General features: G+C 71.0%; 35 protein-coding genes (2 of these 35 only partly in view). 15 read left to right on the forward strand and 20 right to left on the reverse strand.

Annotated features, from left to right (window positions below; translation table 11 throughout):
• Positions 1–644 carry the end of a sensor histidine kinase gene (locus tag ACFYUZ_RS17935; RefSeq protein ID WP_389310213.1) on the forward strand. It extends 670 nt beyond the left edge of the window, so only the last 644 of its 1,314 coding nucleotides appear in the window; its start codon lies beyond the left edge, outside the window; its stop codon occupies positions 642–644.
• 90 nt (positions 645–734) lie between these two features.
• On the forward strand, positions 735–2,528 hold the full coding sequence (locus ACFYUZ_RS17940; protein WP_389310215.1) for an alpha/beta fold hydrolase: 1,794 nt from the start codon (positions 735–737) through the stop codon (positions 2,526–2,528).
• Here the strand turns inward: ACFYUZ_RS17940 and ACFYUZ_RS17945 are convergent.
• From ACFYUZ_RS17945 to ACFYUZ_RS17955, 3 genes are all read right to left on the reverse strand, one after another.
• A complete protein-coding gene (locus ACFYUZ_RS17945) occupies positions 2,491–3,882 on the reverse strand; it encodes a wax ester/triacylglycerol synthase family O-acyltransferase (protein WP_389310217.1) in 1,392 nt (463 codons plus the stop codon). The genes ACFYUZ_RS17940 and ACFYUZ_RS17945 overlap by 38 nt on opposite strands.
• Positions 3,883–4,084: 202 nt before the next feature.
• On the reverse strand, positions 4,085–6,064 hold the full coding sequence (locus tag ACFYUZ_RS17950) for a SpoIIE family protein phosphatase (protein ID WP_389310306.1): 1,980 nt from the start codon (positions 6,062–6,064) through the stop codon (positions 4,085–4,087).
• A gap of 157 nt (positions 6,065–6,221) precedes the next feature.
• The gene (locus ACFYUZ_RS17955; RefSeq protein WP_389310219.1) at positions 6,222–7,346 is read right to left on the reverse strand and encodes a DUF6777 domain-containing protein; all 1,125 of its coding nucleotides are present in this window, start codon (positions 7,344–7,346) and stop codon (positions 6,222–6,224) included.
• A 205-nt stretch (positions 7,347–7,551) separates the two neighbouring features.
• Between ACFYUZ_RS17955 and ACFYUZ_RS17960 the strand changes: the two genes are divergently transcribed.
• The 3 genes from ACFYUZ_RS17960 to ACFYUZ_RS17970 are packed head-to-tail and all read left to right on the forward strand — an operon-like array spanning position 7,552 to position 10,428.
• Positions 7,552–8,430: a YndJ family protein gene (locus ACFYUZ_RS17960; RefSeq protein WP_389310308.1), complete on the forward strand. Its 879-nt coding sequence runs from the start codon at positions 7,552–7,554 to the stop codon at positions 8,428–8,430.
• Positions 8,427–8,978, forward strand: coding sequence for a DUF1990 family protein (locus ACFYUZ_RS17965; RefSeq protein ID WP_389310221.1), 552 nt, complete (start codon positions 8,427–8,429; stop codon positions 8,976–8,978). The genes ACFYUZ_RS17960 and ACFYUZ_RS17965 overlap by 4 nt, the downstream gene beginning before the upstream one ends.
• Positions 8,979–9,000: 22 nt before the next feature.
• Positions 9,001–10,428 carry a lipase maturation factor family protein gene (locus ACFYUZ_RS17970; RefSeq protein ID WP_389310223.1) on the forward strand — a complete coding sequence of 476 codons (1,428 nt, stop codon included), beginning with the start codon at positions 9,001–9,003 and terminating at the stop codon, positions 10,426–10,428.
• Positions 10,429–10,484: 56 nt separating this feature from the next.
• Here the strand turns inward: ACFYUZ_RS17970 and ACFYUZ_RS17975 are convergent, their stop codons facing one another.
• The 3 genes from ACFYUZ_RS17975 to ACFYUZ_RS17985 all read right to left on the reverse strand — a co-directional run bounded on the left by ACFYUZ_RS17975 (position 10,485) and on the right by ACFYUZ_RS17985 (position 13,247).
• Positions 10,485–10,655: a hypothetical protein gene (locus ACFYUZ_RS17975; RefSeq protein WP_185094709.1), complete on the reverse strand. Its 171-nt coding sequence runs from the start codon at positions 10,653–10,655 to the stop codon at positions 10,485–10,487.
• A gap of 324 nt (positions 10,656–10,979) precedes the next feature.
• On the reverse strand, positions 10,980–12,464 hold the full coding sequence (locus tag ACFYUZ_RS17980; RefSeq protein ID WP_389310225.1) for an SDR family NAD(P)-dependent oxidoreductase: 1,485 nt from the start codon (positions 12,462–12,464) through the stop codon (positions 10,980–10,982).
• Positions 12,465–12,524: 60 nt separating this feature from the next.
• On the reverse strand, positions 12,525–13,247 hold the full coding sequence (locus tag ACFYUZ_RS17985; RefSeq protein ID WP_389310227.1) for a (2Fe-2S)-binding protein: 723 nt from the start codon (positions 13,245–13,247) through the stop codon (positions 12,525–12,527).
• Positions 13,248–13,485: 238 nt separating this feature from the next.
• Between ACFYUZ_RS17985 and ACFYUZ_RS17990 the strand changes: the two genes are divergently transcribed.
• Positions 13,486–14,472 (forward strand): DMT family transporter, encoded by a 987-nt coding sequence (locus tag ACFYUZ_RS17990; protein WP_389310229.1) that lies wholly within the window; start codon positions 13,486–13,488, stop codon positions 14,470–14,472.
• On the opposite strand, the gene ACFYUZ_RS17995 is transcribed toward ACFYUZ_RS17990, so the two are convergent.
• From ACFYUZ_RS17995 to drmA, 6 genes are all read right to left on the reverse strand, one after another.
• On the reverse strand, positions 14,353–15,789 hold the full coding sequence (locus ACFYUZ_RS17995) for a peptidoglycan DD-metalloendopeptidase family protein (protein WP_389310231.1): 1,437 nt from the start codon (positions 15,787–15,789) through the stop codon (positions 14,353–14,355). The two genes, ACFYUZ_RS17990 and ACFYUZ_RS17995, sit on opposite strands and share 120 nt — an antisense overlap.
• A gap of 466 nt (positions 15,790–16,255) precedes the next feature.
• Positions 16,256–16,681, reverse strand: coding sequence for an aspartate 1-decarboxylase (gene panD, locus ACFYUZ_RS18000; RefSeq protein WP_389310233.1), 426 nt, complete (start codon positions 16,679–16,681; stop codon positions 16,256–16,258).
• Between the two features lie 492 nt (positions 16,682–17,173).
• Complete coding sequence (locus tag ACFYUZ_RS18005) at positions 17,174–19,492, reverse strand: hypothetical protein (RefSeq protein ID WP_389310235.1); 2,319 nt, start codon at positions 19,490–19,492, stop codon at positions 17,174–17,176.
• Positions 19,493–20,004: 512 nt separating this feature from the next.
• Positions 20,005–20,784 (reverse strand): DISARM system phospholipase D-like protein DrmC, encoded by a 780-nt coding sequence (gene drmC, locus ACFYUZ_RS18010; RefSeq protein ID WP_389310237.1) that lies wholly within the window; start codon positions 20,782–20,784, stop codon positions 20,005–20,007.
• Positions 20,781–22,676 (reverse strand): DrmB family protein, encoded by a 1,896-nt coding sequence (gene drmB / locus ACFYUZ_RS18015; protein ID WP_389310239.1) that lies wholly within the window; start codon positions 22,674–22,676, stop codon positions 20,781–20,783. The genes drmC and drmB overlap by 4 nt, the downstream gene beginning before the upstream one ends.
• Positions 22,673–26,497 carry a DISARM system helicase DrmA gene (gene drmA, locus ACFYUZ_RS18020; protein ID WP_389310241.1) on the reverse strand — a complete coding sequence of 1,275 codons (3,825 nt, stop codon included), beginning with the start codon at positions 26,495–26,497 and terminating at the stop codon, positions 22,673–22,675. Before drmA ends, drmB begins: the two co-directional genes overlap by 4 nt.
• Positions 26,498–26,673: 176 nt before the next feature.
• On the opposite strand from drmA, the gene ACFYUZ_RS18025 reads away from it, so the two are divergent.
• A complete protein-coding gene (locus ACFYUZ_RS18025; RefSeq protein WP_389310243.1) occupies positions 26,674–28,845 on the forward strand; it encodes a UvrD-helicase domain-containing protein in 2,172 nt (723 codons plus the stop codon).
• 80 nt (positions 28,846–28,925) lie between these two features.
• On the opposite strand, the gene ACFYUZ_RS18030 is transcribed toward ACFYUZ_RS18025, so the two are convergent.
• Positions 28,926–34,739, reverse strand: a complete 5,814-nt coding sequence (locus tag ACFYUZ_RS18030) for an AAA domain-containing protein (RefSeq protein WP_389310245.1) — start codon at positions 34,737–34,739, stop codon at positions 28,926–28,928.
• Between the two features lie 629 nt (positions 34,740–35,368).
• Here ACFYUZ_RS18030 and ACFYUZ_RS18035 point away from each other — a divergent pair.
• From ACFYUZ_RS18035 to ACFYUZ_RS18045, 3 genes are all read left to right on the forward strand, one after another.
• Complete coding sequence (locus ACFYUZ_RS18035) at positions 35,369–36,064, forward strand: hypothetical protein (protein WP_389310247.1); 696 nt, start codon at positions 35,369–35,371, stop codon at positions 36,062–36,064.
• A gap of 200 nt (positions 36,065–36,264) precedes the next feature.
• Positions 36,265–38,811, forward strand: coding sequence for a DUF262 domain-containing protein (locus ACFYUZ_RS18040; protein ID WP_389310249.1), 2,547 nt, complete (start codon positions 36,265–36,267; stop codon positions 38,809–38,811).
• A 35-nt stretch (positions 38,812–38,846) separates the two neighbouring features.
• On the forward strand, positions 38,847–39,455 hold the full coding sequence (locus ACFYUZ_RS18045; protein WP_389310251.1) for a hypothetical protein: 609 nt from the start codon (positions 38,847–38,849) through the stop codon (positions 39,453–39,455).
• A 39-nt stretch (positions 39,456–39,494) separates the two neighbouring features.
• On the opposite strand, the gene ACFYUZ_RS18050 is transcribed toward ACFYUZ_RS18045, so the two are convergent.
• Positions 39,495–39,833, reverse strand: coding sequence for a deoxyxylulose-5-phosphate synthase (locus ACFYUZ_RS18050; RefSeq protein WP_389310253.1), 339 nt, complete (start codon positions 39,831–39,833; stop codon positions 39,495–39,497).
• Between the two features lie 121 nt (positions 39,834–39,954).
• A complete protein-coding gene (locus tag ACFYUZ_RS18055) occupies positions 39,955–41,601 on the reverse strand; it encodes a hypothetical protein (RefSeq protein WP_389310255.1) in 1,647 nt (548 codons plus the stop codon).
• 184 nt (positions 41,602–41,785) lie between these two features.
• Between ACFYUZ_RS18055 and ACFYUZ_RS18060 the strand changes: the two genes are divergently transcribed.
• Entirely contained in the window at positions 41,786–42,154 is a 369-nt protein-coding gene (locus ACFYUZ_RS18060; RefSeq protein WP_389310257.1) for a hypothetical protein, read from the forward strand.
• Between the two features lie 63 nt (positions 42,155–42,217).
• On the opposite strand, the gene ACFYUZ_RS18065 is transcribed toward ACFYUZ_RS18060, so the two are convergent.
• On the reverse strand, positions 42,218–42,679 hold the full coding sequence (locus ACFYUZ_RS18065) for an ATP-binding protein (protein WP_389310259.1): 462 nt from the start codon (positions 42,677–42,679) through the stop codon (positions 42,218–42,220).
• Positions 42,680–42,862: 183 nt separating this feature from the next.
• Here ACFYUZ_RS18065 and ACFYUZ_RS18070 point away from each other — a divergent pair, with 183 nt between their 5' ends.
• Both ACFYUZ_RS18070 and ACFYUZ_RS18075 read left to right on the forward strand, forming a co-directional pair.
• Positions 42,863–43,720 carry a helix-turn-helix transcriptional regulator gene (locus ACFYUZ_RS18070; protein WP_389310310.1) on the forward strand — a complete coding sequence of 286 codons (858 nt, stop codon included), beginning with the start codon at positions 42,863–42,865 and terminating at the stop codon, positions 43,718–43,720.
• Complete coding sequence (locus ACFYUZ_RS18075) at positions 43,717–43,923, forward strand: DUF397 domain-containing protein (RefSeq protein WP_389310261.1); 207 nt, start codon at positions 43,717–43,719, stop codon at positions 43,921–43,923. The genes ACFYUZ_RS18070 and ACFYUZ_RS18075 overlap by 4 nt, the downstream gene beginning before the upstream one ends.
• 85 nt (positions 43,924–44,008) lie before the next feature.
• Here ACFYUZ_RS18075 and ACFYUZ_RS18080 read toward each other — a convergent pair whose 3' ends face one another.
• The 4 genes from ACFYUZ_RS18080 to ACFYUZ_RS18095 form a co-directional block, all read right to left on the reverse strand.
• Positions 44,009–48,346 (reverse strand): Eco57I restriction-modification methylase domain-containing protein, encoded by a 4,338-nt coding sequence (locus ACFYUZ_RS18080; RefSeq protein ID WP_389310263.1) that lies wholly within the window; start codon positions 48,344–48,346, stop codon positions 44,009–44,011.
• Positions 48,343–51,585: a DISARM system SNF2-like helicase DrmD gene (gene drmD / locus ACFYUZ_RS18085; RefSeq protein ID WP_389310264.1), complete on the reverse strand. Its 3,243-nt coding sequence runs from the start codon at positions 51,583–51,585 to the stop codon at positions 48,343–48,345. The genes ACFYUZ_RS18080 and drmD overlap by 4 nt, the downstream gene beginning before the upstream one ends.
• A gap of 158 nt (positions 51,586–51,743) precedes the next feature.
• Positions 51,744–53,006 carry a protein kinase gene (locus ACFYUZ_RS18090; RefSeq protein WP_389310266.1) on the reverse strand — a complete coding sequence of 421 codons (1,263 nt, stop codon included), beginning with the start codon at positions 53,004–53,006 and terminating at the stop codon, positions 51,744–51,746.
• 183 nt (positions 53,007–53,189) lie between these two features.
• Positions 53,190–54,131, reverse strand: a complete 942-nt coding sequence (locus ACFYUZ_RS18095) for a serine/threonine-protein kinase (protein ID WP_389310268.1) — start codon at positions 54,129–54,131, stop codon at positions 53,190–53,192.
• 145 nt (positions 54,132–54,276) lie between these two features.
• Between ACFYUZ_RS18095 and ACFYUZ_RS18100 the strand changes: the two genes are divergently transcribed.
• Positions 54,277–56,262, forward strand: coding sequence for an N-6 DNA methylase (locus ACFYUZ_RS18100; protein ID WP_389310270.1), 1,986 nt, complete (start codon positions 54,277–54,279; stop codon positions 56,260–56,262).
• A 1,215-nt stretch (positions 56,263–57,477) separates the two neighbouring features.
• Positions 57,478–57,671, forward strand: a protein-coding gene (locus ACFYUZ_RS18105) for an IS5 family transposase (RefSeq protein ID WP_389310272.1); its annotated part runs 588 nt beyond the window's last position. Within the gene, positions 57,478–57,671 belong to an annotated coding region that runs on past the window's edge; the region does not span the whole gene. This gene is flagged as partial in the annotation.

Raw genomic sequence — 57,671 nt, forward strand, 5'->3', positions numbered from 1 at the left:
TCGACCGGCAGGAGGCGTTCCTCGCGGACGCCGCGCACGATCTGCGGACCCCGGCCGCCTCGCTGCGCACGCTCGCCGAGACGGCGCTGCGCGGCGAGACGGACGGCTCGGACGTGCACCGGCGCACGCTGCGCCTGGCGGAGGGGATGGGCCGACTCGTCGACGGGCTCCTCACCCGGGCCCGCCTCATGTCCGGTACGGCCACGGTCGCGCGCCAGCCGCTGCGTCTCGACCAGCTCGTGGAGGCGGTCGCCGAGGAGGCCGCCGAGGGTCGCGCCGGGGGCCACCGCGTCCGGGTCGAGGCCGAGGACGCCGTCGTGGTCGCCGATCCCGACCTGGTCCGCCGGGCCGTCGGCAACCTGCTGGACAACGCGCTCGCGCACGGCCACGCCCCGGGCGTCCCGGCGGACGTGCTGATCACGGTGGGCCGGGACGGCACGCTGACGGTCGAGGACGCGGGCCCCGGGCTGCCTCCGGAGGTCGCGGGGGCCCTGTTCGAGCGGTTCCGCAGCGGATCCGGGTCCACCGGCCTGGGGCTGTCCATCGCCGCCTGGGTCGCCCACGCGCACGGCGGCACGCTCACGGCGGGACGGGGCGAACACGGCGGGGCCCGGTTCGTCCTGCGCCTGCCGGTCTCGGGCTGACCCGCGCTCGGGGCGGTCCGGGTCCCTTCAGCAAAACCTCAGCATCGGTGCGTGATCCTTCCCCGGACCGATCGTCCTGGGGAGTTCCTCGTGTTCCGCACCGCCGCCCGCCGCCGGGCCCTCGCCCTCGCCCTCGCCGTCCTCGGCACCACGTCCCTGGCCGCCTGCACGGCCGGGCCCGGCAGGGACGGGGGCCGGCCGGGGTCCTCGGCCGCCGCCGACCCGGCCGCCCGCCCCGACCTGCGGCGCTTCTACGGCCAGAAGCTCGACTGGCGGCCCTGCGGCGACTTCCGGTGCGCGACGCTCACCGTCCCGAGGGACTACGACCGTCCCGGCGACGGCAAGACCTTCGCCCTGCCGGTGGCGAAGGCGGCGACCGCGGTCCCCGGCAAGCGCCTCGGCTCGCTCGTCCTGAACCCCGGCGGCCCGGGCGAGCCCGGCGTACGGCTCCTGAAGGACGGCGTGGCCGACGACATCGGCAAGGGCGTGCGCGAGCGGTTCGACATCGTGTCCTTCGACCCGCGCGGCGTCGGCGGGAGCAGGCCCGCCCTGACCTGCCTCACCGGGGACCGGGCGGACGGGGAGTCCCCGGCCTCCGGGGCGGGCGGGGTGCCGCTCCACCCCCGCACGGACGCCGAGCGCGCCGACGCCCTCGCGGACGCGCGGGCGACGGCCGCCGCCTGCCGGAAGGCGAGCGGCCCGCTGCTGCCGCACGTCGGGACGGACGACGCGGCCCGGGACATGGACGTCCTGAGGGCCGCGCTGGGCGAGCGGAGGCTGACGTACGTCGGCTGGTCGTACGGGACGAGCCTGGGCACCTCGTACGCCGAGCAGTTCCCGCGCCGCGTACGGGCGATGGTGCTGGACGGGGCGGTCGACCCGTCCCTGGACTGGCGGCAGCGCGTGCTGGGCCAGTCGACCGGCTTCCGGGACGCGGTCGAGGAGTACGCCGACTCCTGCGCCGACGTGGTCGGCGAGGCCTGTCCCGGCGGGACGCCCGGGGAGATACGCGCGCTGGTGGAGCGGCTGCTCGACCGGACGCAGCACGAGCCGCTGCCGGTGGAGGGCTCCGAGGAGGGGCTCGACGCGACGGGCCTGGTCTCCGCGCTCAGCCTCTCCATGTACACACCGGAGGCGCAGTGGGAGGGCCTGTCCGAGGCGCTGCGCGCGGCGGACGGCGGGGACGGCACGAAGCTGGCGGCCCTGGCGGCGGGCGACGAGGAAGCCGAGGGCGGGGCCGACGGGGAGTCCGGGGCGGCCACCTCCGGCGAACCGGCGGAGGACGGATCGGCGGAGGACGGATCGGCAGAGCACGGATCCACGGACGGCGGATCCACGGGCGCCGAACCCTCGGACGGCGGACCGGCGGACGGCGGACCGGCGGACGGCGGACCGGCGGAGGACGGACCGGCGGAGGACGGACCGGCGGAGGACGGACCCTCGGACAGTGGAGCCTCGGGCGTGCCCGAGGACAACGGCGACGCGGCCCTGATCGCGGTCAACTGCCTGGACGTCCCCCACCCGCGCGACGCGCAGGCGTACTGGGACGCGCTGGCCCCCGCCGACGAGGCCGCGGGCGTCTACGGCACGTCCGGTGTGACGAGCGAACTGGTCTGCAAGGACTGGCCGGCCGGTACCCGGCGGCCGCACCGGGTGCACGCACCGGGCGTCCCGCCGGTCCTCGTCGTGGGCACGGCGGGCGACCCCGCGACGCCCTACGGCGAGGCGGTGAGCCTGGCGCGCCAGTTCCCCGGCGGCATGCTGCTGTCCTTCGAGGCGCCCGGCCACACGGGGTACGGCCGCAACGCCTGCGTCGACGAGAAGGTCGAGAAGTACCTGGTCTCCCTCACGAAGGTCCGGCCTGGCACGACGTGCGCGCCGTAGCGTCCGCCGGATCCAGCAGGTCGAGTTCGGCGGTGAGCGCGGCGGCCAGGGCGTCGAGGTCGGGGACGGCCGCGCCGTCGGCGACGAGGCCGATGTGGACCTGGCCGCCGTACGGGGACATGGCGACGGCGAGGGACTGGCCGCGGGCGAGCGGGGCCATCGGGAAGAGCGCGCGCAGCGGGGCGCCGCCGAGGGAGAGCGCGGAGCGGGGCAGCGGCACCTGGGTGACGAGGAGGTCGAAGAGGAGCCGGGCGGCGCCGGCGGCGAGGGGGGCTCCGAAGCGGTGGGCGAGCGGGTGCAGTTGGTCGGCGAGGAGGGCGACGGCCCCCGCTCCCCGGAAGGGTCCGGCGGCCTTGTTGCGGTCCATGGCGTGACGGACGGCGACGAGCCGGGCGGCCGGGTCGGGTTCGGTGACCGGCAGGTCGAGGAGGTATCCGGAGAGGCTGTTGCCGGGGCCGGCCGGGGCGCCGGGGCGGCGCCGGGAGACCGGGACGAGGGCCCTCGGGGCGGCGGCGGGGAGGGGCAGGCCTCGTCCGTCGAACCAGCGGCGCAGGGCTCCGGCGACGACGGCGAGGAGGACGTCGTTGGCGGTGCCGCCGGTGGTGCGGCGGATCCGGTGGACGCGGTCGAGGGGCAGGGTGGCGGTGGCGATCCGGCGGGTGCCGCTGGAGTCGGCGGCGAGCGGGGCGGCCGGCTGTCCGTCGAGGCGGCCGGCGCGGGCGACCGAGGAGCCGACGACGGAGGCGCCGACCTCGACGGCCCGGCCGAGGTCGCCGAGGCGGTCGCGGGCGATGCCGAGGAGGCGGCCCGGGCCGGGGAGCCAGGAGCGCGGGGGGACGGGGCGGGCGCGGCGGGCCGGGCGCCGGCCCGCCGCGATCTCGTCGAAGATCCCGGCGCCGATGGCGACGGCCCGCATGCCGTCGGCGAGGGCGTGGTGGAGTTTGACGAGGACGGCGAAGGAGCCGTCGGGGGCCCCGCTGAGCAGGTACATCTCCCAGGGCGGCAGGCCGCGGGCGACGGGTCTTTCCATGAGTTCGGCGGCGAGCCGGGTGGCCTCGGCGGTGAAGTCGGCGCCGGGGAGGGCGATCTCCCGGACGTGCCGGCGCACGTCGAAGTCGGGGTCGGCGCTCCAGGCGGCGCCGCCGACGGGGAACAGGACGTCGCGGACGCGCATTCGGAGCCGGGGGACGGCGGCGGCCCGCCGGGCGAGCAGTTCCAGGACGTCGGGGGGCTCCTGCCCGGCGACGGCGGGCGGGGGGCCGAAGTGGGCGAGGGCCCCGAGGTGCAGGGGGTGCTCGGTGGATTCCAGGTGCCAGAAGGCCAGGTCCAGGGGTGCCAGTAGCTCGCTGCTCAAGGTGTCCTCTTGTCCTGCGAAGTCCTGCGATGTCCTGTTGTCCTGCAAGGTCCTGCAAGGCGCCGGGAAGTCCCGCGCCGTCGAGGTCTGAGGGAGGCCGGCGACGTCCCGCGTCCGCGCGCGCGATGCGGCGGGTGGGCGAAGTCAATCGCACACCGTCAGTTACGGTCAAGTACGATCATTTCACGCTCAGTTAACAAGTTCAACGCTCCACGGTGAATTCGCACCACACGCACTTGCCACCGCCCCGCGGCTCCACGCCCCACGCGTCCGAGAGCCGGTCGACCAGGAGCAGTCCCCGGCCGGACACCCCCGCCTCCCCCGCCTCGCGGCGGCGGGGCAGCGCGCTGGAGCGGTCCTCCACCTCCACCCGCAGTCGCCGCGGGGGCCCGGTCAGGATCCGCAGCGTCACGATCGCCCCGCCGTCGGTGTGCATCAGGGCGTTGGTCATCAGCTCGTCGGCGACCAGTTCGATCTCGTCCGCGCGCTCCCCCGCGCCCCAGGCCCGGACGGCCGCCCGGATCATGTGCCGGGCCGAGCTCAGCGCCTCCGGGTCGTTCTGGGCCACGTGCTGCTGGAAGCGGCCCGTGCCCTGCGGGTGGTACGTGCCGTGGCGGCGCAGCAGCAGGATCGCGACGTCGTCCTCGCCGCCCCGGTCGGCGACGACGTCGCAGAGGTGGTCGGCGAGCCGCTGGAGGTCGGCGGGGCCGCGCCGGACGAGCGAGGAGAGCCACTGCAGGCCCTCGTCGAGGTCGGCCCCGGGCTTCTCCACGAGCCCGTCGGTGTAGAGCATCAGCGTCCGGCCGGGGTCCAGCTCCAGGGTGGTGACCGGATAGTCGAGCCGGCCGAACTCCGCGGAGAGCCCGAGCGGCAGCCCGCCGTCGACCGGGAGTCTGCGGCAGCCGCCGTCGATCTCCCGGATCAGCGGGTCGACGTGGCCGGCGCGCACCACCTGGACGACCCCGGTGGCGAGGTCGACCTCCGCGTAGGTGCAGGTGGCGAAGCGTTCGGTGTCGAGCTCGTGGAGGAAGACCGAGGCGCGGGCCATCACCGTGGCCGGGGGATGGCCCTCGGCGGCGTAGGCGCGCAGCACGATCCGCAGCTGGCCCATGACGGCCGCCGCGTGGGTGTCGTGGCCCTGCACGTCGCCGATGACGCAGCCGACCCGGCCGCCGGGCAGCGCGATGATGTCGTACCAGTCACCGCCGACGTCCCGCCCGAGGCGGGCGGAGCGGTAGCGGACCGCCGTCTGGGCGCCGGGCACCTCGGGGATCCGGCGCGGCAGCATCGCCTGCTGGAGCCCTTCGGCGAGGTCGTGCTCCTGCTCGTAGAGCATGGCCCGCTGGAGGCTCTGGGCGATGCTGCTGCCGAGGGCGACGAGCAGGGTCCGCTCGTCCTCGCTGAAACCGCTCCTGTCGCTGTAGAGCAGGCCGAGCGCGCCGATGGGCCGGGCCTGGGCGATGAGCGGCAGATAGGCGGCGGCGGTGATGCCGAGCCCGCTGATGTGCGGCCAGAGCACCGGGAAGGACTCGGCGAAGTCCCGGGCCGAGTCGATGAACCGGGGGCGCAGGGTCCGGATGACCTCGCTCATCGGGTACGGCTCGTCCACCCGGGTGAAGCGGGTGCCCGGCACGAAGGCCCCGGTGGGCCCTTCGGCGACGAGGTGGATGCGCCCGCCTTCGAGGAGGCCCATGACGAGACTGGCCGCGCCGAAGTGTTCGAGCGCGTGGGAGTCGTTGAGCAGGTCGACGACGTCCTGCACGGTCCGGGCGTAGGCGAGGGCCGCCGTGGTGCCCTCGACGACGCCGGCGCGCCTCCGGCGCCCCTCGTCGAGGCCGAGCCGGGCGGCGGACTCGGTGAGTTCGTGGGTGGCGTCGCGCAGGACGCCGACGATGCGGACGGGCCGGCCGGTGTCGTCGCGGTGGACGAGGCCCTGGGTGTGGGTCCACTGGTGGCTGCCGTCCCGGCGGCGGATGCGGAAGTACGCGCCGTACTCCTCGCTGCCGTCCTTGAGCGCCTGGGCCACGAGGGTGTCGAGCAGGCGGCCCTCGTCCGGCAGCACCCGGGGGCTCAGGCTCTCGGGCCTGCCGTCGTACTCCTCGCGGTCCATGTCGAAGACGTCGAGGGCGGCGTCGTCCATGGCCATGGTCCCGGTGAGCAGGTCCCAGTCGAAGCCCCCCATGCGGAAGGCGGAGCCGTAGTCGGCGAGGATCCGGGCCTTGGGCGCCCACTCGTCCGGGGCACGGCCCGGCCGTGCGATCGGCTCGCCGCCCCCGCTGACCGCGTTCATGGGGCCACGCTAGGCGCAGCACCGCCGGTGCGCACCAGGAAGATCCCTTTCACCCCTGGAAGGTCTCCGGCTGGTCGGGCACCGGACCGGCCGGGAAGAGCTCCTCGGGCGGTGCCGTCCCGTCCGGGGCGGTGGGCGGCTCGGAGGGGGCCGGCCCGAACGGGTCGGGGTAGGGCTCGGCGTACGGGTCGGGGTAGGGCTCCGTGTACGGGTCGGGGGCCGGCGGCGTCGGGGCCGTCGGATCGGTGCCCGTGCCCCCGGTGCCGGACGGGTCGGGGCCGTCGGGCAGCGGGGCGGTGGAGTCCGGGGAGGCCGGGTCCGGGGAGGTGGGGCGGCCGGGGGTGTCCGGGTCGGCCGTGCCGGGGTCGGTGAGGGCGCAGGTGTCGGGGTCGCAGGCCGGTTCCACGGCGGGCTTCTTGTCCTGGTCCCCGTCGCTGCCGGTCCGCCGCTCGATCCAGGTGCGGTCGGTGGTGTTCACGATGACCAGGCTGGTGACGACGGAGGAGGCGGGCCGGACGGTGACCACGCGGTCGGGGTCGAAGGCGCCCCACGGGGCGCCCCGGTGGATGCCGCTCGTGTCGGCGGCGGGGCTGCGGAGCGGGTTGCCGCAGGCGCAGCGGACGCGCGGGGCCCCGTACTGGTCGACGAGGACCGCCGTACCGGTCTGCAGCACGGCCTGGAAGGCGTTGGCGCGGCCCTCGCGGTAGCCGTGGTCGGTGACGCGGGTGTCGGTGCGCAGGGCGACCGGGGTGAGGCCGCGGAGCCAGTCGGCGACCCCGGTCTCGGGGATGCCGGCGGCCTCGGCGAAGGCGTGCGCCTTGGCGCCGTCCGCGGTGAGGAGGGCGACCTGCCGTTCGACGTCGCAGCTGCCGATCGCGCGCGTGCCGCCGTAGAGGCCGGGGGTGGAGCCGGTGACCTCGCGGACCTGCGGGCCGCCGTCGCCGGGCTGCCGGTCGGGGGCGGCGGGCGGTGCGGTGTTCCGGACGGTGGAGGCGGTGAAGGGGTCGGGCCCATGGGATCCGAGCGGCTGGAGGAGGACGTCCTGGGCGGGGGCCGGGGCCGGTTCGCCGCCGGCGCCCTCCCAGGCGGAGGAGCAGCCCGTGAGCAGCAGCGCCGAGACGAGGCCCGCGGCCGCGGGGCGGGTCCGCCGCGTCCGGCGGAGGGATGAGCGCACCTTGTTCTCCCGTCCTTCTCTCTCCACCGGGCCCGGCGCCCGGTTCCGGCCAGTCCCTCATGTCTGTCGCAGCGCGCGGGGCCCCGCAAGCGGAGAGCGGCCGATCGGGTCGCGACGGCGAGCGACTTGAACGCGTTCAAGAAAGGCCCTACGCTCGACTTGCCAGTTGAACGCGTTCAAGTGGGGGTGGCGTCGTATGACCGCGCTGTCGGTCCTGGTGGATCCGGTCGTGATGATCGGCATGTTCTGGGTCGTCCCGACGGGGCTCGCGCTTCTCGACGGCCCCCGGCCGCCCGGCTGGGACCCGCTCCGGCGCGCCTGGCCCCTGCTCGCCGTCCCCGGTGCCCTGGCCCTCTGGCTGCCCCGCTCCCCGGCCGCCGCCGCGCTCGCCGCGGTGTACGCCCTCGCCACCCTGGCGCTCGCGCTCCAGGCCCCGGCCCGGCTGACGCTCACCCGCTCGCTCCGGCCGAGCGAGCTCGCCGTCGTCTCCGCCCTGACGGCCCCGTCCGTCGCCGGTCTGGCGCTCGTCGCCGAGCGGGCCTCGTACCCGCTGTTCGGCTTCGACCTGGACGTCCTGGCGCTGACCGTCCCGCACTTCCACTTCGCCGGCTTCGCCGCCGCCCTGGTCGCCGGGCTCGTCAGCCGCACGTCCGACGGTCCCGCCGCCCGCTTCGCCGCCCTCAGCGTCCCCGCCGGCACCCTGCTCGTCCTGCTCGGCTACTTCGTCGGCGACTGGGCCGAACTCGCGGGGGCCGTCGTCCTGACGGCCGGCATGGCAGCGGTCTCCGTGCTGACCCTGCGGGAGCGCCGCGACCTCGCCGCCGACCGGCTCACCCGCGGCCTCCTCGCCGTCTCCGCCCTCGTCCTCGTCGCCACCATGCTGCTCGCGCTCAGCTGGGCGCTGGGCGAGGCGACCGGGCTTCCGCACCTCTCCCTGACCTGGACGGCCGCCACGCACGGCCTGGGCAACGCCCTCGGCTTCGCCGTCTGCGCGCTCCTCGCCCGGCGCCGCCTCGCGACCGACCGCGTCTCCCGACCCCTCCCGCCCCTCCCGCACCCGCCCCGAACGGAGCTCCCGGCATGACCCGCCTCACCCACGACCTCTCCCGCCCCGCGCCGCGCCGCCCCGCCCTCACCTACCGCGAGGTCGGCGCCACCCGCACCCCCGAGGCGCTCCCCGCCGACTACCACCACCTGCGGCACAGCACGGTCGTCGGCCACGGCAGGGCCGCCTTCGAGACCGCCGGGGCGGCCGTCACCACCTGGCGGATGCACCGCGCCTCCGGGGCGCGCGTCCGCGCCGACGCCGGCCGCGCCGAGCCCGGCGTCCGGCTGGAGGTGTCGCTGGGCGCCGGCCCGCTCCGGCTCGGCGTCCCCTGCTCGGTGATCTGGACGGCGTACGAGGAGAACCGCACCGGCTTCGCCTACGGCACCCTGAGCGGACACGCCGAGTGCGGCGAGGAGTCCTTCGTCGTCGCGCTGGAGCCGGACGGCACGGTCCGCTTCACGGTCACCGCCTTCAGCAGGCCCGCCACCTGGTACACCCGGCTCGCCGGGCCCGTGGTCCCGCGGCTCCAGCACGCGTACGCCCGCCGGCTCGGCCGGACGCTCCGGCGCCTCGTCAAGGCGTGACCCCGGACCGATACTGGAGGGGATGGAGTGGTTCACCGCGCCCGACCACTGGCTGAGCCGGATCGTCTTCCAGCGGGGCCTCGCCGGGCTGTACTGCGTGGCGTTCCTGTCGGCAGCCCTGCAGTTCCGGGCGCTGATCGGGGAGCGCGGCATGCTCCCCGTGCCGGAGTACGTGCGCCGGACCCGTCCGCGCCACACGCCCTCCCTCTTCCACTGGCGCTACTCCGACCGGCTCTTCGCCACCGTCTCCTGGTCCGGCGCCGCCCTCGCGCTCGCGCTCGTCGCGGGCGTCGGGGACGCCGTGCCCCTGCCGGTCTCGATGCTCCTGTGGCTGGTGCTCTGGGCGCTCTACCTGTCGATCGTGAACGTGGGTCAGACCTGGTACTCCTTCGGCTGGGAGTCCCTGCTCCTGGAGACCGGGTTCCTCGCGGTCCTCCTCGGCAACGACGACACGGGCCCGCCGGTCCTCATCCTGTTCCTGCTGCGCTGGCTGCTCTTCCGCGTCGAGTTCGGCGCCGGACTCATCAAGATCCGCGGCGACCCGTGCTGGCGGAACCTGACCTGCCTCTACCACCACCACGAGACCCAGCCGATGCCCGGCCCGCTGAGCTGGTTCTTCCACCACCTGCCCCGCCCGCTGCACCGGGTGGAGGTCGCCGCCAACCACGTCGTCCAGCTGGTCGTGCCGTTCCTGCTCTTCACCCCGCAGCCGGTGGCCACGGTGGCGGCCGGTCTGATGGTGGCCACCCAGCTCTGGCTGGTGCTCTCCGGCAACTTCGCCTGGCTGAACTGGATCACGATCGTGCTCGCCCTGTCGGTCGTGGACGCCTCCCCGCTCACCGGCGAGCACCCACAGCCGGATCCGCCGCTCTGGTACGTGGTCGTGGTGGTCGCGGCGACCGCCTTCGTCCTGTTCCGGAGCTACGGCCCGGCGCGCAACCTGCTCTCCCGGCGCCAGGCGATGAACCGCTCGTACGACCCGTACCACCTGGTCAACAGCTACGGCGCGTTCGGCACCGTCGGCCGGATCCGGGACGAGATCGTCGTCGAGGGCACCGACGACCCCGCACCGCACCCGGGCACGGTGTGGCGCGAGTACGGCTTCAAGGGCAAGCCGGGCGACCCTCACCGGCTGCCCCGGCAGTTCGCCCCGTACCACCTGCGGCTCGACTGGCTGATGTGGTTCGCCGCGCTCTCCCCCGGGTACGCGCGCGCGTGGTTCGGGCCCTTCGTCGAGCGGCTGCTCGACGGCGACCGGGACACCCTGCGACTGCTCGCCCACAACCCCTTCCCGGACGCCCCGCCGGCCTTCGTCCGTGCCCGGCTGTACCGCTACCGCTACACGACCTGGCGCGAGCTCCGGACCACCGGGGCCTGGTGGCACCGGACGCTGGTGCGGGAGTACCTGCCGCCGACCCGGCTGCGGGAACCCACGGGCACCTCCCGCTGAACGCACCGGTGCCCCCGGCGGGGAACGGCCGGGGGCACCGGGGTGAAGCGGGTGGATCAGTCGATGCCGGGCAGGATGTGGGGCTCGGCGAGGTCCTCCTCGTAGCCCGCGAGCCGGATCGGGGCCGCGTGGGCCCACACGTCGAGGCTGCCCAGCTCGCCGTTCCGGCGCGGCCGGTCGTTGCGTTCGGCCGGTCGCGGTTCCTGCTTCGTCAGTTCGGGTGTCACCGCGCACTCCTTTGTCGCGTACCTGTGGGACAAGTGCCGGTCGGTCGCGGTGGCGCCGTTCGTGGCGGGACCGCGGCCTTGGTGGCAGGCCTGTCCCAGGAAGGCCGTGAAGACGGTGTGTGTCCTCGGTGGCCGACCGTGGGCATCAGATTAACCAAATGAGCGCCCCCGCGCTCTACCGGGCTCCAAAGTGTGACGCAATCGGGTGAAGCAAGACGGAAAAACGCCCCATCAGGCCGATGGGGCGCTCTTGCCGGAACCGTGGAGCCGCCCGCGAGGGGGCGGCGTCCGGACCGCCGTCCGCAGGGGCGGCAGCCGGGCGGTCTACCAGTTGGCGGGGGCGTAGTCCTTCAGGAAGCAGCCGTAGAGGTCCTCGCCCGCCTCGCCGCGCACCACGGGGTCGTACACGCGGGCCGCGCCGTCGACGAGGTCGAGCGGGGCGTGGAAACCGGCCTCGGCGAGGCGCAGCTTGTCGAAGTGGGGACGCTCGTCGGTGATCCAGCCGGTGTCGACCGAGGTCATGAGGATGCCGTCGGTCTCGAACATCTCCTGGCCGCTGGTCCGCGTCACCATGTTCATCGCGGCCTTCGCGGCGTTGGTGTTCGGGTGGCCGGCGCCCTTGTAGCCGCGGCTGAAGACGCCCTCCATCGCCGACACGTTCACGACGTAGGCACGGCCGCTGGCCGCCTTCTTCGCCGCCTCGGCCATCGACGCCCGCAGCTTGCTGATGAGAATGAACGGGGCCGTGTAGTTGCAGAGCTGGGTCTCCAGGAGCTCCACCGGGGAGATCTGCTCGATGCTCTGCACCCAGGTGTTCGTCTCGACGACGTCCGGCACCAGACCGCCGGCGTCGATGGCGGTGCCGTCGAGGTGCTTGGCGATGGTGGCGTTGCCCGCGACGAGCGCGAGGTCGGCGACCTGCTGGGCCTCCAGGTCGCGCACGCCGGCGGGAAGCTCGGACGAGCCGACGAGCTCGCCGACCGCGCCCGAGTTGAACGCGCCGATGACGTGGTGGGCGGGGAGCTCACCGGCCGGCAGCGGGGCGTCCTCGCCCTCGACGAGGGCCGCGTAGGCGGAGGGCAGCCGGCGCACGGTCTGCGTGGCGTTGTTGATCAGGATGTCCAGCGGACCGGCCTCGGCCACCTGGTCCGCGAGGGCCACGGCCTGGGCCGGGTCGCGCAGGTCGATGCCGACGACCTCCAGGCGGTGCATCCAGTCCGCGGAGTCCTCCATCGCCTTGAAGCGGCGGATGGCGTCCTTGGGGAAGCGGGTGGTGACGGTGGTGTGGGCGCCGTCGCGCAGCAGCCGCAGCGCGATGTACATGCCGATCTTGGCCCGGCCGCCGGTGAGCAGCGCGCGCTTGCCGGTGAGGTCGGCGCTGGCGTCGCGCTTGGCCCGGTTCAGCGCCGCGCACGGCTGGCAGAGCTGGTGGTAGAAGTAGTCGACCTCGACGTACCGCGTCTTGCAGACGTAGCAGGAGCGAGGACGCTGGAGTATCCCCGCGATCCGCCCCTCCTCGGTGACCGAGGTCGGCAGGAGGCCCTCGGTCTCGTCGTCGATGCGCTGGGCGGAGCCGGTGGCCGTGGCCTCGGTGACCGCCTTGTCGTTCGCGGTCTTCGCGGCCCGGCGCTCCTGGCGGCGGCGCTGCTTCACGGTCCGGTAGATCCCGGCGGTGGCGCGCCGGACGGTGATCGCGTCCGGGTGGTCGACGTCTATCTTGTCGAGCTCGTCGAGGACGCTCAGGCAGACGGCCAGGCGCTCGGGGTCGATGCCCGGCCCGTATTCCTGGTTTTCTTCGGTCACCGTCATGGCCTTCGGGTTCCTCGTTCGCTCGTACGTCGCCGCTCGCGGGCTTTCGAAAGTGCAACTTTACGGAGCGGGGGGCCGCGCCTCCAAACCCGTTCGGGGGGCGTGGTCGAAGACACAGTCGCCGCACAGCCCGCCGCCCGGGACGCGGTAGTAGAGGCAGCAGCTGGTGCGCCTCAGCCGGGGGCCGCGGACCGTCCCGGCGAGGTCCGGGTGGTCGAGGAGGCCGGAGACCAGGACGGCGGCCCGCTCGGCCGCCTCCGGCCGTCCGTGGGCGCGTGCCCATCGGGTCAGCTCGCGCAGGGCGCCGGCGAGGGCGGAGCCGGCGTTGCCCCACAGCAGACGCGGGGAGACGTTCCCGTCGCGGCGCAGTGCCTCGTGGAGCGGGACGAGGTGGGCCTCCTGGACGGCCGCGCGCAGCTCGGCCACGGTCGCGGGGCGGGTCCCGGAGCCTTCCCAGCACAGGTCGTCGGGCGAGGTCAGGGCCCCGTCCCAGGAGAGCTCGGCGGGGTCGAGGGCCGGGAAGCGGCCGTGGAGCGCTGCGGGGCCGAGGGCCACGGACCAGAGCCGGGCGGCGAGGCCGAGGTGGGCGACGGAGGCGCCGACGCGCCGCTCGGAGACGCCGAGCCGGGCGGTGACGTGGTCCACGCGCGCGGTGAGGGGGCCGCCCTCCCCCGCGTACAGCCGGGCGAGCGGGCGGTGCGCGCCACCGGTCGCGGGGGCGGTGGTCCGCAGGGCGAAGAAGCCGCCCGGCGACCCGCTGTCGCCGCTCGCGCCGAGTCCCATGCCCACGCCCCCCGCCCCGGAGTCCTGTCGTCGGCCCCCACCGTAACTTCTCCGGACTTCCCCGAGGCTCCCGCACAGCCGTCGCGAGGGACCGTAAAGGCCGCTTTGCACCCCTTCCGACCTGCGCGGTTGTACACCCCGAGGCGTACGCGGGGGCCGCGTACTGCGTCGGTGGTACCCGGGAAGACGTCCCCTGGTACGACGACGCGGACGGCCTGGAGGAGAGATCGTGGAAGGTATGAGTCCACTCGTGCTGTCCGTCGCCCTGGCCCTGGCCTCCGCGGTCGCCTACGCGGCGGCGGCGATCGTGCAGGAGCGCGTCGCGGCCTCCGCCGCGGGTCCGCGCTACGCGCCGCTGCGCAGCGCGGCCTGGTGGGTGTCCGTCCTGCTGAACGGCGTCGGCGCGGCCCTGCACGTCGCCGCCCTGGCGTACGGGCCGCTCAGCCTGGTCCAGCCGCTGGGCGCCCTGACGATCGTCTTCGCGCTGCCCATGGCGGCCCTGTTCGTCGGCCGCCGGGCCGGGCGACGGGCCTGGCGCGGCGCGCTGATGGCCACGGCGGGCCTCGCCGGGCTGCTGAGCCTCACCAGCGGCGCCGAGGCCGGGTCCCCGGACGACGGGGAGCGGTGGCTGCTGGCGGGCGCCGCCTTCGGCGCGGTGGCCGTCCTGTTCACGGCGGCGCGCCTGGTGGGCCGGTCCGTGCTGCGCAGCGTCGTGCTCGCCGCGGCGGCGGGCGTCTCCTTCGGCATCGCCTCGGTCCTCACGAAGGCCGTGGCCGAGGAGTGGACGCCCCGGGCCCCGCTCGCCGAGTGGACGGGGCTGCTCGTCCTCTCCGTGTTCGCGGTGACCGGCCTCCTGCTCTCCCAGGCCTCCTACCGGGGTGCGGGGCTCGCCGCCCCGCTGGCCACCGTCACGGTGGTGAACCCGGTGGTCGCGGCGGCGGTGGGCCTGACGCTGTTCGGCGAGAGCTTCCGGTACGGCACGGCGGGCACCGTCGCCGCGCTGCTCTGCGGCACGGTCGCGGCGGCCGGCCTCGTCCAGCTCACGCTGGACCGCATGGCGGTCCCGCAGGAGCCGCCGTCGGCGTCGTCGACGGACTCCCCCGCGTCAGACGGAGACTCCCCGCGCCCTGAGATACGCCAGGGGGTCGATGTCGGAGCCGTACCCCGGACCCGTCCGGATCTCGAAGTGGAGGTGCGGTCCCGAGCTGTTGCCGGTCGATCCTGAGCGCGCGATGCGCTGCCCCGCGTGCACCCGCTGGCCCTCGCGGACGGCGAGGGCGGAGAGGTGCGCGTACTGGCTGTAGCGGCCGTCGTCGTGGCGCAGGACGATCTGGTAGCCGTACGCCCCGCCCCACCCGGCGGAGACGACCCGGCCGCCTGCCACGGCCTTGACCGAGGTGCCGGTGGGCACGGGGAAGTCGACCCCGGTGTGGTAGCCGCTGGACCAGGAGGAACCACGGGTGCCGTACCGGGTGCCGATGTCCGCGGAGACGGGTGCGGAGTAGCCGTCCCCGGACGGCCTGGCGGCGGGCTTGGACACGGGCTGGGCCTTCGGCGCGGGCCGGGGCCTGGGCACGGGCTTGTGGCTCGGCTCGGTGGTGCGCTTGGCGGGCTTCGGGACGGGCTTGACGGACTGCCGCTTCGGGGCCGCCTCGGGCTTGGCGGACGGCTTCGTGGCGGGGTTCTTGGGGGGCGCGGCCTTGGCGGGGCCGGGGGGCGCGGCCTTGAGCGACCGGGCGGCCTTCGGAGAGGAGGCCGCCTTCTCCGCCGCCTTGCCGTGGGCCTTCTCCGCCGCCTTGCCGTGGGCCTTCTCCGCCGCCTTGCCGTGGGCCTTCTCCGCCTTCTTGGGCGCCGTGATGCGCAGGGTCAGGCGCTGGCCCGGGTGGATGAGGTCGGGGTCGTCGCCGACGACGGACCGGTTGGTCTCGTACAGGCGCTGCCAGCCGCCCCTGACGTGCTCGTCACGGGCGATCTCCGACAGGGAGTCGCCGGGCGTCACGGTGTACATCTCGCGCACGGTGGGCACGGTGGTCGGGCTCACGCTGCGGACCGTGTGCTCGGGTAACGCCCGCTGCCCGGGCAGGGACGCGGTGCGGACGTCGTTCCCGCCACCGGCGGACTCGGCGGCCGTGGCGCGCCCCGGGGCGACGTCGGGCGACTCCCCTCCCCCGGCGAGCCCCGCCCGGGGGCCGCAGGACGGCCACGCTCCGGGCCCCTGGCCCTTCAGGACGCGCTCGGCGATCGCGATCTGCTGGTCCTTGGAGGCGAGGTCGGCGCGCGGCGCGTAGTGCGTGCCGCCGTACCGCTCCCAGGTGGACTGGGTGAACTGGAGGCCGCCGAAGTAGCCGTTGCCCGTGTTGACGTGCCAGCTGGAGGAGGACTCGCAGGACGCGACCTTCTCCCAGACGTCGAGCGAGGCGGCGTGCGCCGCGCCCGCTCCGATCAGCGGCAGCGCCATGCCGGCGCCTCCCGCCGTGACGGTGAGCGAGGCACGGTTGATCCGGCTCGGCTGGTGGCGGCGGTGACGTCCGCGTACGGCCATGGGCCCCCCTTGAACACAGCAGCAGCCGTCCAAGTTAGGGGTTGGGCACGCTCCGTGACAAGGGTCGCGCGGAAGCCCGAGCCTCTTCTGTCACCTCCGCTTCGACTCCGGCCCCCCGTCGGCGGGCCCGGGTTCGGGCCGGGGCTCGGGGTCCGGTACGGGCCCGCCCGGCTGGGGAACCGGCGGAGGCGCGGGATCCGGAGGGGCCGGCACCGGGTTCGGCGGGGGCACCGGCGGCGGCGAGGGAACCGGGGGCGGGATCGGCGACGGGGGCAGCGGATCGGGGAAGGGGTGGGTCATCACGGACCTCCCGGTGGACGGGGCCCCTTCACGGGGTCTCCCCCTCCAGGGTCGCCCCACCGCCCCGGCCACGCCCTCCGGGTCGCCGGGCCCCTCACGGAGAGGACCCCGGCGACCGGCGGTCACCGGGGCCCCGAAACGGCCTCGATCCGGGCCTCTCCGCCGCTCAGACGGAGGCGGGCACGGCGTGCGGGGGACGCACCGTGTCGCTGCCGGGCACGGGAGCGGACGCGTCGCCTCCCAGCTCCACGATGCGGTTGTCGCCGTCGACGTGCACGACACGCGGCACGAAGGCCCGCGCCTCCGCGTCCTCCATCTGCCCGTAGCTGATGAGGATCACCAGGTCGCCGGGGTGCACGAGGTGGGCGGCGGCGCCGTTGATCCCGATGACGCCGGAGCCGCGCTCGCCCTCGATGACATAGGTCTCGAGACGGGCCCCGTTGTCGATGTCGACGATGTGGACCAGCTCACCGGGCAGCAGGTCGGCCGCCTCCATCAGCTCCGCGTCGACGGTGACCGAACCGACGTAGTGCAGGTCGGCCTGGGTCACGGTGGCACGATGGATCTTGGACTTGAACAGAGTACGCAGCACTTGGGACTCCTCTAAGACGGCTCCCTGCCTGCTTTGTGCAGGTCAAGGGCGGTCTCGACTGTACACCGGGACGCGCCGAACGATGTTTGTGAGGAACATCGCTCCGGTCGGGCTGGACGGCTTCCCACCTGGGGTTTCGCGCCGCACCGGCGCCTGTGGGGACGATCGGCCCGGAACGCGCGGGGACTCATACTGACCGGATGCTGGCTTTCCTGATGAGTCATCAGGAAAGCGAGGGTTCCTCTACACACGGATGACGTGCGCCCACGCACTATCGAACTGTCGGGCACCGACATCGCTCTGGTGCGTGGAACACGGCCCCTTCGGCCCTGGATGCGGAAGCGTGGACGGGCACGGCTGCCGACGTTGCCGCAGGCGAGCAGGACTGAGCGCATGGGATGCGAACGTCTATTCCACGATCAGGAGGACCCATCGGCACGCGGCCAGTGCGCGACGCGATGGCGCAGAACAGCAGGATCTCCCACGGCGTGGTCATGATGGAACCGGACGACGGCTGGCACCCGCGCAACCCGACTCTCGAGGAGGTCCACGCACCAGGGCTCGTTGCTCGCGCCGAAGGGCGAGAATCGTCGCATGGTTCGCTCGTTCTCCCGCAGCCCTGTCTCCGGCCGCAAGGATGCAGGGCGCCTGCGCAGCCAGGCAGCTGAGGCCAAGCACACCGCCGCGATGCGGGCGGCCGGATACGAGCCGCTGGAACCCTATCCCGGGAGCGGGCAGCCGTGGCGGCCCCGGCGCCTGGCGTGCGGAAGCATCATCTCCCCGAGACCGTCGTACCTCAGCGCCGGCCGGGTCGGGTGCACGGAGTGCGCGAAGGAGAGTCGCCGGGCGATTTTCCAGGAGCGCGCCGGTGGGGCCGAGCGGGCCGAGGCGGACCTGCGGTCGGTCGGCCTGGAGCCGCTGGAGCCCTACCCCGGTAGCGGGAAGCCGTGGCGCTGCCGCTGCACCGCGTGCGGGGCCGTCGGCACACCGCCGCTGTCCGCGGTCCGGAACCTGATCCAGGACACGGTCGCTTTCGCCCAGCCAGAGGCTAAGGGCCCGCCCGCGGGAGCGGGCTTGCTCGTACCGTCGGAGATGCGCCTCTCCTTGCTCGATCGCCTCCGGCAGGCGCTGGACGCGCCTCCCCTTCGTCCGGGCCCGGGTCCTCGCCGCCTCGTCCAGCTTCTTCCGCATCTCTGCGCGTCTCCGTTGTGCCTGCCTCAGGTCGTTCGCGGAGGGCGCCTGCTGCTCGACGGTCGATCGGCGCACAGTGGGCGGCGTGATGGCCGGCACGCGTGGCAGTCCACCGCCGTAGGCCTGGTGGGTCTTCTCGGCCTCGGCCACCGCCCACTGCTGCAAAGCGAAATCCGAAGCCGGCTCGGCGGCTCCAAGGCGGTTCAACACCCGATCCAGATACGGGAGGGGCCTGCCCAAGTGAGTGACGATCAGGACGCTCAACAACGGGCGGCCGGGAACCCGCGGCTTGTCCACCGCGACCAGCAGCTCCTGGCGTCTGGGGTCCGGCAAGCCGTGGACCCAGCTGCCGAGCCTCCCAGCCAGCTCGTTCCACGTAATCGTGGCCCCCTTCGCCGCAACCTCCTCCAACACTTTCCTGAGCATGTCCGCCGGCCTTCCCGGTGTGGCCTCCGGCGCCTTGGACTCGCTGGACACCGGCCCCGGAGTCCGCTCACACATGTCGGAGGCGCGAGGCGCCGGGACCTGCTTCTCGTCGAGCGCGACGCTGGGACGCCACAGACCGGTGCGCTCCGCTTCCAAACTGCCGAGCTTCGTGAGGGCATCGGCCCGGATCGCCCACGGAGAGCTGTTTCCCCCGACGACGTCCGTGACCAGCAACCGAACCGAGCCCGCGAGGCGGTAGACGTGCTCGTCCCCGGGAGCCGGCACCGCGTCGGGCAGAGACAGGTGAGCCCGGACTATGCGACTGCCCGCCGGTTTGACGAAGCCTGGGACCAAGTACCGACCGGCCATGGTGAGAGGCGACGAAACCGGGGATGCCGACTCGGTGTCCACGGCGAACACGACCTGCCCGCCGGACAGGGGGAGGCTGCCGGGGAACGGTTCCCCGCCGGTACCGTCGTCGCGGACCACTCCCTTGGCGCGCAGTTCTTCGAGTGCGGGAGTGACAAGGCCGCTGCCGGTCATCCGGCACTGTTCCAGGGGATCCCAGGCCGTCTTCTTTCCGTTGGCCAGAGTACCGATGGACACACGACGGTCACTTCCCTCGGTCACGCACCGCACGAGCAGCGCGTATTCGCGCCGCGCCACCATGTCGCGTGCGAGCGCGTCGTCCTGGCCGAAAACCCACTCGATATGGCCTTCCTTCGCGCCCAGGCTGTTCGCCGCCTTGCGCCAGCTCCGGTAGTCCTCGGAGTGGAGCTCGAACCGGAGATGCATGTTCGTGCGACGCAGCCGAAAGTCCACAGCATCACCGTGGCAGTGCCCAAGTGTGCGCAGCTCTCCCTGAACCTCGTGCCCCTGTGTCGCCAGCCAGCGAGTGACATGAGCCTTGACGAACAAATGGTCGGCGCTGTCCGCGCTGTGGGTGGTCCGGTGGCACTCCCCACGGCCGGGATTGGCTTCGTGGGCGAAGTGGCAGACCCTGGTCACGTACCGCTTGGGGCGCAGTGGCTCTCCACAGCCGCCGAGGAGCGTGCCGCACCAGAAGTCGCCCCTTCCGAACTGACGGAGAAACTCGTCGAGGTTATGCGGCTGTTCAGGAAGGATCACCGGCTGGTCCGAGTCGCGGCCTCCGATGACCGCGGTCTGGATGAGACGGGTGTCGATCTGGCTCAATTCTGGATCCTCCGGTGAACATGTGACACCACCGCTTCACGCGATATGGAGTGAGAAGAATTCTGGCATGCGCGCATCGGCCGCACCGCATGTCCTGAATGCGGAAAACCCGGCTCAATACAGAACTCGGGGTGCTCGGAGCCGTTCACCATGTGTCACATCCTCTGCTGAACGTCGATCGAGGTACGCAAGAACCATCCACACCTTCGGGGCCAGAAGAGATCGGACGTCTCGCCGAACCGCTGGCAGGAAGTCTCGGGCTCTCGTTGACCTCGCGAGCTCGTCCGAGTTGTCGGGAAGCCGGAAGGTGTGAGCGCGGTTCTCGTCGTCCCCGTACATGGTGATGGTGGAGAGCAGAATCCCCACCGTCCGATGAGTGCGGTACCGGATTCCCTCCTCCCGGTCGGGAATCCGTGCCTTTACCTGCTTCGACAATGGCCGACCGATGCCCGCAGTGGTTTTACACCCTGCTTCGAGAAGCTTTCGGCCGGGCCAGGAGCAGGGTTCCATGGTCAGCCGAGAGCTTGATTCGCGGAGAAAGGCCTGAGTATGCCCCGGCGCTGCAGTTCTCTGATGTGTTCTGCCACGCGACGCGGTGCTTCGCCCCCGGTCACCAGCACACCCGCCTCCATGTTGCGCCGAGCGCCGGACTCGGTCAGGTTGGCACTGCCGAGCAAGAGGGTGCGACGGTCGGCGACCGCCAGCTTGGCGTGCTGACGTGAGCGGCCCCGATCAGCCGGGTCCCGTGCCCAGACCCACAGCAGTAGGCCGGGCACGGATGCGAATGCTTCGGCCGGTTCCCTTCCCGAGAGCAGACCGCCGGCGCCAGCCAGGGTCTCGACCACGACGTGCATCTGTACGCCCCTGCCCGCAGCTTCTGTGAGGGCCTTCGTCAGGGCGGGATACGGACGAGCCGCGTACGTCATCGCCAGCAGTTCGTGCTGCGCCTCGTTGATGACCTCGACCAGCACCTGGGCCGTGGCACGCACCGGTACGCCCGGTGTCGAAGGGCCGCTCCACACGGTGCGCACCTGAACCGCGTCCCTGGTCTGCTGCCGGGCGGCGACATAGCCCCGTATGTACGCCGCCGCCTCGGAGGCGGGCACCGCCTCCGCCTGCATGGCGTCGTACAGCCTTGCGGCAGCCTCGCTGACCCCGGGTGTCGCCAGTTCGGTCAGTACTCTCTCCCTGGTACGCCCCTGGGCCAGCAGGCCGGCGAGGTCCTTGCTGCGTGAGAGGCCGAGGGCCTCCACGGCAGCCTCGGCAGCGCCTTCGAAAGCCGGTCGGCTCACGGCAGCAGGCCGGCCGGGGTCATCACCGGATCCTGGTCCCCGGCCAGTGGAACGAGGAACCGGCGGTCCAGGAACCGGTTGCCCCGTTCGCATGTGGTTTCCGAGACGAATAGACAGACATGACATGCCGCCCCGTGCAGGAAGTCGGCCGGGTCGTGCGGCAGGCGTTCGGCGCACAGCGGATCGGCGGAGCAGTGACGTGCGTCGGTCAGGGCCCGACGCACGATCCGGTCGAACTCCCGCTCCTCGGCCAGGGACACCAGACCTCCCAAGGTGCCCTCAGAGTCCGGGACGGCGGTGTAGATGAGGATGCCCGTTCTGGGGTTCTGCTCGTCCCCCGCGTAGATCCGCTCGGCGAGGGAGGCGGAGTTGTAGCCGCATTCCAGCGCGATGGTACGGATCAGCAGGTGGGAAAGCGTGTGCAGAGCGATGTACCGCGCCCCGGGCCAACCGTAGTAGGGGTCGAAGTCACTGGTCTTGCGGTCCGACTTCCGGTTGGCGCGGAACCGTGCGTACGCCTCTCTGTGCGCCTCCATCTGCGGTGACTTGTCCATACGAGCGGTCCACTCGGCCATCAAACCGTCCTGCAGGCGCAGGAAGATGCCCTCGCCGCGCACCTCACTGGCCGGTACCCAGTTCCGGACCCCGCGGGACAGCTCGACGCGCGTGGCGATCTCCGGTGATTCGGGGTCCGGGGCGTCGAGTCGGGTGAACCCGATCAGCGCCCGCGCCTCACGCAGCCGCTCGACCTGCCTGATGTCGGCGAAGAACTCACTCAGACGGGCCGGCACGGGAATCTGCCGGAGTGCGAAATCGTCGCTGGGAGTGGGAACGGGACCGGAGAGTGCGTCCCATTCGGGTCCGAAGAGGTCGGCCTGGACGTCAGGGGCTGAGGGGGCCGGCCCGGTGGTTCCCTGCTTGCGGGCCGTGATCGCCGCGACCACCGAGTCGGCGTCGAACTCTTTGAGGAAGGTGAACTTGGGCATGCGCGCCATGAAGTCGAACTGCCCTCGGTCCTCTATCAGTTCGAGGTCCGGCCAGTGATCGTCCAGGAGCTTGTCGATGTCCCCGCCCTGAGCCTTGGGCAGTGCCAGGGCGCTGAGAGTGAGCGGGAACCACTGATTGGACGCGCCCGCCACCATCAGGACCGGTTCCCGGTCGCAGCCGTTCGTCTCGTAGGTGTCGAGATGCGGATGCCGTCCCCGGCACCGGGGCAGGTTGCGCCGGCCACGTTCGCCCATGGCCTCCCGGATGTTGCGCTTCACGCCGCAGGCGACGCATTCGATGGTGACGTTGGCTGCCTGGTTGCCTCCGTGGTCCTTCATGCGCAGCTTCGGGCGCGGCGTCTTGCCGCAGCCCTGCCCATGGTGCACGTACGCGGTGTACGGGAACTCGTCGAGGTGGCCGGCGGTGCACACGAGGGTGAAACGGGCGGCCACGGCCAGCGGCTTGCCCCGCTTGCAGTCGTGGACGAACTTCGCCTCGTGCGGGGTCCGAGGGTTGGCGTTGACGAAGGCGAACTCGCCGGAGTCGATCGCGGCCAGCACATTGCACGCGGCGCAGCGCAGCCACTGCGGGAACGGCGTGACGGGCACTCCGACTCCCTGTGCCGCCCAGCCCTTCGGATCCGTGTCGGCACCTTCCAGCCAGGGGGCGGAACGCAGCTGCTCGACCTGGCCGCGTCCATAGCGTTGGAGCGACCGGTTGACGGCGGCGCGCAGCCGGGGCTCGTCGATGTCGTAGTCGGTGACGCCGGAATGACTCCAGGAGTCGATTCCCCGGATCAGGACGGAGAAGTTGGGCAGGTCGACGAGGGCGCCGACTCCGGCGGTGAACATGAGGTGGCTGGGTCGTACGGCGCCGACCCTGCGGTTGCTGGCGTGACTGCTCATCGTTGTGCCTTCCTGACCGTGTCGGCCGTGACGGGCCCGTATTCGTCGCTGTCCACGGTGCCCGCCGTGTCCGGCTCGGTGTCGGCCCCGGAAGCGCCGAACGTCCAGTCGGGGCCACCCCCCGACGGCTCTTCCAGGAAGGCGCCGCCGCCGGGAAGGAGCAGGTTGATCTCGTTCTCCGTCTCGCGCATCGACATACCGACGGTCAGTTCGGTCCATCGGGATCCGTCCGCCCGGCGCAACAGACCGTTCACGACGGTCGTCTTGTGCTTCTCCTTGCGGTAGCCGAGGGCCGAGCTGCTCTCGTCACGTTTGCGGCGCCATTCGTCCTTGAGCCGGTCCAGACGTTCACTCAGGTACTGCCTGGGTCGATCGCCTCCCACTCGCTCGGCGCGCTCGAGAAGCCGCCGTTCGACGTCCTGGGCGAGCGGTCCGTCGAGGTCGACGTGGTGTGCGTCGAGGTTGCGGGAGGAGTCGTAGGTCGCGTGGCGCAGCGCGGCGACGTAGGTGGCGGCGACACCGCGGTCGAGCGCGCGGCGCGTGTACGGGGTGACGGACAGCGCTTCCACCTGGCGGTAGAACGTCGCGTGGTAGTGCTCGAAGTCCTCGTAGTGGGCGAGGTCGCGGGGGCGCGACCAGTTGTAGAGGGTGACCACCAGGCCCGGACGGGCGGCGTCGCGGCCGACTCGCGAGGACGCCTGGATGTACTCGGCGGTGTTCTTGGGCTGGCCCACGACGAGCATCAGGCCGAAACGGGAGACGTCGACACCGACCTGCAGCATGGAGGTCGCGAGGACGACGTCGACAGCTTGTCGGACGGACGGCGTCATGGATGCACGGGGTTCGCGCTTCTCGTTCATGGCGGCGGCGTATTCGCGGAGGAAGGCCCGCCTTCGCACCGAGGTGTCCCGCTCCGGGTCGAATTCGATCTCCAGCCGCTTCAGGGCCGCGCCGATGTCCGAAGAGGAGATGCGGGAGGTGAGTTCCTGGATGCTGAGCATCCCCGCTCTGCTGACGATGCGGTCCGACAGCGTCTCCTGGCCCCTGCGACTGCCGTTGGATCGCACACGGGTGGTGATGTCGTCGTCCATGTACCGCCGCATGCCGGCGAGTTCACGGGTCGCGTTGAAGTAGCCGACAAGGGTCATGTACGGGTCTGCTGGCCTGCCGTAGTCGTCGAAGAGCTGCTGCGCCGCGAGCAGCAGGATCTCCGCGACGCGGATCTCGGCGGCCTTGAGGCGGGTGCCGTGCGCACATACGCCGAGGTAGCGGCGGCCGGGATTCTCCCGGCTCAGTTCCACCTGGCGGGAGAAGAAGGTGTCACCGACGTCGAGCACCTGGGGAGGGAAGACGGCGACCTTTCGGCCGAAGACACCGAGCACCTGGTCGGCGGCCCGCTTGGTGGTGGCGGTGGAGGCGACGATCTTGGGGCCGACTTCGTGATGTGCCCCGTGAGCGTCGGTGAAGTTCCACGTGCACAACTGGTCGACGGCCGCCTCGAAGAGGCCCACGGTGGTGCCGAGGGCTCCGGAGATCAGGTGAAGCTCGTCCTGGATGATCAGGTCCGGAGGTCGCAGGCGGGTGACCGGCTGGGCCGTGACGGCGGGCAGGTCGCCCCTGGCGTTGTGGCGGCCACCGCAGCCGGTCTTGGCGTCCAGGTCGTCGTGGCGGTAACCGTGGCGGGGGCACAGCTCGGTGACCCTGCCGAACAACAGGCCCGAGTAGCCGTTCCACGGAAGCTGGGCGAACTTGTCGACCGTGGCGATCAGCAGCGAGGGGGCCAGCCGGTAGATCTCCTCGTCGACGGTGAGGACGGGGATGCCCTCGCCGAGCGCTTCACGGCGCGAGAAGGGACAGCGTTCCTTCCCCTCGCCGCGCGGGCAGTACAACAGGACCCTACGGCGGCCTTCGTCGTACTCCATGTTCGAGCGGGCGGTCAGCCCGCTGCCGCACCAGGGACAGGTGAGGACCTGCAGGACGCGGGCGTGCTTGTCGCTGGCGTTCTCCTTGGCCTCGGCGATCTGTTCCTTGGCCTCCTCGAACCAGTTCGGTGAGACGGAGGTGCCCACCCAGAGCCCGATGCGGAATGGGGTGGATCCCCAGCGTCGGTCACGCGCGAACTCCTCGCGGCGCAGGACCTCGCAGGCACTCACCAGGGCGGCGGCGCGCTGGAACTGCTGAGCGGTCAGCAGCCGCAGGGTGTAGCGCATGAGAACGCCCACGCCCGCCTCACCGCTCCGGGCTTCCGTGCCCGAGCCCATGGTGCCCTGGAGGCGCCGCAGCGCGAAGGTGTAGGCGGCCAGTCCGAGATACGCCTCGGTCTTGCCACCACCGGTCGGGAAGAACAGCAGATCGACGAGGGCTTCACGGCCGGTACCACGGTGCGGGTGCCCCGGCTGGGTGAGGGAGTCGGTGTTCAGCAGGACGAAGGCGAGCTGGAACGGACGCCAGCTGGCTGCCGCCTTGCCCTTGGCGTGCACCTCGTCGTAGGCCTCCTGGTAGGACCTGGAGTCGTTCTCGCGGCCGGCGCGAGCGGCCGCGATGGCCGTGTTGCGGCGTTGCAGGGCCATCGCCCGGTTGGCAAACCGGAAGGCCAGCAGGGCCGTCTCGTCGGCCACGAGGCGGTCGATGCCGAGGGTGATGCGGTCGCAGATCTCGAGCGCCTGCTCGATCGCGGTCTCGGCCGCTTCTCGAAGGTCCGCGGGGAGTGTGGCGGCACGACGGCGCTGCTGCTCCAGCCATGTGCCGTATCCGTCGGCCAGCGGGGCGAGGGCGGCGCTGAGCTCGGCCCGACGGTCGGGCACGGCGAGTGCCGCCAGTTCGTCCATGCCCAGTTCCAGCCCCCGGAGGAGGTCCTGTTCCTCGAGTGCCGGCGCGGTGGTCGCCCTGACGTCGTACTCGGGAAGCCAGACGGTGGTCAGGCGGTGCGCGTTGCGCTCTCCGTCGCGGACGTGCGCGTGAACGGCGACGTTGCGGCCCTTGGCGTGGCTGAGGCTGTCCCGATAGAGCAGGCGCAGTCGCCGCTCCTCGGCGTCCTCGGGCACGCTGTCATGGCTCGCGGGGGCGAGGGGGTCGTCGACCGGCAGGAAGACGGCCGCCTGGTCGTCGGGAAATGCGGTGACGTCGATCTCGGTCTGGAAGAGCCAGTGTGCGTCGCGTGCGTCCGCGCTGTCCGGCTGCCGGTTCACCAGGGCCAGCTCGACTATGCGCAGGTCCTCGACGCCGGTGCGGCCGGTGTGCCGGCGTACCTGCACGTCGAGGACGACGGCGTCGCCGTCGAGTTGCACGGTGTGGTCGGCCCCGTCGGTCACGTCGATGTCCACCAGGCGCTCGACCGGCTCACGTGACCAGGCCCTGCGCGTCGTCCCCCGCTCGGTGGCCTCGTCCGACTGGGTGTAGCGACCCCAGCGGACGGCTGCGCTGAGTGTGCCGACGGATGCCGGAACGCTGAAGGACAGGCCCATGGAGGACGCCCAGATGTGTCCGGCGGCCTGAGGACTCAACCGGTCCTGCAGGTCGCTGTCGTCGCCTTCCTGCTCGTCGCCCGACACCCCGTCCGCGCCCTGGGCGGCCGCACGGGCGATCCGTTCCGCGGTGACGGTCTGGGGTCGCGGGCCGAGCATGCCGACCAGGTACCTGTCACGAGGACCGGAGGAGGCACTCGGCAGCGTTTCCTCCTCACCGTCCCAGGGGCCCAGCAGATCGCGGCGGACGTAGTGCACGAGCGCGTCGCGCACCGCGTAGGAATCCCCGGCGCGGAACGTCTGGGGAATCTCGTCGAGCGGATGGGGAACAGCGGCCTGGGCAGGCTGGGCCGGCATGCGGTAGGTCCTTTCGGACAGAGCCGTTGGAGCACGGGTGAGTACCGGGGTACGACAGCACGAGAAATATATCCCCGTTGACTCAGTTCACACAACGATTGCAGCGGACCGTCGCTTACCGTCCCGTCAGTCTCTAGGCTGGTGCCTGCCCGTCCGCCCGCGACCCGAGGACTCCCATGCCCCGCCTCGCCCTCTCCGACGACTTCGTCGCGGACCTGATCTCCCTGCAGAGACCTGTCCAGAAGGAAGTCAACGACACGATCCAGATGTTCCGGAGCCTGACCGTGCCTCAGCTCCACGCCAGCAAGGGACTGCATCTGGAGAAGCTCGAGCGGGCGCGCGACCCCCGGATCCGTACGATCCGGGTCACCAAGTTCTATCGGGGTGTTCTCCTCGCCCCGGACGACGGCAGCGAGTTGTTCACTCTGCTCAGGGTGGCGCCCCACGACGAGGCGATCAACTGGGCCTGCAAGCGTGCCTATTCGGTCAACGGTGCCACCGGAGGCCTGGAGGTGCGCAATGTCGAGGCCCTCGAGCAGATGGAGACCTACTTCGAGACGAAGGCGGTCCAGACCCCGGCCCGGCTCTTCGCGCACCACTCCGACACCGTGCTGCGTGACCTCGGCGTCGACGAGCAGGTGCTGCGGCTGGCACGGGTGTGCGTCACCGCCGATGACCTGACGGTCATGGCACCTCCCATGATGCCTGCCGATCAGTACGAGGTGCTGGAGTACCTGGCGGCGGGCTGTTCGCCCCAAGACGTCTGGGAACAGCTGATCGCCCCGCGCGGGCAGACGGTGCGCACGGCGGAGGAGCGGCCGGCCGTCACACTCAGCGAGGCGATCCTCAACACGCCCAACCGCATCGTGGAGGTCACCGGCCCCGGCGAGCTGGAGCGCATCCTCAGCGAGGACTTCGTTCGCTGGCGCGTCTTCCTGCACCCCTCCCAGCGCCGGTACGCCTACCACCCGGGCTTCAACGGGCCGGCCCAGGTCACGGGCGGCCCCGGCACGGGCAAGACGGTCGTCGCCCTGCACCGGGTGCGGCACCTGCTGCGCCCCGGACGCGAGGGCGACCGGATCCTGCTCACCACCTTCACCAACGCCATGGCGGCCACCCTGCGGGACAGCCTGGCTCTCCTGCTCGGCGACGCCGACGCGCATCTGCTCGACCGTGTCGACGTCACGACGGTGGACTCGCTGGCCGCCCGGGTCGTCCGGGAAGCCCGGGGCGGTTCGCCGAAGCCGCTGTCGGCGGCAGCGGAGAAGACCGCGTGGACCCGTGCCGCCGCGCGCGAGGACCTTCCCTGGTCGGAGCGCTTCCTGTCCCAGGAGTTCCGCAACGTCGTGCTGGCGCAGGCGCTGCGGACGCCGGAGGAGTACCTGAGATGTGTGCGCAGGGGGCGCGGCACGCAGGTGGGGCGGGTGCAACGGGCCCGGCTGTGGCGGGTCATGGAGAGGTTCAAGGGGGACTTGGCTTCGCGTGACTCCGCGACGTACACCATGGTGTGCGACCAGGCCGCCCGGATCCTGGCCGAGCAGGGACCGCGCTACCGCCACGTCGTGGTGGACGAGGCACAGGACCTGCACCCGGCCCAGTGGCGGGTGCTGCGTGCCTGCGTGGCCGAGCAGGCCGACGACCTGTTCCTCGTCGGTGATCCCCATCAGCGCATCTACGACTCCCGGGTCTCGCTGCGGTCCCTGGGTGTCAACGTGCGCGGACGCACCTCCCGGCTGCGTCTCAACTACCGCAGCACGGAGGAGATCCTGCGCTGGTCGGCGTCCCTCCTGGACGGCCAGCCGGTGGGCCGGCTCGGTGAGGACGACGAGGACGACGGTGGCCAGGACTCGCTGCGGGGTTACCGTTCCGAGCTGCACGGTCGCGTACCGGTGGCTCGCGGCCATGCCAGCCAGGACGACGAACTGCGCGCGCTGGTGGACCAGGTCCGCACGTGGGTCGACCAGGACGGCGTGAAACCGTCCGAGGTGGCCGTGTGCGCCCGGTTCAACACATTGGTCGATGCCGTCATCGCCCGTCTGCGTCGTGAGGGTGTGCCCGCCGTCGCGGTCAAGGACGACCCGGGACCGGCGGTCTCCGGTGTGCGTGTGGCGACCATGCACGCCATGAAGGGGCTGGAGTTCCGCTGTGTGGCCATCGTCGGCGTGACGGCCAACGCGTTGCCGTTCGCTCCGCAAGTGACACCGGCCGACGAGGACGCCGTGCAGCACCGATCGGATCTTCTGGCCGAGCACTGCCTGCTCTTCGTGGCCTGTACGCGGGCGCGCGACGCGCTGGCGATCTCCTGGAGTGGTGAACGGAGCCCCATGCTGGACCCGGTCGCCGGCTGAACCCCACCGGGCCCCTGTCCCACGGACCGAAAGACAGGTCCGTGGGACAGGGCTCCCTTCTCACCGTTCCGTGGCCGCGATCAGGCGCGGATCTCCCGCACGACCACCGTGCGCTTCTTGCCCTGGGACGTGTCGTACGAGATCGCGCGTCCTGTCGGCTGCCAGGTCAGCGCGTGACCGAGTGGGGAGGAGGGGGAGACGATGTCCGCCTCTTCGGTGGGCAGTTCGGCGATCGTGTAGAGGGTGTCCTCGTCCACCTGGCCGTCGAACTCCAGGCGAAGCAGTACACCCGGAACCACGACGTCTGGAACGGCCCCTTGCCGCCCGACGGCGACGGCGTCGAGGAACGTCCGCAGGAAGACGAGGCGCTTGGTGCGCCGGTCGCGCTGCTCTTCCTGGGTCCTCCTGAGGAAGACCAACTGTGCCGCGTCCGCTTTCTCGGGGGTCTCGAAGGGAGCGTCGACCGCCGTCTGCAACTGCTGCATCTCGCGCACCAACCGCTGGAAGGCTCCGGCAGGGATCTCCCGGACCGGCAGGAGGCCTGGTGCGCTCGAGGGGGGAGTCTCCGTCCGCGCCTCGTTCTCGGACGGTTCGGCGGACACCGCCCCCAGGGCGGCCGCGCTCCGCGTCGACATTTGCGCTCGCATGTCGTCCCGGCCACCGCCCTCGTGGTTCGACGCTCCTGACCGCTCTGCCGGCAGGCCGTTACCGGCAGGGGTATCACCGGCCCCTGCCGCACGCCCCGCCTGGACGGCCTCATCGGCCTCAGCTGTGTCATCGCGGGTCACCGCCACCCTGTCGGTCGCCGCGTCACCGGTCGCCTCGGCCTCGTCGGGCGCGGGGCCGTCGGTGGCACCGTAGCCTTCCGGCTCCCGCCCGACCGGTTCGATGCCCAGCCGTTCCAGCTCGGCCCACAGCGGGGCCAGTGCCTGCTCCCGGTCGAGGTGGAAGCGACTGCCCCGGATCCGGACGAACGTCCAATCGACGCGTTCCAGGTCGCGCTGTCTTGCGGCCGCGGTGGAGGCGTCCTCCCCCTCGGCGAAGGCGTCACCGTCGCAGGCGACCGCGAGGCGACGCGTTCCGCCCTCCACGACGAGGTCGAGCGTGTGACGACCCACCTTGTATCCCGGCCGGACCCGGTGGCCCCGTGCCGTCAGTTCCAAGTACACCTTCTGCTGGAACAGGCTGTCGAACGCTTCGTGCCGGACGTCGGGCAGAACCTCGCCCTCGACCGCGACGACGTCCTCCTCCGCGGGACGGGTGAGTTGATCGAGCCACCGCCGGCGCAGGTCGTTCTCGTGGAACTGTTCGGCCCGCGCGCTGTGGAACACCCACACCTGGTCCTGGGCGCGTGAGGCCGCCACGTTGATGCGCTGCTCGTAGGTCTTGCCGTTGAAGCCGCCCGGGACCGCTCCGGCGGCCGTCGTCGCCGAGTTGACGAACGAGATGAACATGACGTGCCGCTCGTCGCCCTGGAAGTCCTCGGCGTCGCCCACCCGGATGCGCCTCTCCTCGCGCTGCTCGTAGTCGAGGCGCTCGGCGATCAGGTTCTCCAGCTCCGTCAGGTGCCCCTTGCTCGCGCGGAGGCTGATGACGCCCATGGTCTTCCCCTCGTAGGCGGGGTCGGCGCAGCAGCGCACGATCGCGTCGACGAGGGCCTCGGCCTCGGCGGTGTTGGTCAGCCGGGTGTTGGAGCCGATGGCTTCGCCCGTCTCGACGTACACCGTGCGGACCGGGGGCAGTCGGTCGGCGCCGTACTGCCGCAGGGGCAGCAGATCACGGTTGTAGCAGAGCTCGTTGGAGAAGGAGATGATCTCCGGCATGCACCGGAAGTGCTCCTTGAGCATGAGTGTGCCGCGGCCAGCCGAGAGCGCTTCCGTGAGGTCGAAGAAGCTGGACTCGGGGCCGAACAGGCTGCGGACGTCCGGTTCCAGCGCGGTGAGCAGACGATCCCTGAGGTGGAAGTACTCGTCCTGCTTGAGGCCGACGTTGGACGGACTGACCTGCTTGCTGTCGCCGACGACGACCATCCGGTCGGCGAGCCAGCTCAACAGCATGGCCTCCAGGCCCGACTGACTGGCCTCGTCGACGATGACGACGTCGAACAGACCCGGCCGGTCCATGGGGACGGTCTCGGCGACCTGGTGCAGGGGCATGATCCAGGCCGGCACCGCCGTCTGCGCCTTGCGCAAGGCGGCCTGTGCGTCGCGCCGGTAGCGGTGCTGGTACTTGCCCTTGATGCGCCGTGCCGCCTGCTGATAGGCGCTGAGTGCCCGGGACTGGTCGCCGGTGAGCAGGCCGAGGCAGCGGTGCCAGGCGCGAGCGGCAGCGAGCCGCGCGAGCATGATGCGGGCCTCGTCGTCGGCCTCCGTCAGTCGTCGGCGCAGGGCGCGCTCGGCCTCGGGGTCGGTCAGCCGCTCCATGCGGTCGCGCCACGCGGACCAGGCCCAGGCCTCGGCGAGCGAGGGCAGCCTGTCGTCCCAGGCGCTGTCCTCGGCCGTACCGGCGATGCGGTCCGCGAGGGCCGGGAACGCCTCGCGAACACGCTCCAGGGCCCCGGCCTGCTCGGCTCGCAGTCGAGCGGCCTCGCGCACCTCGGCCATCTCTTCGCTGAACGTGCGGTAGCCGACGGGGTCACGGTCGCGGACGGTACCGAGTGCGCGCACGACGGCGGGCGACACACCCGGCCGGTCGCCCCAGACGCGCAGCAGGTCCTCGCTGTGCTCGATGACCTTGCGCGACCGTTCGGCCGCGCGCAGGGTGGTCGCCGCCCTCAGGAGGGTGCGTACGGCGTTCTCGACGGCCGCCTCGTGCCAGGTGGCGACCGCGAGGGCCGGGGAGGTGGCCGCGGCGGTCAGGACGTCGGTGCGGGCGGCGACGACGGCGAGCAGTGCGTCCAGCACTTCCGCGTCCTGCCTCAGCCGTGCGAGGCGCGGTCCGTGTCCCTGCCAGGCGGCGACGGGTACGCCCCACTCGGACTCCACCTGGGCCAGGCGCAGTTCCAGCTGGACGCGGGCGAGGACGACGGCCGATGTCGAGACGTCCTCCGGCGCCCGACCGTCGACCCGTACGGCTTCCACGAACGCGCCGACCGTCTTCGCCAACTTGGAGCGGATGCCGAGGGGGCCGCGCAGCTTCTGTCCCTGCCCGAGTCCGTCGTGCAGTGCGGTGACCTGGGCGAGTGCCGTGGCCGGGTCGTACTGCTCCAGGCCGCTGACCATGGCCGTGCCCAGGGTGGCGAGCGAGGCGTCGACGGCCGCCAGGGTTTCGGTGACGGCGGCCTGCCGGCTGCGTGCCTGCCAGTCCTGTCCCTCGGTCACCTGCTTCAGGAGCGTCGTGGCCCAGTCACCAGCCGCGGCGGCGAGAGCCGCAGCACGAGCGCGGGCGGCGGAGAAGGCGTCGAGCGCCGAGGACAGCCGCTGCTGTTCCCCCTCTCCGAGGCTTCTCACGGCCGTGTCGTACTCCGCGCACATCGGGTCCCGGCGCGCCTCTGCGTGTGCTTCCTCGGCCGACCGCACGATGCCCACGGCTTCCTCGAAGTCACCGGGGCCCGGCAGTTCGTGAGGGCCGGGGACCTCGGCCGCCAGGGCCTGGTGGTGCGGGGTGTAGGCACGGGTGGTGTGCAGCAGGCGCAGGGTCTCGTCGGCGCTCAGGGTGGGCTGCTCCTGCGGGACCGGGCCCAGCCAGTCGTACCGCCCCGCCTCCGCGGTGAGGCGCTCGGCGATCTCCTGCAGGCTGCCGCTGTAGTCGCCGATCTCCGCCTCGAAGCGGTGGGTCTCCTGTTCGCGCAGTGCGGCGAGGTCGCGCAGCATGGCCTGCTGAGCGTCACGGGCCTGGGCGAGGCGCGTCTGGAGGGCACGGATTCCCTTGCGGGAGGCCTTCTCGTCGTAGCCCGCGTACTCGCCGAGGATCCGCTGCACGGACGCTTCCAGCTCCCGCTGGGCGGCCGCGCCGTCCTCGGTGCGGCTCACGCACAGGTCGCGGATGGACTCCGGCAGCTTGTCCCGCAGTACGCGCAGGGCGCGCGGGGTGTGGCTGGTGATGAGGACCCTCTTGCCCTGCGCCAGCAGGTCGGTGACCAGGTTGGCGATGGTGTGCGTCTTGCCGGTGCCGGGCGGCCCCTGGACGACGACGAGCCGGTTGGCGCGCAGGCGTTCGGCGATCGTGCGCTGCTCCTCGTTGGCGGGCAGCGCGAAGTACATCTCGTCGCCGTCCTGCGCCGTTCCGCCGTCCTCCGCCGCCGCGAGGTCCGCCGCGGTCAGCGCGCCGTCCCGGCCCGCGATGTAACCGAGCAGTGCGGTGGGCGGGGTGCCCGCGTCGACCTGCCGGGCGATGGCCTTGAGGGCGTCCATGGTGGAACGGCGGCTGCGCTCGCGCAGGACGAGTGCGGGGGTGAGCCCCACCTGGGGGACATCGAGGCTGCGCGGCCTGGCGCGCTCGACGGTCGACGCGTAACTTCCCGCGCTGTGCGCGGCGTTCACCCAGCTTCGCAGGGCGGTGTGCACGGCGTCGAGGTGCTCGGGGTCGGTCACGTCGGAGGCGCCTTCCAGCGCTTCGACGATCGCCTCGCGCACCGTGCCCGGCACGTGCTGGGCCCCTTCCAGCATGCCCTCCTCGAGCTCCAGGCCCGTGCCGGTGGGGTCGGGGGCGGCGGTGAGCATGCCGGTGGACGGGTCGAGCTGGAGGGTGGCGCGGTGCGTGAGGAGGTGCCGTTCCACCCTCTGCCCGGTGGTCGTCTGCCAGGTGAGCCGGCCGAGGCCGAGCACGAGTTCGTACGCCTCGCCGAGGCCCGCGGCGTCCTCGTGCATCTTGTGCAGCCGGTCGTACAGCCTGACCATGGGGTCGATCGCGCGGCGTCGTTCCGCCCAGGCGAGCCATTCCTGTTCCCAGGCGGCGTACAGCTTCTCGATCTTCTCCCGCTGGGGGTGTTCGTCCAGCTCGTGGTAGGTCTTGTCGAGCGGGATGCCTCGGGACCAGTCGGGGAAGTCGGGTTCGATGCGCCGGCGCAGGTGTGGGGCGCGGGGCTCCCTGAAGTCACGGATCCGGGTCTCGTCCACCCAGGGGGCGAGCAGGGCCTTCGGGTGCGGCGCGTCCTCGCGTTCGGGTCGTGCGACGGTCAGCCAGGCCGGGTCCTCTCCGGCGAGAGCGCCGTCGATCATCACCTCGACGCCGTCGTCGTCCGGCAGCTCGTCGAACCACACGGTGCCGGCCGCCCCGTCGAGCGTCCGCACGGGACGCGTCTTCGACTCCTCGGCCTCGGCGAGGAACCGGAAGATCTGTCGGACGCGAGCGGCGTCCAGGTCGCCGGCGGAGGTCTCCGTGGCCACTGACGGGACGGGTCGGCGTCCGGGGCCGGTCGACCGGACCGGGGCGACGTCGGGCGCGGCCGGTACGATCGCGCGCTTCGCTCCGGCGACATCCGAGGGCGCCGTGGCCGCGGGTTCGGGGTCGTCGTCCGACTCCGCGAACAACGACTGCTGCTGCTCACCGAACAGCAGGGACTGGTCGTACAGCACCGGTGCGGGACCCTCGTCGGTCTCCGCGACGGCCGCCGGCGCCGTGCCGAACGTGACGCTTCCCCGGTCGCTCCCCGGAAAGCGGACCTCGATGTCCAGGTCATCGGCGGAGTCGGCCGGAATGCTGTAGGCCCACGTCACGGAGACCCTGCGTCCCGCGCGCAAGGTGCCCTCGAGTTCGCCGTCGAGCACGTCACTGTGGTGGTCCTGCACCTGCCGGGCCGTCTTGCCGTGCGGCCCTCCCCGCACCAGCAGGGTGACGCCGTCGAGGTCCAGCGGACGCCCGGTGCCGTTGCTCACGAAGAGGGTGCACCGCACCAGGTCGTCACCCTGTCGGTGACCATGGCTGCTCTCGACGTCCGTCAGTGCGTAGGGCACGACGTCATCCACTCGCACGTACAGGCCGTCGTCGTACTGGTAGACAGAACCGATCGGCTGCGGTTCTCCGCTCAGCCCGCGCTCACCCTGACTCACACGCCCACCCCACCACTACTTCCGAGGACCATCCGGTGGCCCGACCGGTCATCCCGCCCCGACCACCACGAGTCCGGTCACGCGGCGCCCCCCGGCGCAAGAACTCGAGTGTGAACTGAGCACACATGGCGAGCGTATCAGCAAACATGGGATGCCATTCCGCTCCATCGACATCCCTGCACACCCCCGTCGGCCGGTTGTCACCGGCACCACGGATCGACCGCACCGACCCCCGAACACTTCCAGTCCGACGCTCACCCTCCATCTCACTGTTGACTTAGTTCACGACGCACGCCAGGCTGTGCCTCGACCTCGTGCCGAAGAGGGAGCACAGTGGCGCGCACGCGCAAGTGAGGTGTACGGCGCCCCGGTTGGCGGCAGAGCGACCCGACTGCCGCACCAGTGACGCAGAACGATCCTCCCGTCCAAAGATCGCCGCATCTATCCGCTCCGTCATGCCTGGCTCTGAACTTGGCTGTATATCGCCCCCGATGCGCTTGATGCGCTCCCGATCCGAAAGGACCAGAATCCCGATGAGCAAGGCCGATGACGCCAAGAACCCGATTCAGCAGGTTCTCGACAAGGCGTTGGTCGCCCAGCAGCCACTGGCGAGGAAGAACGTCGAGCGCCTGCGGCGGGTCCACCCCGATGACACTCCCCCGGAGCTGGTCCGTCGGCTGGACCGCTACTACCTCGCCGGCGTCACCGCGTCCGGGGGAGCATCCGGCGCGGCGGGAATCGTGCCCGGCGCCGGAATCCCCACGGCCCTGGCCGACATCATGCTCTTCACCGAGGCATCCGTGCTCTACACGCTGTCGCTGGCCGAGGTCCACGGCATGCATCCCGAGGACCTCGAGCGGCGCAAGCTCCTGGTCCTGACCGTCCTCCTCGGCGACGGAGCGGTGAGCGCCCTGGACAAAGTCGTCGGGCGCTCCGGCCCCTATTGGGCAAAGCGGATCGTCAGCGCGATCCCGATGAGCGCGATCAACAAGGCCAACAAGATCCTGGGGCCGCGGTTCATCACCAAGTACGGGACCAAGCAGGGGGTCCTGGTGCTGAGCAAGCAGGTGCCATTGGGCATCGGTGCCGCGCTCGGCGCCGGCGGCAACCACATATTCGGACGCCTGACGATCAAGTCCGCACGGAAGATCTTCGGGGAGCCCCCGTCGAGCTGGGCCGGCGATGACGGCGTGGACGAGACGCCCCTCGACCCCGGCTCGGTGGCTTGATCCGGCTCCACGACGACGCTGTGCCACTCCGCGAAGGGCCAGTGTCACGCATCTCGAACCGTTCTCCCCGGACAGCGGCGCACAGTGCCATCCGAGAAGGCATAGTTTCAACGGACAACCGCCCCTGTGCCGCAGGTCGCCGGAACACGAACGGGCTTGGCTCACGCACCCATCAGGGGTGTCGTAGGGAAAGGAGGCGCATGCGCGCCCAGGAGATCACCTTCCTCAAGCTCGTCCAGGGGGACAAGCAGTTCCAGGTGCCGCTCTACCAGCGCACCTACAGCTGGGGCGGGGAACAGCTCCAGCGGCTGTGGGAGGACATCGGGGAACTCGTCGACCAGCATTTGGCCGGCGAGCCGGCCGCGCCGCACTTCCTGGGTTCCGTAGTGCTTGCACCCGGCCAGATCCAGGCGGGCGGCGTGCAGAGGTGGCTGGTGGTGGACGGACAGCAGCGGCTGACCACGCTGATGCTGGCCTTCACCGCGCTGCGCGACCACCTGAAGGAGACGGGTGACGCGCGTGGGGTGGACCGGGTGCACCGCCAGATACTGGTCAACGAGTTCCACGAGGGCGCGGACCACTACCGGTTGCTGCCCACTCAGGCGGACCGGGACGCGTACACCGCCTGTGTTCAGTCCCGGGCGGACGCCGGCGGAGGCGACAACATCGGGGCCGCCTACCGGTTCTTCCGCGGTGCGCTCGCCCAAGGACACGAAGCGGGCGCCGAGCAATGGGCCGCCACGGTCGAGACAGTGCTCAAGGACCTGCTCTCCATCGTGGAGATCACCGCCGAGCCCGGCGACAACGTGTACCGGATCTTCGAGTCGATCAACAACACGGGGGTCGGGCTCAGCCAGAGCGATCTGCTGCGCAACTACGTGTTCATGCTGCTGCCCAAGCGGGGCGAGCGGATCTACCAGGAACTGTGGCTGCCCATGCAGCAGAGCCTCGGCCCGAAGAACCTGGAACTCCTGGTCTGGCTCGACCTGGTGGTGCGCGGCCACTACAAGACCAAGCAGAGCGAGATCTACCGCGAGCAGCAGAAGAGGCTCCAGCCGCTGGCCGGCGATGAGGAAGCTCTGCAGCAGGAGATCGAGCAGCTCGCGCAGCGGGCCGGACGGTTCCTGCGGATCGTCGACCCCACGCGTGAGCGGTCTCCCGTCCTCCGGGCGGCCCTGGAACGGCTGGTCGCCTGGGGCGGTCAGATCCACTACCCGCTCGCGCTGCACCTGCTGGACCTCCTCGACGCCGGCAGGACGACGCCGGACGACGTGGCTCAGGCGCTGGGTTACGTCGAGTCCTACCTGGTGCGACGTCTGATCTGCCAGACGCCGACCAACAACCTCAACCGCATCTTCATGGAGGCACCGAAGGAGCTCGAGACCGACCGACCGGTCGCCGAGTCGGTGAGGCGGTTCCTGTCCGGCCGGCGACGGCGCTGGCCGACCGACGAGGAGCTGCGCGAGGCGGTCCGCACCAAGCCGTTCTACTGGTCCGGGCGGCCTCCCCAGCGCGGTTACATCCTGCGCCGCCTGGAGGAGAGCTACGGCGCTTCCGAGCCGGTGGACTTCGCCAAGGCGTCCCTCAGCGTGGAGCACGTCCTGCCCCAGCGTCCCGCTCCGGCCTGGTTCGACCTGCTCGCCGAGGAGACGGAGCCGAACCAGACCCCGCAGGAACTGCACGACCTGCTGGTGCACACGCTCGGCAATCTGACGCTGACCGGTGACAACGGCAAGCTCTCCAACCATCCTTTCGAGCGCAAGCAGCAGATCCTCGACTCCAGTGCCCTGCGCATGAATCTCGAGATCTCCTCGGCGCACCGCTGGGGCAAGGAACAGATCCTGGAACGCGCCGATCGCCTGGCCGACCGCGCCGTGGGGCTCTGGCCCGGTCCGATCGGCGGGGTCAAGCCGTCCGGCGAGGAATCGCCGGGCTGGGTCGAGCTGCGGGCCGCTCTGGTGGCGATGCCGAGCGGCACGTGGACGACGTACGGCGACGTCGCGGAGCTGATCGGCAGCCACCCGGTGCCCGTCGGGGCCTATCTGGGGTCCCATACGGGTGTGATCGGCGCCTACCGGGTGCTCACCGCGGAGGGGAGGATCTCTCCGTCGTTCCGCTGGGCGGACGGCAGCGACCGGCTGCCGCCGCAGGAGCTGCTGGCGAGCGAGGGAGTGCGCTTCGACCCCTCGGGACGGGCCCATCCGTCCCAGCGCCTGTCCGCCGCCGAGCTGGCCACCCTGCTGGGCAGGGACGTGGCACAGCCCGCCGTGCACGACCCGCTCCCCGACGGGGAGGACGCGGTGGCGGCCGAGCGGTTCCTCACGCAGCTACGGGAGAGCTGGCCTGCCGCGCACCCCGGAGTCGTGGCGGCCCTCGACTTCTGGCGCCGTCAGGGTGGCCACGTGACGTACGGCCGGCACGAGGAGACGAGCTGCTTCCCCATGCTGGACCTCGGGACCGGCCACCGGCCGCACCAGGTGTGGCCGGTCGGGATCTACCCCGTCAGCGGAACGGTCGAGGTGGTCTTCCAGTACCTGAAGAGCCGCAGTCCCTTCGACGACACGGAGCAGCGCCGGGAACTCCTGAACCGCCTGAACAGGATCGACGGCATCGACCTGCCCGAGGCGAAGCTGGAACTGCGCCCGTCCTTCCCGGTCACCGTCTTCGAGGAGCACAGCGAAGAGGTCTGCGAAGTACTGGACTGGTTCGTCGGAGTGGCGGCGCTGGATCTGGCACGGAGGGACTGAATGCGTGCCGGGGTTTCACGAAGGAGGCATCACCCGTGCGGTTGTTGAGCGATCTCACGTTGGCCCTGAACGACGGAAGGAGCATCGAGAAGCGCGGAACCACCTGTTCCGGAGAAATCTCCAGGGCGACCGCCGTCGAGTGGGAGATACGCGTCCCCGGGCAACCTGAGCTGACGGTGCACGACAACCGCTGGGGGAACGGCGAGCGCGATCTGGTGCTCCACAAGCCCACGGTCGTCCCCGAGATGCCCGCCGCCCTTTCCAATCTGCACAACCGGCTGCGCTCCGGGATAAGCGCCTCCCCACAGCGCGGGGAGCTGCGCGTCATGGTGTTCCCCACGTACGTCGATGCGCAGGGCAGGCCACGGATCAAGAAGTCCCTCACCACAGGGGACCTCGCGAACGCCATGGGGTTGCGCCATCTCAGAGAACTAACCGCTCGGAAGGGCGTCAAGCTGGAAGCCGCGTTCGACCGACCGGATCTTCCTCCTGTGGACCTGGACGACCCACAGCACGAGAAGCCCCTCCAACACGCCTTGTTCTTCCCCGCCGAGGATGCCGAGACACCGGTGATCGCCTTCATCCACTTCCGGATCGTGCCCGTTCTGCGGCACATCGGCTGGTTGTCACCGGCTGAGGACTGAGGGAGACCGGTCGGCGCAGGGCCGCTCACCTCACCCGCGCTACGGGGAGGACGGCACCTCGTACCGTACGAGTGACCTTGCGAAGGGTTCGCCGCTGCGCCGGGCGTACGTCATCCGCTCGCGGACCTCGCTCAGGGTACGCGGGCGGTAACCGGGCCCGCCGCAGCAGCTCTTGTGGAAACGGACCCCGGCGTGCAGCAGCACGGACAGGGTCCGCCAGGCCGCCGTGTCCCGGCGACGGGGCGCGGCGAAGGCGGAACCGACGTGGACCAGCGGCAGGGAGCAGCGGGGGCAGATCCGCTCCCTGTCCCTGTCGTAGGGCTGCTTGTACGAGGCCCGGCAGGGCAGGCAGACGTACGAGGTCTTCGCGTGGGACATGCGGGCAGGGTAGGCGCTTCCAGGGTGGGACTCGACGGAATCTCGAGTCTCTGAGGTTCAGGTTCAGCGGGGCGATTACCGCCCATGGCCCAGAGGGCGGCGCTCATGCCGGAAACGCCGCTCACTTCGTCTTCTTCTCCGGTCGGGTGTCGCCGACTCCGGGCAGGGGACGCGCGCCCTGCAACGGGTCCTTCGCCTTCTTCCCCTGCCGCGCCTTCTGGGCGCGCGCCGCCTGCTTCGCTGCCTCGGCGGCTTTTCTCGCGTTCGCGGCCTTCTTCGTGCGCCGGCTCGGCTTCGGCTTCTGCGCCGATGTGTCCGGTCGACTGTCCAGCCAGCGGCGGGTGGTCGCCATCTCGGCCACCAGTTCGGTGCGTTGGGGTTCAGGAAGCCTCGTCAGCGCCTCTTCCCCTCGCGCCATGAGGGCCGCGGCATACCTGGGCCTGGGCCCGCGTCTCTGCCGTGCGCTGCGCAAGGCGTGCCGGATCTCCGTGTCACGAAGCAGCGGAACGCCGGGGAGGCCCTCAGACTTCGGTCGGGCGGCAGACTGTCGAACCGGTCCGCCCTCGACATGGACGATGGTCCGGTGCTGAGCAGGCTCCGCACTCGGCTGGGCGGCGAGCTGACCGTCCGAGGTGAGCGGCAGCCGCGGTGGGGCCGTGCGGGACGGCATCCCGTACACGGCGAACGCCCGGTCCGCCTCCCGCTGGCACCATCGCTTGAGCACCGCCGCCGTCGCGGGAAACCCGCAGCCGACGGCGGCGACCACGTCCCCCACGTAGGGCGGCGGGTCCCCCTCCCCGGTCCTGATCAGCGCCGACAGCAGCGGGCTTCCCTCACTGCCGCAGTCCTGGTCCACGAGGGTCAGCAGACCGGCACGGTCCGGGGCGGACAGCCCGAGCAGATCACGTCCGGCGGTTCGGGCCAGCGCCTCCCAGGTGGACCTGGTCCGGAACCGCGCGGCACTCATCAGCGCCTCTCTCAACGCGAGCACCTGCTCCTCACGGGATCGCGGCGCCGGCGCCGCACCGCGCCCGACGACCGCCTCGGCGGAGGGGCGCGCCCCCGAACGCCGTCGCGGCTCCGCTCCCGGGATCCGGAGTCCCGCCGGGGTCATCGCACAGGCGTCGAGGGGCACCCAGTCGGTGCTGCGCCGGGGATCCTCCGCCCGGAGGCGGATACGTCGTACGGCACCGTGCGTCTCGAAGCGGAAACGGAGGAGGTATCCGTACTCGTCGTACAGCTCTTCCATGGTCTCCGGCTGAGCCGCGCCGGGACCGAAGACCCAGTCGAGGGTGGCCGAGCCGCCGGAGAGCTTCCGGCGGGCCCGCTGCCACTCGGTGTGCGCGAGCCTGCTGAACTGGAAGCGCACGTGCTGCTGCCCGGCCGCGCCGGCCCGGAAGTCGACGGCGTCTCCCGGACCGGATCCGAGGTCGCGCGAAGTGACCTTCCCCTTCAGCCTGTTGCGTCCGGCCCAGGCGGCGAGGTCGTCCTTGATGAAGAGGTGGTCCGCGCTGGCCGCGCCCGTGGCCGTACGGTGGCAGGAGGTGTGGGGCCGGTGGGCGAAGTGGCAGACCTTGTCGCGGTAGAGACGGTCCGACAGCTCATGGCCGCAGCCACCGAGCTGGATGCCGCACCAGTAGGTGTAGGCGGGGTGGCGCCGGCGCCAGCGGGTCAGTTCGTCCGCGTCGGTCGGCAGGATGATCGCGCGGCCGGAGTTCCGGCTCCCGATCACCGCGGTCTGCACGAGCCTGCCGTCTGAGCCGGTCACGAATCCCCTCTCGGGCCACGACGCCCTGCCTGCCGAGGCGGCGGGCGACGGTTGATCGACACCAGTATGTGATTCATGCACTCAGTTCACAAGAGATGGACGTCTACTTCGCGCATCCGAACCCCAGCCTCGTCGCCGGTGCCATAGATTCGGCAGTCGTCGGATTCCGAGGTCGGGAGGGCACATGCAGAAGGGCACGCTGGAGTACGAGCAGGCTCTGGAGGCCGTGATCGAGATCCTGCGGTCACGTGCCCGCCAGGGCGCGGCTCCCATTCCGTACGGCGATCTGAGCGGCGAACTGGCCCGGCTCGGCCATTACGTCCCCGCCCACGAGGGCCCGATGCCGTACCTCCTGGAGGACGCCTCGGTCCGGGAGAGCCCGGACGGGTCGCTGCCCCTGCTGTCGGCACTCGTGGTGCTGAAGGACAGCGGCTGGCCGTCCGGCGGCTTCTTCAAGCTGGCCCGGCGCACGCCGTACAAGCGGCCGGGCGACGACGTGCTGCTGTGGACCGAGGAGATCAAGAAGTTGGCGAAGCACTACGCCGACCGCTGACGGTCTCTTTCGCCGACGTTGCGGCGACGACGGCCGGCCGGTTTCCGGGCGGAAGGGTGGGTGTCACGAACCCGTGGCGCGAAGCTGCACCTCCGCCCAGACGGTCTTGGTGTACGGGTTGCGGACCGCGCATCCCCAGCGGTCGGCGTGGGCCTGGACGAGGAACAGGCCTCGGCCGGAGGTCTCGTCAGCAGGCTGCTGTGCCAAAGGCGGTGGGAGCCGCTCGGGGCGAGTGTCGGTCACCTCGATGCGGTAATGGTCGGGCAGGAGCAGCAGCGCCAGGCGGAAGTCCCGGCCGGGGAGGCTGCCGTGGCGGATGGCGTTGGACGCCAGCTCGGCGGTGACGAGAGCGACGGCACGGGCCGGGTCGGAGTCGTACGGGAAGGCCGTCCAGTCGGTGAGCTGCTGGACGGCGAGTCGGCGGGCGAGACGGGCACCACGTCTCGTCCCGCTGAACCGCAGGGCCAGTTGGCGGGCGGGGGCGAGGAGCGGCGTGGCCTCGTCAGTGAGGTGATGGTAAGTCACGGTGTCAGCGTGGCGGGGTGGATGGCTCTCTGACCAGGCACGACGGTCGTACGTCGTCCTTGGTTGGTGGTTGCGGGCTTGGTTGTACGGGCGTTGTACGGGCTCGGCGCGTGTCCCGGTTCCGCCGCGTCACGTTGGACATGGACCGGCGGCGAGTACGGCCGCGGCGGGGCGCAGAGCGGGATGGAAGGGCGTGGGACTGTGCGGACGGGGCGGGCTACGAAGACCAAGGACGAGCGACCCGATCTACCGGGGGTGTGGTCGGCGTACGGGGTGCTGTTGCAGTACCTGCGGAAGCGGGCCGGGTTGAGTCAGCAGCAGCTTGCGGACGCGATCGGCTACTCGCTGGAGCAGGTCGCGTCGGTGGAGCAGGGACGCCGGCCGGCGAAGGCGGCGTTCACGACGGCGGTGGAGCGGGTGCTGGAGGCGGGCGGGGTGCTGGAGGCGCTCCAGGAGGAGGTGGACCGGGCGAAGTTGCCGAGGTTCTTCAGGAACTTCGCGCTGATCGAGGCGGAGGTCGTGAGCCGGTTCTCGTACGATCCGCTGCTGGTGCCGGGGTTGCTGCAGACGGAGGGCTACGCAAGGGCTGTGTTCGCCGGGCACTGTCCGCCACTCAGCGAGGAGATCATCGATCAGCACACGGAAGCGCGACTGAGTCGGCAGAAGCTGCTCACACGGATGCCGCTCGCGGAGTTGTCCTTCATCATCAGCGAGGAGGCATTGCGCGATCCGGTGGGCAGCCCAGACGTGATGCGCGCCCAGTGGCAACGACTTCTGGAGGTGGCCGCGTCGCGGAACGTCGAGGTCCAGGTCATGCCCGCTCGACGAGGTTTCCATCCGGGGAAGAACGGTCCATTCGTGGTGCTGGAGACGCACGAGCACAAGCAACTCGGGTACTTCGAGTCTCAGGGCGTCGGGTGCGTCGTCACAGAGACCGCCGAGGTCAGTGCCTTTGCCTTGAGGTATGGCAAGCTGCGATCACAGGCCTTGAACGTCGAGGAGTCCGCGCGACTCATCGAACGGATGGTGGGAGAGACATGAGCGTGGAGCGGATGGCCGAGCACGGAGACGGGCTGCACTGGTTTAAGAGCAGCTACAGCGGATCGGACGGCGGTGACTGCGTGGAGGTGGCCGCCGGCCTGGACGCCGTGTACGTACGGGACTCGAAGGTCGTGGGTGGCGGACCGGTACTGCGGGTGAACCGGGACGAGTGGGCGGCGTTCGTGGCGCTCGCGGTGGAGTAGGGCCGGGAACGGCTTCCGCACGGAACAACGGGCTCGCTCACGTCACTTGGGGTGACGTGAGCGAGTCCGTTCTCATGCCGCCGGCTCAGAACAGGGCGCCCTCTGCGCCCTCACCGAAATCCGACCCACCCCGCGCGGCAAGCTGCTCCTTGCGCTTCCGGATGGCCTCAGGGGAAGGCGGAGGCAGGTCGGGGTGCTTCTCCCGCGCCTTCTTCTCCGTCACGCCCTTGTGCAGCCCGAGGTGAACCTCGTCGGCGTATGCCTGGTGGTTCAGCTGGCGAAGGCGGTCGATGATCTCGGTCCGGGCGAGGAGGCCGATGGTGTAGCGGGTTCCCTGGTCGGTCTCGTGGAAGCCGTGGTGGAGAGGGAAGCTCTCGTACGTCGGATCCGTGGGCGGAGTACGCCCGAAGTCATCCAGGAGGTCATCCCATCCATAGGCCTCGACGGTCGCCTTGTCGATCTCCTCGTGGATGCGGCGAAGCTCAACGATGCCTCCATCCTGGCATGCCTCGTCGTGGAAAAGGTTGTACACATCCTTCATCCCAACCCCATGAGCCTCCATGACTGATCGCCTGTGCGCATCCAGGCGTTCTCCAGCCGACCAAAGGCGATCGGTCAGCGTCGGCCTCACTAGAGTTTCGAAAATGTCAGTCGGAGCATAGTTAGGGACCTTCGGCTCTGCCACCCCACGATCAATTGCCCACCAATAGTGGGCCGCTCCACTCAAGAAGGCAAGTAGACCAAAGCTGTCCGAAGCAATCACCACGGTTTTTTCGGAAAACACCGAAGTGGACGGAAGATATGCCGGCATCACCAAGTCGCTCGATCGCGCAAGAACAAGACAGTGCGCCAGGGGAGCGATCGCCCGCACCATGGCAGCCTGCTTCTCGGCATACTGCCAGTACCTCTCCGGGAGTGGCTTTCTCAGCACATACTCTCCCGTGAGATTCCGGCGCTGACGCTCCGGCTTCACTTCCTTCTCGATCTGAGCAAAAGCCCTTGCATACTGACGGGCCCGAGACTCGCCCCAATCATGGAAGTTGATGACCCAGCGACCGTCATAGTGCCCCGGAGTGGAGTTCAAGGCCTTGCCATTTACGTACGGGAATAGAACATCCCGGTAGAGATCGTCCTCGGCGATCCACGCCTGAGCACGCTCCTCAGAAACAACGAACCCCGTACCCAGGACATACGATCCGGTAAAGGTCAAGCCACCGCTTGCCTCCAGCGGCTGAACCGAGCCACTGGCTCGCGTTTCAGGATTCAGCGACGAAGAGATCCCCCGCGAAGTCACCCTCCCACCCAGCATCCTGACGCCAGACCGCACGGGCGCTTGACTGGTGCAGACCAGGCAGAACTTCAGGGACGCCGACTTCGTCGGCCACACCGCATTCTTTAGACCACGCCGAATTTCCACCCCAGAAGAGACAATCTGATCCAACCCCACCTGCCTACTGTCCCCCTGAACCAGGGTATTCGTGGAAATAACTCCAGAATGACCATTCTTATTCAGCAGCTGGTGAATCCTCAAAGCGAAGTAGGCAACCAGATCGGCATGACCGCGCACACCATGCGCCAGGTGCTCCACCAGATGCTCCCGATAAGCTTCCCCCAGAACGCCGGTCATTTTCTTCCCACCGAGGAAGGGGGGATTTCCTACGATCGCGTCGAAACCACCCCTCAGCGAGAACACTTCTGGAAACACCAGCGGCCAATGCACGGGCTGCCGTTCCAAAGCCTCTTCCGGCAGCTCCGCCCCCAGCCACCTCTCCACAGTTGCCCGAGCCGCCCTCACCACATCGGAGTCGTCCTCGACCCCGTCCTCCATGATCCGCTGCACGATGAACGCAGCCCGCGGGAACAGGTCCCGGACCCGCTCGCCGCCCTCCGCCTCGTACCACGGCACCCGCCCCGAGGCACAAGTAGCAATGGCCGCGCCCGCGATCAGGTCCCCCACCAGCCGCAGCCTCCGCGAGTGGCGGTTGACCTCCTCCAGTCGCTGTCGCTTCTCCTGGAGCGCCGGCAGGTCCACGCCCTTGATGGCCGTAATCGCCAACCGCTCACGCGTCAGCTGGTCCACCAACTGCCGTGCCTGCTCGGCCAGGATGTCGGTCTGGCGGCCCGGCTTCATGTGCACCGACTGGATCTGCTCCATGGTGTGCACACCGAGCAGCGAGTCGCCCGCCACCAGCCGGTCGTCCAGAAACGTGAACGGGCGGCCCGGGTCCATCGACACCAGCCACAGCGACAGCTTGGCCATCTCCACGGCCATCGGGTTGATGTCGACGCCGTACAGACAGTGCTCGATGATCTGGCGGCGCGCTTCCACCACCACCGGGTCCTGCTCTGCGTCCGCCGCCGTCACCGCCTCCACGGCCCGGCCCGCCCGGTACGCCATCGCGTCCGCGCGGCCCTCGGACTCCCACGCCTCGATCAGGCGGTCCGCCAGGTAACGGCACGCCGCCACCAGGAACGCCGCCGAGCCCATCGCGATGTCCGCGACCTTCAGGTCCAGGATCTGGTCCGTCGACTTCAGGCGCCACTCCCCCGTGTCCGCCGTCTGGAGGGGGCCCGGCTCGTATACCAGGGGCTCAAGGGCGTGCAGCACGACCTCCTCCGCCAGGAAGCGGGGCGTGTAGTGCGTGCCCGTGTTCTTCCTGAGGGACGACTCCGTGACGTACAGCGCGCCGTTTGGGATCACCGTCGGCAGGCCCCGCAGGTCGTCCCGGAGGATGCCGGCGAAGGGCAGCAGCCGCTCCGTGAGGGCAGGGTCCTTGGTCACGGCGTTCAGACGGCGCCGTGTCTCCGCCGCGTCCTCCGCGCCCAGGGGGGCGAGCTTCTTCTCCAGCTGGCCCGCCGTCGCCGGGGGCTTCGGGTCCTTCCACTTCTCGAAGACGGACTTCGCCAGCGTCTTCACGGAGCCGCCGGCCTTCGCCGCCAGCGTCTCCAGGTCCCGCAGCGCGACCTCGTGCTCCAGGCCCTCGGGGCCGATGAGGCCCACCATGTGCTCGGTGGCCCTGCGGCCGTCGAACGAGAGCAGGCCCTCGTACACGTAACCGATCTGCTCGACGTCCAGCGCGCGGAAGCTGAGCGTGCGGACCTCGCGGGCCTTGCCCTTGCCGACGCGGACCTCCTGGACCGCCTGGAGCATGTGCAGGACCGTGCGGTCGTCGATGGGGAGGAGCGGGGTGGTGCGCTCCAGCCACGGGTACTTGTCCGGGTCGAAGATCGAGCCGTCGTACGCCGGGAGGTGGAAGCCGGAGCCGGGGTGGTCCACTCCCCCGTGCACGGCGTGGAAGAGGGCGATCAGGCGGTGCCAGGCCGACGTCGTGTGCTCGAGGGACGTCTCGCCCTCCTCGTCCGCCCGCGTCTTCAGCTCGTCGCGCAGGAAGCGGGCGGAGTAGGAGCGGGCGTACACCTCGTTGTCGGCGGGGAGCAGGCCGCGTTCCTCGGCGAAGAGGAGGAAGACGATGCGCATCATGACCGCGACCGCGCCGCGGTAGACCTCGCCCGCGCCGACACCGGAGGCGTGGAGGCCCGGTGCGCCGTGTTCGACCGCGCGGACGTCCGCGCGCCCTATGGCGTCCACGAGGAGTTCGACGGCCTGGCGGACCTGGACGCCGAGGGCCTCGGTGACGTCCTCGCCCGCCGCGAGGCTGGCCTTGAGCAGGCCCACCAGCGTCTCGGCATCGTCGTACTCGAAGAAGCGGCGGCGGCGCAGGAGTGAGACGAAGGCCCTTACCACGTTCCGCTCGGCGGCTTCGTTCCAGCCGATCGAGTCGAAGACGGCCGTCGTCGTGACGCCGCCCAGCGGGGCCCAGACCAGACACCACCAGCGGCCGTCGGTGACCAGGCCGAGCGGTACGCCGTGGTGGCGCAGGAGGCGGGCCAGGCGGTCGGCGGGGGCCGCGGACCAGTCGCCGCCACCGCCGACGCGGGCCGTGGGCGCGGCGCCCGCGGGAACCGTCATGCCCAGCAGGCGTACCCGCTTCGCCGCCGACGCCACGTCCGGTTCGGCCGCGAGCTCCGCGCCCGGTTCCACCAGCGCGAAGTCGGGGCGGACCTCGGTGTTGTGCTCCGCGACGCGCAGGGTCAGGCGGTCGAGGCCGTCGTGCTCCGACTCGCCCTGGCGGAAGGCCAAGGCGTCGTCCCAGCCCAGCAGGCGGCGCAGGACGTACGCCACCCACTCGTCGCGGCCCGCCTTCGTGTCCGTCTGCCAGTCGGCGTGGCGGGCGCGGAGGCGGGCGCGCTCGTCCTTCTCCAGGGCGTCGAGCTGGGGCCAGGCGCGCAGCAGGACGGGCATGGTCAGGAAGGGGCCGGAGACCTCGGTGAGGTCGAGCCACTCCTGGTGCTGCCGGCGGCCGTCGACGGCCTGGGCCTTGGCTGCGGCTACTCCGGAGCTCATGGGGCGGCGGGGGCTCATCGGCGGGCTTCCTTTGCGGGGATCACGAAGACGACGGCGGCGGGGAAGAGGTGGGAGCGGGGCTCGCGGTAGCGGGCGGCGATGGCTGCGAGTTCGCGTTCGCGTTCGGCGGGGAGGCCTTCGAGGCGTTCCTGCCAGCGGCGGCGGTCGTCCTCGAACTGGCGGCGCTCGTGGCCGGTCAGCTCGTGGGTGGACAGCAGGGCGAGCTGTTCGCCCTCGTCGTCGCCCTCCTCCTTGAGCTTGGCGCGCAGGGTGGCCTCGAAGCGGTCGAGGGTCGCGGTGATACGGCGCTCCTCCTCCGCCCGGCGGTCGGCAAGGCGGCTCTCCAACTGGCGGCCGAGTTCGCCGGCGCGAGCCTCCAGGGACCGGTAGAGGGGGTCGCGGAGCTTGGGCCAGGCGTCGGCGAGCTCCCGGCGGAGGTGAGGAGCCGCCTCGATGCCCTCGGTGAGCGCCCGGGACAGGGCCCTGCCCTGCTCGCCCACCGACTCCCAGCGCCGGAAGCGGCCGGTGTCGCCGAACCAGCCGCCCGCGTACAGGACCTCCTCGTGCAGGCGGGTGCCGTCGGCGCCGACGAGGACGTACCGCGCGTACGCGGAGACCAGGGTCGTGGTCACGGCCGGGTCGTCGGAGACGACGGCGGTGACGCGGTGGAGGTCGATCAGGTCCGCGTTCCAGACGGCGGCGGTCAGCAGGCGCGTGGAGAGGGCCACGAGCGGGTGCTTGAGGTGGGCGAGGACGATGTCGTCCTTGCCCTGGGCGGCCACCGCCGGGGAGAAGGTGAGCGGTCGCTGCTCGCCCTCGCGGAGCTTGTGGGCGAGTCCGCGGGTCGCTCGCTCCCAGCTGCCGGACAGGGGCTGTACGTCGAACAGGTCGCCGGGCTCGAAGTCCTCCGCACGCAGCGTGGACGGCAGCAGCGGCGGCTGGTTGTCCAGGGCCAGCGCGGTGTCCACGACGCGCTTGACGTTGGCCGGGGTGAGGCCGAGGACGCTCACCGTCTCGTCGTACTGGTCGGCGAGGCGCTTCGTCTGCGCGGTGACGTTCTGCTCCGGCGCGACCTCGCCGCCCGTGCGGCGGCCCTTGATCGGCCTGGGCTTGGCGTTCTCGATGTCGACCGGCCCGGTGTCGCCGGTCATCCGGCGCTGCACGGCGTCGGCGAGGACCGCGTTGACGGAGCCGAGGTCGTGCTCCATGCGCGCGACCTTCTTGGCGACGCGGGAGAGGAACTCCAGGTCGGCCTCGTACGAGCCGGCCTGGGCCTGCTGCCAGCCGGAGCCGATGAAGTGGGTGATCTCCGGGTCGCACTTCTGGCCCCAGCGGTCGATGCGGCCGATGCGCTGTTCGAGCTTGTTGGGGTTGAAGGGGATGTCGTAGTTGATCAGACGGTGGCAGTGGTTCTGGAGGTCGATGCCCTCGCCGGCGGCGTCGGTGGCCAGGAGGATCCGGACCCTGCCCTCCTCGCGGGACGGATCCGTCTGGAAGCCGAGGCGGATGCGCTCGCGCTCCTCGGCGGACAGACCGCCGTGCAGGCGCTCGACGCGACCCCCGTCGGTGAGCTCTTCCTGCTGGAGGAGGTCGTGGAGCCACTTCTGGGTGTCGCGGTACTCGGTGAAGACCACGACCCGTTCGTTGGTCCAGTGCTTGCCGTCGGGACGGCAGACGGCCTTGAGTTCCGCGATCAGTGCCTCGGCCTTGGAGTCGGGCGCGGCCTCGTGGGTGAGGGCCCAGCGTTCCATGTCCCGGAGCAGGTCCAGTTCCTGGCCGTCCTCCGCCGGGGTGAGCGAGGTGGAGCGGGTCAGCGCGTCGTCCTCGGCGTCGACCAGGCCCGTGTCGTCGAGGTCGGCGACGAGGTCGGCGAACTCCTCCAGCCAGTCGGGCACGTCGTCGGCGGCGGCGCGACCGCGGGCGGGGCCGGTGTCCTCCAGATGGGAGAGGTAGACCTGCACGGTGTGCAGGAACGCGGCCGGAGAGGAGAAGAGGCGCTTCTTGAGCAACAGCGTCACCAGGTCGGCCGCCCGGCGTCCGCCGCGGGCCTTCGGGGTGAGCTTCCTGCGGCGCTGCTCGGCGAACTCCCCGAGCAGGCGGTGGACCGCGCGCTCCTCGGTGGTGTAGTCGACGGACAGTTCACGCTGCTTGCGGGTGCGGAAGCGGGGCGTTCCGTCGGCGTTGGTGACCGTCGACTTCAGGCGTCGTACGACGGTGTCCCTGAGGGCTTCCTTGTCGGGATCGACGCCGCGCGCGAAACGCTGGTCGTCGATGAGTTCGAGGAGCGCCGTGTACGACTCGGGGTAGCCGTTGTGCGGGGTCGCGGAGAGGAAGAGCCGGTGCTCGAAGTGCGGGACGAGGCGCCGGATCAGTTTGGTCTGCTGGGAGTCGACCGCGTACACCTGCTTGGGCGCGGCGGGCGCGACGTGGTGCGCCTCGTCGAGGACGAGCAGGTCGAAGAAGCGCTTGTGCTCGCCGTCGGAACTCTCCTCGGGGGCGCCGATGACCTCGTCGAGGAGGCGCTGGGCCTTCTGGCCGCGCAGCCAGGGCAGGGAGACGATGGTCAGCGGGTGCACCCGGAAGGGATTGGCGGCGGTGCCGTGGGTGCGGCGCAGGCGGGCGCAGTGCTCGGAGTCGACGATGGTGAACTCCAGGCCGAACTTCTCGGCCATCTCGTCGCGCCACTTGAGGGTGAGGCCGGCCGGGCAGACGACCATGGTGCGGCGGGCCCGGCCGCGCAGCATGAGTTCCTGCACGACGAGGCCGGCCTCGATGGTCTTGCCGAGGCCGACGTCGTCGGCGAGGAGGAGGTTGACGCGGGGCGCGCCGACCGCCCGGGAGACCGGCTCGAGCTGGTACGGCTCGACGGCCACGCCGGAGCGGAACGGGGCCTGGAGGGTCCTGGCGTCGGCGGAGGCGACGGCGGACCAGCGGACGGCGTCGAGGAACGCGGCGAGGCGGTTCGGGGAGTCGTAGGCGCCCGTGGAGGCGTCGGGCAGGGAACCGGCGGGCAGGACGCGGCGGCCGGGCTCGACCTCCCAGATCACGGAGAGGGTGTCACCGAAGCGGCCGTCGGCGACGGACTGGAGGTGGACCAGGCTCGCGGAGCGCCGGTTCTCCTCGCCGTCGGCGGTGGCCGGGGACGGCTCCACGCGGGCGACCACCCAGGACTGGCCGCGTACCTCGACCAGGTTCCCTTCTTCCGGGAGCGCCTGCGCGCCCGTCCGCTCGGTCTCGCGCTGAGCTGTTGGCGTCATGGGCGCTGTTCCCCTCGGTGTTCACCTGCCGTCGTCCGTAGACAGTGTCCCGTGTCCTGTCTCCCCTCCGGAACGACGTGACGGCAGGCTAGCACGCACTATTTACTGTGAACAGAGATTACAGACGAATGGCGCGACGATGGGATCACCAGCTGCCCTCAGCCCATGCGGCGCAGCCGCTCCAGCAGCAGCCGGCTCCGTCCGTGTCCCGCCTCGGACACGGGCAGGACCGTCTCCTCCTCGTCGGCCAGGCGACGCAGCAGTTCCTCGGCGGCATGTCGTTCCCCGGTGCGGACCAGCAGGACGGCGATCTCGTAGCGGGTGTCGAGGACGGCGGGGTGGCCCGGCCCGAGCAGGCTGCGCTGTTCGGCGAGGACCGACTTCAGCTCGTCCAGGGCGTCGCGGGTGCGGCCGAGCGTTCCTGCACACAGGGCGGCTCCCGCTCGGGCGGCGAGCATGCCCGCCCGGTCGAGCCCGGGGGCGGCCATCAATGCGCGGTACTCCTCCAGGGCGCGGGCGGGCCGCCCCGCCCGGCGCAGGGCGGCCAGCTCGGCCAGTCGCGGGTGAGCGGGCGTGGCCCCGGCGGCGCGGGTCGGCCTCGGCGCCCAGGCGGAGAGGAGGGCGGCCACCTCCTCGGCCGAGGCGGGCCGGTCCTCGGGCTTCTTCTCCAGCAGCCGCCCGACCAGTGTCCGCAAGCCGTCCGGTACGCCGGGGCGGCGGTCGGCAAGCGATGGGACGGGATCATTGGCATGTCGGTGGTACAGCATGAACGGGCTGGCGTCCGTGAAGGGGGGCGCGCCGGTGAGCAGTTCGTACAGGACGCATCCCAGCGAGTACAGGTCGCTCGCCGGCACGGTCCGTCCGACCGCCTGCTCGGGCGCCATGTAGACGACGGTGCCGGGAGCGGCGTTGGCGGCGGTGAAACGGGTCTCGCCGGGTTGGGGCTCCAGAGCCGCGGCGACCCCGAAGTCGAGGACCTTGATCTCTCCGTCGGGGGTCAGCATCAGGTTCGACGGCTTCAGGTCGCGGTGCACGATCCCTTGGCCGTGGGCGTAGGACAACACCTCGGACGTGCGGCGGGCCACGTCCGCCGCCTGCTCGACGCGCAGGGGGCCGTCCTTCTTGATGACGACGTCCAGGGCTCGGCCCGGGACGAGGTCCATGACCAGATACAGCTCGCCCTCGTGGGTGCCGTGGTCGTGGACGGCGGGGACGCCCGGGTGCCGCAGGCGACCGGTCAGGCGGATCTCCCGCAGGAAACGACGCTCCAGCGTACTCGGCTCCGCGCCGCGGCCTCGGGCCGCGAGGAGCTTGACGGCGACCTCGCGGTCATGATCGCGGTCGCGGGCCGCCCAGACCACGCCCATCCCGCCCCGGCCCAGCTCGTGCGTCAGCTCGTACCGTCCAAGGCTCCGCCGCATTGCGCCCTGCCCCTAGTTCCGGCGCCTGCCGCGCCCGCCGCCTCCCTGCGGCCGAATGCCTCACGGCGCCCGGCCGACCAGGCCATTCTGTCACCGGCCACGACGCCTCCGTGCCGCACGTGACCGAAAAGTGCGGGCCACAACGATCGAAGCACCCTCACCGTGATGTGGTCCGTCCGTCGTTCACAGCGGCATCGGGCCCTGCGGAACCAGGAAGGGGCGGCGCGGGTCCTCGGGCGGAGTCCGTCTGACGGCCAGCACCGGTTCCGGCTCCGGCAGGTGGGGCGCCAGGCCTGCGTAGACCTCGGCCGCCGACGCGGGACGGTCCTCCGGCCGCTTGGCCAGGAGAGCCGTGATCAGGTCCTGGAGATCTCCGGGCACACGCGCTCCCGCGTCGGCGACGAGCGGTGGAGGCGTGGCGAGGTGATGGGAGGCCAGGAGCGCCGGCTGATCCGTGGGGAAGGGCGCCTCCCCGGTGAGCATGTGGTGCAGCAGACAGCCCACGGCGTACAGGTCGCTGCGGCCGTCGAGCCGGTCCCGCCCGGACAACAGCTCGGGAGAGGCGCAGTACAGGTTGCCGATGCCTTCGCCGGTCGTCGTCAACCGAGGGTCGGTGTCGCCGAGCAGCTTCACAAGGCCGAAATCCAGGATCTTCACGATGCCGTCGCGTCGGACCATGATGTTCTGCGTCTTCAGGTCGCGATGCACCAGGTCGGCCGCGTGGACCGCGGACAACCCCGCGCACAACTGGGCGGCGACGGCGACGGCGGAAGGAACGTCGAATCGGCCGCCCTCCTGCTGATCGAAGAGGTACTCGAGGGTGGTGCCGTCGATCAGTTCCATCACCAGACAGCAGGTGTCGTCCGTGATCGACGCGTCGAAGACCACGGCCACGTTCGCGTGATCAAGGCGCGCGGCAGCCCGCGCCTCCCTGTCGAACCGTGTGAGCGCGGCGTCGCGACTGCTCGCCACGGCCAACAACTCCGCAGCGACGGTCTTCACCGCGACAGGCCGGTCCAGAGGCAGGTCGCGCCCCTGCCACACCTGTCCCATCACTCCCCGACCCAGCACGGACTCCAGCCGATACCGGTCGCCTATCACCATTCCCGGCACAAGATCCCGCATGTCTGCCGACCTCCATATTTCCCGCACAGCAAGATGGAACGTACGCCCTGTAAACAAAGTCAATAAGGGTAGTAGCCTTCCCCTGCATGAACGGTCGCTGGGAACGCCGACAAGCCCAGCCGCCAGACACCCCGGAGACCGAACCATGAGTGCCCATGAAGCCGTGCCCGTCAGCCTGGCCGAGATCGCGCGGATCGCCGGCGTCGGGCGAGCCGCAGTGAGCAACTGGCGGCGTCGCCACGACTCCTTCCCCATCCGGATCGGGGGTACCGACGTCAGCCCTCAGTTCTCACTCGCAGAGGTCGAGCGATGGCTGCGGGACAATGGCAAGCTCAGGGACGTCGGCGGCCGGGAACTCCTCTGGCCGCGCTTCGAAGCGCTCGGCAGTCGGAATGAGTCGGGGCTGGCCATCGCCGAGGCGGCTCGTCTGATGCGCTCTCCCGAGGCGCGGACCGCCCCTGCCGATCTCTCCGCGCAAGCCCATGACCTGGCGGTCCGAACGGCGCAGGTGGGGCGGGAAGAGGGTCCGCGTGAAACTTTCGAGTTCCTGCTGCAACGATGGCTGGAAACCCACGTCCGACAGCTCAGCACCACACCGCCGCAACTCGCCGCGCTGATGGCTCGGATCGCCCTCGCCGTCCGCCTCGGTCGGGCGCAAAACGCGCTGACCCTCCTCGATCCGGCGTGCGGTACCGGACACCTGGCCGTCGCGACCATGCGGGAGTACGGCAGCCCTGGGCTGGAGGTACTCGCGTGCGAACGGGACCCGGCACTGGCCGCGTTGGCAGCCGGCCGGCTCGAGTTCCTTGCCGAGGAGTACGCCATCCAGCCCCGGGTCGCCATCGCAGACACCCTGCGAGACGACCCCTTCGCCGGAACGAAAGCCGACATCGCACTGTGCAACCCCCCTTTCAACGAACGCGACTGGGGTTACGAGGAGCTCGCCACCGATCAGCGCTGGACGCACGGCCTGCCCCCTCGTACCGAACCCGAACTGGCATGGGTGCAGCACCTGCTCGCCCGCCTCAAGCCCGGCGGCGCAGCCGTGGTCGTCCTTCCCCCGGCCGTCGCGTCGCGTAAGGCGGGCCGCCGCATCCGCGGCTCGCTGCTCCGCACCGGCGCGCTCCGCGCAGTCGTCTCCCTGCCCCCTGGCAGCGCCCAACCACACAGCGTGTCCCTGCAGTTGTGGGTCCTCCGCGCAGCACCAGACGGTCCTGCGGCCGCTCCCCCGGACCAGAACGTCCTCCTGGTGGACGCCACACTTTTCGCGAGGTCAGGAACGCGCGAGCCGAGCCCCGACTGGAACGGCCTCGATTCTTTCGTCCTCACGTCGATGGCGGCTCTCGACCAAGTGGACCAGGATCCGCCGAAGGGCGCGGTGCGCGTCCCCCTGCTCGACCTTCTCGACGACGAGGTGGACGTCACCCCGGGGCGCTACACCGCAGCGACGACGGAGCCGTCTAGGGAGGAACTCACCCTCAAATGGGGTGGCTTCGGGGAACTTCTGACCGATCTGGCCGATCACGCCCGAGTCCTGTCCACACTCGAGTTCGAGGCCGGGGCTTCGCAGACCGTCACGACGGTGGGAGACCTCGCCAAAGCCGGGGCGCTGACACTGCGCGCCGGCCAGCAACCGCCGGAGTCGGTCGCGGCGGCGCGCGGGGCCGACGTACGACTCCTCACCATCGGCGACCTCCTGCATGACGGCGCTCCCCATGGCATGGTTCCCGCCGACTCGGCGCCGGTCGTCGCCGAGGAGGGCGATGTCGTGGTCGCCGGAGTGGCTCGGGCCTTCAGGGCATGGGTCCACGAAGGACCGCCGATGGCGCTGGGCCCTCAGCTCTACGTCCTGCGGGTGGACACGGAGAAGCTGGATGCCCACTTCCTCGCAGGTTGTCTGTACGCGCCGGCCAACGGCCGCCAGGCAGGCACCCACGCCTCCAGTTCGTCCAGGGTCGACATCCGGCGCCTCCAGGTGCTCCAGCTTCCCCTGGAGAAACAGATGGCATACGCAGAGACGTTCCGTCGTCTTCGGGCTTTCGAGGAACTGCTCACCGCAGCCGGCAGTTCGGGCAGGGGGTTGGTGAGCGGCATGAGCGATCGGATCGCGGCAGGCGGACTGAGCATTTGACTCTCTTCCCAGTCGGCGCCGCACGTCAAGGTTCTGGCTTCCCTGGGACCGCCCGCAGGATGATCGTTCCTTCCCGCACAAAAGGCGGAGCAGTAGGCAACTACCTCGCGGAACGAGCCGGGGAGATGGGCCGAGTACGAAAAGGAAGCGTTATCGGAGGTCGCACGTCCCCGACAAGGGCTCCTACGGAGCAATCTGGCCTCTTCAGAGCCCGTCTGGAGTCGTGATCACGTCACTAACCGGTTGGACCGGGTAACGCTCGGGCCTGAAGTTCGCTGTGATCCCGCCCTAAGAGGTGAGACGGATGAACGACGTTCTTGACGTGGATGCTCCTGTCCCGTCACAGCCGGCGATGGACGTAGGCGGCGTTGGGAGCGCCTATGCGTTCTCCGCAGTTCACCATCGAACGCGACTCCGCCGTGAGCAACGTCCCTGGTATTCCCTGGCCGCCGGCCTCCGACGCCGAGTGTGCACCCCTGGTGCCGACAGGTCACGCCGAAAGAGGCCACGAGAGACGTTCGGCGACGTGCGACAAAGCCGGCTCGGGCACCCGGCCAAGCGCCAACCGGCAGGGTATTCCGCTCCTCAACCGGTACAGGTGAAGACACACCCGTCGACACCGCATGGCTCTCGGAAGGGGTGCACCACAGTCGGTGGCTGAGTCGACCTGCGTCGCCGATTCCGACCAGGTGGGCGTGGCAGGGTCACCATGGGAGGTGTCATGAAGAGCCCAACGTCACGGAAGCTGCCGACTCGCCGTATAGCCCCTCCGGGCATGAGACCGTGATCACGCACCACGTCTGCTCAACGAAAGTCAGCAAGCGAGGACTCGCCCCCGACACATGCTGACCTCTTGCTGACTCAGGGCACGCCAACAGGGCTCTGACCTGTATAGACGCCCAGATGCTAGATCTTGGACTTGAACAGAGTACGCAGCACTTGGGACTCCTCGAAGACGGCTCCCTGCCTGCTTTGTGCAGGTCAAGGGCGGCCTCGACTGTACATCGACACCCCCGTCCGATGCTTGTGAGGAACATCGCCCCGGTCGGGCTGGACGGCTTCCTGCCTGGGGTTTCGCGCTGCACCGACGCCTGTTCAGGGAACCGTCCCGAAGTGCTCGGGGACTCATGCTGACCGGATGCCGACTCAGAACTCCCAACGAAATGATCTTCAAGATGGTTGGATCACTCCGGGACCGACGATCCGGGGGTTGGAGTGGCTCGGCCGAAGCCGTGGGAAGTCGACCATGAGCTGTGGGCGGTGATCGAGCGGCTGCTACCGAAGGTGGAACGTCGACCTCGTCACCCCGGGCGAAAGCGGCATCCGGACCGGCTGGTGTGCCAGGGCATCCTGTTCGTCCTGCACACCGGGATCGCATGGGAGCATCTGCCGCAGGAACTCGGCTTCGG

This window comes from Streptomyces sp. NPDC004266, assembly GCF_042874095.1.
In the GTDB taxonomy this organism is placed as follows: domain Bacteria; phylum Actinomycetota; class Actinomycetes; order Streptomycetales; family Streptomycetaceae; genus Streptomyces.

Bases quoted from the DNA above. Each gene is read 5' to 3' on its own strand.
- ACFYUZ_RS18100 (WP_389310270.1), top strand. From the start codon at position 54,277: ATGAGTGCCCATGAAGCCGTGCCCGTCAGCCTGGCCGAGATCGCGCGG.
- ACFYUZ_RS17965 (WP_389310221.1), top strand. From the start codon at position 8,427: ATGACCCGCCTCACCCACGACCTCTCCCGCCCCGCGCCGCGCCGCCCC.
- ACFYUZ_RS18025 (WP_389310243.1), top strand. From the start codon at position 26,674: ATGCCCCGCCTCGCCCTCTCCGACGACTTCGTCGCGGACCTGATCTCC.
- ACFYUZ_RS17970 (WP_389310223.1), top strand. From the start codon at position 9,001: ATGGAGTGGTTCACCGCGCCCGACCACTGGCTGAGCCGGATCGTCTTC.
- ACFYUZ_RS17990 (WP_389310229.1), top strand. From the start codon at position 13,486: ATGAGTCCACTCGTGCTGTCCGTCGCCCTGGCCCTGGCCTCCGCGGTC.
- ACFYUZ_RS18035 (WP_389310247.1), top strand. From the start codon at position 35,369: ATGAGCAAGGCCGATGACGCCAAGAACCCGATTCAGCAGGTTCTCGAC.
- ACFYUZ_RS18080 (WP_389310263.1), bottom strand. From the start codon at position 48,346: ATGAGCCCCCGCCGCCCCATGAGCTCCGGAGTAGCCGCAGCCAAGGCC.
- drmA (WP_389310241.1), bottom strand. From the start codon at position 26,497: ATGCCGGCCCAGCCTGCCCAGGCCGCTGTTCCCCATCCGCTCGACGAG.
- ACFYUZ_RS18040 (WP_389310249.1), top strand. From the start codon at position 36,265: ATGCGCGCCCAGGAGATCACCTTCCTCAAGCTCGTCCAGGGGGACAAG.
- ACFYUZ_RS17980 (WP_389310225.1), bottom strand. From the start codon at position 12,464: ATGACGGTGACCGAAGAAAACCAGGAATACGGGCCGGGCATCGACCCC.
- ACFYUZ_RS17995 (WP_389310231.1), bottom strand. From the start codon at position 15,789: ATGGCCGTACGCGGACGTCACCGCCGCCACCAGCCGAGCCGGATCAAC.
- ACFYUZ_RS18095 (WP_389310268.1), bottom strand. From the start codon at position 54,131: ATGCGGGATCTTGTGCCGGGAATGGTGATAGGCGACCGGTATCGGCTG.
- drmB (WP_389310239.1), bottom strand. From the start codon at position 22,676: ATGAGCAGTCACGCCAGCAACCGCAGGGTCGGCGCCGTACGACCCAGC.
- ACFYUZ_RS18090 (WP_389310266.1), bottom strand. From the start codon at position 53,006: ATGCGGCGGAGCCTTGGACGGTACGAGCTGACGCACGAGCTGGGCCGG.
- ACFYUZ_RS18060 (WP_389310257.1), top strand. From the start codon at position 41,786: ATGCAGAAGGGCACGCTGGAGTACGAGCAGGCTCTGGAGGCCGTGATC.
- drmD (WP_389310264.1), bottom strand. From the start codon at position 51,585: ATGACGCCAACAGCTCAGCGCGAGACCGAGCGGACGGGCGCGCAGGCG.
- ACFYUZ_RS17985 (WP_389310227.1), bottom strand. From the start codon at position 13,247: ATGGGACTCGGCGCGAGCGGCGACAGCGGGTCGCCGGGCGGCTTCTTC.
- ACFYUZ_RS17950 (WP_389310306.1), bottom strand. From the start codon at position 6,064: ATGGGGGGCTTCGACTGGGACCTGCTCACCGGGACCATGGCCATGGAC.
- ACFYUZ_RS18050 (WP_389310253.1), bottom strand. From the start codon at position 39,833: ATGTCCCACGCGAAGACCTCGTACGTCTGCCTGCCCTGCCGGGCCTCG.
- ACFYUZ_RS18075 (WP_389310261.1), top strand. From the start codon at position 43,717: ATGAGCGTGGAGCGGATGGCCGAGCACGGAGACGGGCTGCACTGGTTT.
- ACFYUZ_RS18070 (WP_389310310.1), top strand. From the start codon at position 42,863: ATGGAAGGGCGTGGGACTGTGCGGACGGGGCGGGCTACGAAGACCAAG.